Below are 57,026 nucleotides of genomic sequence, written 5' to 3' on the forward strand. Positions count from 1 at the left end.
GTAATTGACGTGCTTGTAATTCAAATAGGCTCACATCTTCAATCTCAAATGCACCCTTAGGTCCTTTGTATCCTAATCGTGTGCCTTGTCCGCCTGCCATTAAAACTACTGCAAATCTTCCTTTTTTAATAGCTTCTAGGCCAACATGTTCAAATTGTTTAATTTCTTCTTCAGAGAAATTTTCTTTGATATCGTATTTCACTTCATTTACTGAAGATATGTCATCTATTATTTGTTTATTTAAATACAAATCACGATATAAATTTTGAATGTAAGTTAAATCTAATTGATCCACTTGACTAGCTAATTGTTCTTTTTCATTATTACTCATTAATTTTTCAAATTCTATTAGATGTTCTTGGTTAAACTTTTCTAACTCTTTCTTATCTAACATGTCCTCTCTCCTTTATATTCAAAATAGATAAAAAAATATATCTTATATCTAATAGGAATATATAATTTCACTATATGCACTTTATATTATTACAAATATAATCACAACCATAATCATCATAAATTTAAAAAGAAATGATTGAAGAATGGTTTGAATAATACGTATAGTGCACCTATTGAAAGCGCGCCTGCTAACGATAAGTCTACTAAGCCACCTGTTTTAAAAACTAAGGGGAATTTAATCGTTAACGGTATTGGATATAATAACTTTACACCTCTAGGCGTTAACATATCTAGTATAACATGTGAAAGCAAACCAAGGATAATTGAAACTAAATAATACTTTGGTGTTTGAATAATATATAATAGGATACCAATTATAGAAATAAATAATAACGAGTGTGTGAATGTCCTGTGCCCAAACAGTATACGAACAAAAAAACTTAATACTTTGAATCGCCTGCCAATTCTACTCTGCGTGTGACAAATATCAGGTAATAAGCTTGATATAACTGCAAGTGTCATTATTGTTATCGATGTAAATAAATCTGTATGATAGTATTCTATAGTTAATGCACCTACTAACAAACCGCATGATGTGTGAGTTTTGCCTGTCATGTTCATTGCCCCTTTTCTCGGCTAAATTTTACCATAAAATCCACAATAATGCGAACATACTTTCGCAAAAGATAAATAGTATGACATAATAATCAAAAGTATCACACAATCACTTGAAAACGATTACTTTTTGTTGTATGCTATAGCTATAAATAATTTAAAGGATGTGTTCACGATATGGCAATGACAGTAAAAAAAGATAACAATGAAGTAAGAATTCAATGGAGAGTCGCTGATATTAAGATTCCAACAAGCGAGATTAAAAATGTTTCACAAGATCAAAATATCCATGCAGTTCCAAAATTAGATAGAGATAAAGTTTCACGTATTGGTTCTACATTTGGAAAAACTAATCGTGTTATCATCGATACTGATAACCATGAATACATTATTTACACACAAAATGATCAAAAAGTTTATAATGAAATTACAAAATAGTAGTCACTAAAAGTTAAATTTAGTGAATTTAATTGATTATAAAAAGAAGTGAAATTCTGAAAAATAGGATTTCACTTCTTTTTATATGCAAACACATGAAATAATAAATAAGGGTTTTCAATCAGATAACAGTTTAGTTAAATGCTATACTAAAAATATCAATATGAAAGTAGGTGGAAAATATGTATGTAGTTACTAATCGAATAGATGTTAAGAAAGGGTTTGCTGAAAAGCTAGCTCCGAAATTTACACAAGGTGGAAAAATTCAAGATTTAGATGGCTTTCATCATATTGAAGTATGGTTAATAGACGACGAGACAGATTACGACCAAATGTATGTTAATACGTGGTGGGAAAATGAAGAAGCTTTTAATGGTTGGCTAAAAAGTGATGCTTTTAAAGAGGCGCACAGCCAAAGAAACACTTCTTCACAAGATGAACCATCACCTATTTTAGGAAATAAAATCGTTAAAGCAACTGTTTTAACAAAACTTCACTAATTAAATAAAACACACACATTTACACATATAAGAAACGTTTTAAAGGTCAATCACTTTTAAAATAATTTCAAATATGAGTTTATGTGTGTGTTATTTTGTTTAATTTAATTAAAATAAAGATGGGCCATTAATGCAATAATCGGTAAAGCAATGATTGTTCTAATCAAGAAAATAACAAATAATTTAAAAATACTAACTGGGATTTTAGATCCTAAAATCACGCCACCCACTTCAGATAAATAAATCAACTGCGTAATACTTAAAGCACCAATGACAAACAATGTTATGTCATTTCCAACGCCTTCAATTAAAATAGATGGCAAGAACATGTCAGCAAAACCGATCAAGACAGTTTCTGAAGCTTGTGCAGCTTCTGGAATTTGCAATAACTCTAAATAAGGAACAAAAGGTTTACCTATAATTCCAAATATTGGAGTATAAGTCGCAATGAGCGTAGCTAAAGTTCCAACACTCATCACAACTGGTAATATAACGAACCACATATCTATAACTGTTTTAAAACCAGATTTAAAGAACGATTTGAATCCTGGTGCTTTGATTCCAGTTTCAGTAGCCATGTCAAAACCATGTCTCAAAGCAGTTTTATTTGCAGGTAACTTTTCAGTACGCATTTCCTCATATACTTCTTTTGAATATTCATCTTTAATCGTACTCAACGGCCATATTCTAGGTAAAATCAAAGCACATACAATACATGATACAATTACTGATAAATAAAAATAAAAGAAATGATTTTGCATATGTACTGTTTCTGCAACTACAATTGCAAAGGTTAATGATACTACACTGAAGGTAGTGGCTATAACTGTCGCTTCACGTCTAGAATAAAAACCACCTTCATACTGTCTACTTGTTATTAAAACACCAACTGTCCCATCACCAATAAATGATGCTAAATTATCCACTGTCGAACGTCCTGGTAATGTGAATAATGGTCTCATGATTGGTCTGAAAATAGGTCCTAATAATTCCAATAAGCCATACTCCATTAATAAAGGTAAAAAAAGCGCAGCAAAGAAAAATACAGATACAAGCGTTGGTAATAAACTTTCAAACACTAAACCACCAGTATCAGCAGAATAAACTGCTTTTGATCCCATTTTTAAATATGTCATCCAGACAAAAATAACGGCTAAAATTCTTAAAATAAGCCAAACAAATTTGACATTAAATGCATTATTCATTAATCCTTCAGGTTGCAATTTATTTTTTAATACCGTCGAACAGATGATAGATAAAACACCTGAAATAGTTATTATTATTACAATGATTAATGGCATCGCATCACCTAATAAATCTTTTAATAAGCCTGCTAAAAATGCCACTGGTAAAGTTGTTTGCTTTTCGCCATCTTCAGTCACAGTTACAGGAATCAAAAATAGTATGATCCCCAAAACTGACATCAAAATGAATTTTAATCTTCCTTTAATAATTTGTGCTTTACTGTAATCGTCCATTTTGTTCACCCCTTAGGTGTGTATATATTTTTATAAACACTTTAAAAGCAACAGCAATAATTATAACCTATTTTGTATAAATATGTAAATCAAATTTTTATGTCTTTTTAATGTCATTATTTTTTATAGATAATAAAAGGGAGTGGAACAGAAATCTAATTTTATAAAATAGATTTCGTCGTCCCACCCCGGCAAGCATGACTAGAATTGAAAAAATTATAAATTAATTACTTGAGCTGTCGCTCATGCATAAGTCCCTTTAACTCGATAAAAAATGAAGTGGACTTTTATTTTCAGCTCAGTCATTTACTGTCAATATGCAATGAGGCTAATACGAATCTATTGTGTCTCAGCCTCTATTTTAAATGAAAGCGTTTTCTTTTTCAATCTTTTATATATTAAATTTATAATTTTCTTAATAAAAATAGAAAATAAGGCACACCAACAATAGCGACGATAACACCAACTGGAATATCAATTGGCGGGTGAATACCTCTCGCTAGACTGTCACTTATCATTAAAATTAAAGCGCCTAACAAACCAGACATAAATGTAATATGTTTGTGCTTGTGACCAACTAACTGTCTAGCCATATGAGGTGCAATAAGTCCTAAAAAGCTTAGACCCCCAACAACAGATATTGAAGCACCTGCTAGAATAACAGCTAAAAATAAAAGTATTGCCTTTACTTTTTTCACTTTTGCTCCGAGTGCAATCGCTATATCATCTCCTAATGTTAAAATATCTAGTTGATGACAATAATAAAATATCACTGGTAATGTAACAATAAACCAAGGTAATATCACCCACACATTTGACATACTATGACCATATAAGCTACCTGTCAGCCAGACTAATGCCGTATTAGCATCAAGCGGGTTACGTATGAGCATATATTGCACGATTGCTGTACATATCGCACCTATCGCTAAACCAATTAGCGCTAACTTAGAACCTTTTACATTAAATTTTGATATTAATATAGTTAAAATCATACTGATAATTAATGCACCTGCAAAAGAGCCAAACGGTAATATAAATAAAGGCGCTGATGGAAATAACATGATAATTGTAACAGCAGATAAACTTGCACCTTTGGTAATACCAATCACATCAGGGGAAGCTAGAGCATTTCTTACAACGCCCTGTATTAATGCGCCAGAAATGGCAAGGCTACTACCTACAATTAATGCTAAAAACATTCTTGGTGCTCTATATTCGTTAATAATAAAATTATTTTGTGTAAAAAGGCTACTTACTGCTTCAAACGGATTGATGAATACAGCACCTATCGAAAGAGACGCAATCGACGCAATCAATAACAATACTGTGACAAACGAATATCGAAATATGAATGGTCTCATCATAGCCTTCTCACCCCTTTTATTGTAAATGCTAAGAAATAAAAAGCACCTATAAATGACGTTACTATGCCTACAGGTGATTCAAAAGGAAAGGCAATCAATCTGCTTAAAACGTCAGATAATAATAATAAATTTGCGCCGATAATCATTGTTAAAGGAACCATTAATCTATAATCTGTTTGAATATAATGTTTAACGATATGCGGTACAATCAAACCTACAAAACCGATTGGACCTGCAATTGAAACAGAAGTACCTGCCAGTACAATAACTAAGATACCAATAATCATTCTTACTAATTTAACATTTTGGCCTAATGAAGTTGCTAAATCTTCACCTAATTCCATGATTGTCAATTGTTTAGAAATGATAATTGTACAAATAAATGCAAGTATCAACCACGGCAAGATACCTAAAACTTGCGTCCATGTAATCGACGATAAAGACCCTACTAACCAAAACATTACCGTTGATGTAGCATCTTCATTTAATAAGATAATGCCTTGTGTCATGCTTGAAAAAAATAAATGGATAGCCATTCCAGCAAGCGCTAACTTAATGGGTGTCATCCCTTTTGTTGAGCCAGATAATGCATAAACCGTAAGCCCTCCTATAAATGCACCTATAAAAGCGAATATCGTGGCATAAGTCGACAATGAAGGCATGATCATAGTAATCAATACAATAACGAAAGATGCGCCAGAATTTACGCCAAATATTTGAGGAGAAGCCAATGGATTTCTAGTCATTGCTTGCATTAACAATCCTGTTAACCCTAGCGCTGCACCTATGAATAATCCTGCTAACATTCTTGGGATTCGTACATTATGTATTAAAAATGTTTGTTTAGTATGTGAATGCGTTAAAAAATAATCATTAAAATCATTTAATGTAATATGAGATGCTCCTACACTTAAGTTAAAATAAATAATCACAAAAAGCGCACACACACTCACAATAAATGTGAGTGCTGTGCGTTTATTATGTTTCTTATCTTCAGTTTTGGTTTGGTTAATGCTATTAGACTTAGTCATTTACCGTTCACCTTACTTTTGTTGTTTATCATTTTTTTCATCTTTTGAAATCTCTACTAATTGTTTAGCTATCTCTTCAGAAGAAATGATGCCTCGTGCACGAGCCCAAGTATTTCTATCTACAACTGCAATTCTATCATTTTTAACAGCATCTAAACTTTGCCAAACTGGTTCTTCTTCTTGTTTTTTCAAGTTTGGATCATTTTTTCCCTTGTCCACCATGATAAACATGCGTCCTGGATTAATATCTGAAAGCACTTCTGAATTTAGTTGTAAATATGGTCCTTTCAAATATTTAGATAGGTTATCTGTTTCAGTTTTATTAAGCGCGTTGTTAAAGCCTAATTCTTTCAATAATTCACCAACATAAGTGTTTTCTGGATGTGCGAGCAAACCAGATTTGGCAATGACTGTCGCTAATACTGGTTGTGATTTATCCATTGTTATTTCTTTCTTGTATTTATCCATTAACTCATTATGTTTTTTTAGTCTCTCTTTTCCTTTATCTTCTTCACCTGTAGCTTTAGCAATTGTTTTAAAAGCATCTAGGTTATCTTTATAATCACTATCAAAGCTTGGTAACATAATCGTTGGGGCAATTTTTTCTAAATCTTTTTGTATACCCTTATGTCTGTTGCTATCTGCAATAATTAAATCTGGTTTCTGATTACTAATTTCTTCCAAATTTGGTTGTTTACGTGCACCCACTGATTGATAATCACCTATTTTTTCACGAATCGGTGCTAAAATCCTCTCTTTTTTTCCATCATCTGCCACACCAACCGGTTTAATATCTAATGCAGCCAATGCATCAACAAATGAAAACTCAAGTGCAACTACACGTTTAGGTTTTTTATCAATGTTCGTTGTTCCCCCATCATGCTTTATCGTTGTGCCGTTTTTACTTTTGTCGTCATTTTTAGATTGGTCAGAACCATTGTCACTAACCTTACCGCAAGCCGCTAGCAAGATAAGCGTTACTGTAATTAATAACAGACCCATCCATTTAGATCTTTGCTTCATCGTTTTCACTCCTTAGATATGTATCATTACACATCTAATTTTATTGATAACGATTCTCAATGTCAATAATTTTTTTATTAAAACTTGATAAAAATCAAATTTTATTCAATATTCCCTTAATTTGGGGATAACACATTTTTTCAATGATATCATCACGCTTATAGTCTTTTGGTAAATTAGGCACAAACATACTTTGCGCTAAAGCTTTGTAACCTAGGCTAAACTGAATTTTATCTCCAATATGATAATGTTCATTATTTAACAAATCTATCATAAGGTGATCGCTCGTTGCTCCCAAAACTTTCACTTGATGATGTAATGGTTGAATATCGTTGACGTCTGTGTCTAAATTTCCTATATCTACAATTGCTTGTAAATAATGTTGACCATCATTTACGTTAATGCGTGGCTTAATTTCCACAATTTCTGTCTCTAAAATGATGGCATTTTGATATAAAGTATCAAATGAATGATTCGTCGTCGTTTCAATGCCTCTAAATAAAGTTTCTCCGATCCTTAATTCGTTAATTTTCCCTAAGTCATTATAAAGCATTTGTAATAGCATACTAGAGTTGCCACCTGAGATAACATCGAATTGCATATGCATGACTTCCTCGATTGAAGTTATAAATTGATTAATCAGCTTAACATCTTCTTCAGTCGGAGCAATTGCATTAAAACACATAAAATTAAAAGCCAATCCTTTAAGATAGATATGATGCATGTTAATAATTTCTTTAATATAATCAATCACATCGTAAGTCAAAACACCTTCTCTAGCGTCTTTCCAATCAACCATTAACAATATATTATGTTTCACATCATAATTACTTGCGATTTCATTGATTTGTCGTATTGTTGCCAATTCAGTTTGAATACTTGTGTCAACGTAATGAACTAAATTTTCTAATTCATTACGGTTGCTATTTCTAATTAATGTATAAGACATTGCTTTATCTGTACTTTTTTGAATATTACTGATCCTTGCGTCTGCAACATGTGTAATGCCAATATTTTTAAACATTTCAACGATTTTTTCATCACCAGCCACACATTTAATCACAGGTGTAAAATCAATATGGTGCTGACTTAAAAGCGCACTTAAAGTCATGGCATTGTACTTAATTTTAGAAAGATTTACTTTGATCTTTGCCATAATTACACCTCTTTACTTAAAGGGTTATCTAAATCTATAGTTAAGTAATTTTTAACCTTACCTTCCATTCTCATGCGTAACAATGCTTTTACATTAATCTTGGATCCAAATAAGGTTTGTCGTAATATTTGCGCATGTGCTTTTTGAGGGTCAATAGATTGTTCAACAGCTTCACGCACAAGTTCAAATAATTCATCTGCTTTAATATCTTCATATTGTGTAAAATGATGGATTAGTTCTGACATTTGATTTTGAATGACTGCATGTTGGAATTTTGCGATTACCGCTTCAATATTTTCAGCTATTAAACTTTTATTAGTAATATTAATGTGAGGTAATCGGCCCCTCAACGTATTTAAATCAATCCTTGAGCCTCCTAAATCTCTAATCAAAAATTCCATTTTAAATTCTTGATCCAAATGAACAATGGTATTTTGCATATGTGCTTCTAAAGCAATACCATAATCTTGGATATACGCTATTAATGGTTTTATAAGCGTTAATGCATAATTACTAATAAATGTTTTAATTGAAGCTTTGCTTACTTTTAAACCAAGCCATTCTATATAACTATCAACAATAATTTGATTATCTACAGGGTTTCTGTTGACTAAACTTCCTGTTACTATCGTGAGACCAGTGTTTGAAATTTGTGGCTGATAGCGCACGATACAAGCTAATTGTCGTGCGCTATCTTCATCTGTATCAGCATGTAAACCATAGGGCTCCATAGCGACTTTCAATTGAGGATATACATCCATCATATCTTGTAACTCATAACTTAATTTCGGGCCATCAACGGTGGTGACTGATGAAACAGTTCTCACTGCACTTGTCGCCTGTACATTGATTGGTAACTTGACATGAAAAGATTTATCGAGCAAATCCATTGTTCTAAAAGACAATGTTGCTTTGGATTCTATGTCAAAAGGCGTCGCTAAAAGACGTTGTGTTTCTATCCAATGACCAAATTGTTGTGGAATAACATTTTCATATTGCCATGGATGTACAAGTATAATGCGATAATCTGCTAATTCTAAATCATGTGAAGCTAGAAATACTTTTATTTTATCTTTATATTCAGGAATGACTTGATTGATGATATATTGTTCATCACCTTCCATCGCAGTTGCTATACAAAATTGTTTATGAATAAGCATAATTTTCAATGGAATAATTTTTTCAAATTCCGGCGCATATAATTTAACTTCTTCTTTCGTTAATGGCAGCTTAGTTTTAGTTAAAGGATGCGTAGGATGGCCTTCCTCTACAAGACTTTCAGAATAAATTAAATCATTTACACCATTATTTTCTTTCATATGTTGAAGCCATGTAAAAAAGTTGATGGTCATAGGCATTCTTGAAAATTTCAAACTATCACGAATGTTAGATTGTCTATGCTTAAAATTTTCATAACTCATCGCTAAACCTTCTCGGCTTGATTGTAACTCTGCAGTTAGTCTAGCGCTAATAGGAATATCAAATTGATTTGTTAATATTTCAAGTAATTGTTCCAAAGTTTTAATAGTGACACTTGCATCACCTTTAATATAACGTAGCTCACCCTCAAAAACATAACGCATTAACGGACTCTTTCTGATATAGTTAACAGCTAATGCTTGTCCTTTATATTGTAGTTCTACGCAGTTATCAAAAGATTTAAAAAACATTTTCTTTGGAAAAATATGTTCTTTAAGAATCGCATTAAACATGCGATATTGAATATTTAAATCTGCTGATTTCCATAAATGATGCATCATACAACATTGCCTCCGTTTCTTCTTTGTCTGTTAATCATGTCAAATATTAATGCAATCGTTAAGGTGCTTAATCCCATAATTATAAATGTTTCAATAACACCTATATATTCTGTTAAAAAACTCATGATCATAGCACCTAAAGGAATCATCCCCCTATCCATCATTACAACACTTAATACCTTCCCTCGATGTTCTGATTTAACACGATGTTGAAAATAAATCCTATTGGTTGTACGCGCCCATTGACTGAACAGACCGATTAAGAATATTGAAATAAAAAATAATATCGTATTCTGGCTAATACTGCCTAACAAAGAGACGCCAAATAATATCGAACTATAATAATACATCTTTACCATAGGAATATTTTCTAATAAATTAGGTAAAATCATCGTCGCAATAATTCCACCTATTGCGCAACATGTCATCGCTGTCCCAAACATTGTGACTTGTTCAGAGAACGTCTTATCTGTTAAAACTGGTAATAGTGAAGTATATGTAAAACCACTAGCCATGATAAACAAAGATGTTACAAATATCCTTGTACCCACGCTATTATCCTTAAAATATTCAAACACAAATTTAATACTCATTTGTTTTTCCACTTCATTATAATGCGGTTGTTCAAACTTTAGAGGCAAACATAGTATCAGGGATATTAAGTAACATATCGCTTGTATAATGAAACTTATTTGTGCGTTATAGTTTGCCATTACTAAACCAGCTATAGCAGGACCTATTGATCGACAAATATTAATAATAAATGAATGGTACGAAACCACCTGAGTTGTTGTTAAGCGTTTCGACAAATCTGGTAGTACAGATTGACGTACTGGTGTTTCTATTGCACTCATCATACCTCTACCCAAAGAATATAATAAAAATACTACAATCGGTATATCCCAATCTTGAAAGATTAAGACACACAGTAAAGTGGTAAGTAGAAAAGAGGAAGAGATAGTTATTTTCAGTAGTTTCCCCCTATTATATCGATCTGCTATTGCACCAGCCCATACACTTATGAGCAAAATAGGTACAAGGCGGAAAAAATTAATCAGTCCAAGATAAATTGCGTTATGATATAACGAATACACATACCAATTTAAAGTGATATGTCCAATCCAATTTCCTAAAAACAATAGGAAAGAACTTGAAAAAAAGTACTTTGCCATATTTTCACCCGACTTTTTAATTGATAATAATTATCATTATCGATATTATGGATTATACAAATATCCTATACTTTTGTAAAATAATATTTAGAGGTGCTTTATGAATTCAAAAAGTATTAACAACAATTTATTAAATAAAATGAACAATGATGAACAACATGCATTTGATTATTTATTATCAATCAATGAACAATGGGCACAATTGTTTTTAAATATGCTTTTAGAAAGTCGAGATAAAATATCTCAAAGATTAATTTCTTCATTACATAGAGAAAATTTAATAGACAGTCGGAGTTACAGTAAGATTATTTCTAACCAAGATTTGAACATTGTGCACTTACCAGCAAACAGCAAATTGTTATCCATTGCGTTCCCGAAAGTTAATAAGACGCTATATGCAACGATTACAGGAAATCATGCATTTGATCGACTAGACGTTCAAGGACCATTTTATATTGAAGACAACGGAAATTACAATAGAGTCCAACATCCAAATGAAATATTAAATATTATTTTAACGATATCACCAGAGCTAGATAATGATGCTAGTACACAATTTTATGAAGATTTGAACAACAGTGTCACAAATATGGCCATTGCATTAAGTTATCAAGCATATACATTAGAAAACAATAAAAAAAGCTTATATGAATTAATCATGAATGCAGAAGACAGTTATTTGAGTTCTGAACAATTTGTTATAGAAGGACACCCTATTCATCCGGGTGCTAAATTACGTAAAGGAATGTCACCAGAAACTGTAATTAATTATTCGGCTGAATTTAGTAACGCCATTTCCTTACAATTTGTTTTAATACATAAATCAATCGCTAAAGTGCAGACCTATACTGGAGAAGAAAATGATTTACTTTTTAAATCATTTGAAGGATTAGAAGCAACTGTTATGGATCATGTTGGTCGCGATCAAATTAATCAATATTACGTCATGGTCGTCCATCCATGGCAATACGACCATATCTTATTACAAGAATATAAAGAAGAATTAAAAACAAATCGATTGATACCAATTGATTATCAACAATCTTATTACGCAGGATTATCATTTAGAACTTTAATGCCCAAATATCCTAAAAAGTCACCTCATATCAAGTTATCAACCAATGTTCATATTACTGGTGAGATTAGAACATTATCTGAGCAAACTACAATAAATGGTCCACAAGTAACACATATCCTTAATGATATAAAACAAAAAGATTCATTATTTAAGTATATAAACGCTGATACAATTGATGAACTTGCCGGTATTCATTTTTATAATTCATTGGACAAAGTCACTACCAGAACTAAAAGAAGTGAACAACTAGGTACATTATTTAGAACCAATATTTATCATTTAATTAAAAATGAAACTACACCTATCATCCCTTCAGCGTTAGTTAGTTCAACTATATATAATAATGAACCATTAATTGATTCGTTAATTAACAAATATAAAGAAAAAAATAAGTTTCCGACCTTTGAAATCGCTGCTTTATCTTGGATAAATCAATACGGTCAAGCATTAATAGATATCACGATTCCTCTATATGTGAAATACGGTATCGCCCTTGAAGCACATTTACAAAATTCAATCGCTACATTTAGTGAAGATGGACGATTAGATAGGCTTTATATACGTGATTTTGAGGGGTTACGTATCGATCGCATACGCTTGAATAAGATGGGTTATAGTACTGCAAGTTTTCATGAAAAATCTTTAATTTTATCTGATCAACCTCAAACAGTATTTAATAAAGTTTTTTATTCAAGTATTCAAAATCATCTCGGTGAATTAATTGTCAGTATTACAAAATCAAGTGAAGATTCTAATTTTGAAAAGCAACTTTGGCAATTGATTCGAGATATTTTAATTGCTAAATTAAATGATATTGCAAATGATATAGATGACCAACAACGCGTGAAAAATATAAAATCAATCCTATTGGCACCCAAAATAGATTATAAATGTGTTACAACCATGCGTTTGACTGATGCAGCGGATTACTATACCTATATTAAAGTTGACAATCCTTTACATCAGAAATAAATATATATAAAACTACCGGTAAAGGATTACCTTTACCGGTAGTTTTTAAATTAAGCGTTATTGTAAGCCTTTATTTTCGTTGCTTGAATTTTGGCTTTTTTCATTTTTTTGTGACCATTCTTTTCTAGTCATCACGTCTTCAACACGCATATTCACTTCTACAACTTCAAGACCAGTAATATATTTTACTTGTTCTTTAACTAAATCTGTTACTTTGCGGAAAATTTTAGGTGCAGATTCACCATATTCTAAAATAACTTTTAAATCAACTGCAGCTTGTTTTTCGCCTACTTCAACGCTAACACCTTGTGTTACATTGTTGCTGCTTCCGAATGAACTAGAAATGTTATCAACGAAGCCGCCTTTCATTTCTAAAATACCATTTACTTCGCGTGCGGCAATACCAGCAATTTTTTCAATAACTTCGTCTGAGAACGTTAACTTGTTCGTGAATTCTGGTTCTTGTTGCTGTTGTTGCTGCTGTTGTTGTTTTTCTTGCTCTTTTTCGTTTACTCCAGTTTGGTTATCATATGCTTGTTTTGCTTTATTGTTATCTACTGCCATAATTAATTCTCCTTTGTTATATAAGATTTTAAAATTAATAATGTACTATTTAAATTAATTAACTCCATCGATTTAAGAAATTTAAAAAATCTTGCTTACGGTCTTTAGTATACCCAATACCAATACCAATTAAACATAAAACAATAATTAATATTGTACTCCAGAAACCTAACGTTAAAAATAATATAGCGATAATTAGAAATGCTAAAAATCCAATTATTCTCCATTTAAATGTTTTGAAAAAATCAACAACTTCTTGTGTAGAATCTTGTCTTTGTTGGTTATTATTGTTAGCCATGATAACCCTCCCTTACAACACACGTTTGCCTGAGGCTTTTTGATCTCTAACGTTAACCTCTAATTTTGAAACTGGTAATTCAGTGAAATGCTCAACATTTTGTTTAATGTCATTTCTTATTTCTTCTGTTAATGAACCAACTTGAACATCACCCGGAACAAAGAAATCAGCTTTTAAAGCAATATGTGATTTCTTTTTCTTGTTATATAGTTTCGCTATAACATTTGGTTGACGAATTTGGTCATATTTTACAAGTGTATCGTATGCAGATTTTTCAACTGCTTTTCTCGAGACATAAATATGTCCATCTTCATAGTCTTTATAAAGTCCAGGTTTTCTATACGTAGGCTTAAACAAGCTAAATACAAGTATTAGACCTATTAAAATCAACAAAGCTGATAAGCCAATTAACGTTGGTTCAAACCAATTAAATTGCTTGAAGTAGTCCTGGTACTCACTAATTCTAGAATCTTTGATATACATAAATAGTAAAAAACCAACGATGACTACGATTAATAGACCTAGTATAAAATTTTTAATTCGCTTCACCTCGTATGACACCTCCTATAGTCAAATTATATGTACATGTCATACATCTTTATACCCCGTTAAATAAACGTAAAAACATTTTAAATTGAAATTATAATGTATTTGGTAAAATAATTTTAATCACTGCCATGATGCATTTGTAATTAGGTATTTTTTTCATGATCTTGATTTGATTTTCGATATTGTAAATACTTTTCATCAGAAACAAGTAATTTATTGCTAGGACGCGGTTTTTCAATTGATAATGATTTGAATAGTGACCAAATCATAAAGATAATGACGATTGAAAAAGGCAAAGCTGCAATGATTAATAAATTTTGTATTGATTGTGTACCACCTGTATAAATCATAATCATCGCAAATAAAGCTAAAATAATCCCCCAGCTTACTTTTACTATACCGGATGGGTTTATACTACCTTTAGAACTCAACATACCAAGCACGTAAGTTGCTGAGTCTGCTGAAGTAACAAAGAAAATCATAATTACAATGAGCGTAATAATACTGAGTAAAAATCCTAATGGGAAATGCTCAAGCGTTGCAAATGTTGCAGTTTCAGTTGCCTCTTTAGCAATGTTGGCAATACCATTTTGCTGTAAATAAATTGCAGATGCCCCGAATACTGCAAAGAATAAAAAACAAACAAGTGCTGGTACAAAAAGTACACCTAAAATAAATTCTTTAATTGTTCTACCTCGAGAAACCCGAGCAATGAATATACCAACAAATGGCGCCCAAGAAACCCACCATGCCCAGTAGAAGATTGTCCACTGTTGCAACCATTGGAATTTCTCTCCACCTGCTTGTGGGATACGTAAACTCATATTAAAGAAATTAGCAATATAATCACCCAATGAATTCGTAAACATATTTAAAATGTTTAACGTAGGACCGACACAAAATAATGCGATCAAAACTACAAAAGCTAAAAACATATTAATATTACTTAAGTTTTTAATGCCTTTATCAATACCGGACCAAGCAGACCAGGTAAATAACACTGTAGCTATAACGATAATCACAACTTGTGTACCAAAATTAGAAGGTATTTTAAATAAGAAATTCAACCCTTCATTAATTTGTAATGCACCAAAACCTAATGTCGCAGCAACACCAGTTACTGTGGCAATAATTGCAAGCACATCGATTGCGCCACCTATTGGGCCTCGCATCATTTTTTCACCCAAAATGGGTCTTAATGTAGCACTAACTAATCCAGGATATCCTTTATGAAAATTAAAGTACGCAAACACGAGTCCAACAATTCCGTACACTGCCCACGCATGTATACCCCAGTGAAAAAATGAAAACTGCATCGCTTCATTTATAGCAGTTTGTGTTCCTGCTTTATGTATCGGTGTTAAAGTAAATGCGTGACTGATGGGTTCAGCTGTTGTCCAAAATACTAAGCCTATCCCCATACCTGCACTAAATAACATTGCAAACCATGATTTAAGTGAAAATTCTGGATCTTCTCCCTCTTGCCCTAAAGTTATTGTTGAATATCTAGAAAATAATAAATAGATAGATACAACTAAAATGGCTAATACTAATAGTAAATAATACCATCCAAAATTTACTGCAATAAAATTGGTAATTGCTTGTGTAACCGATTCTAATTGTTTAGGCGCAATTGCTCCATATATAACAAATAGCGTACAAATCGTTAACGCTACCCAAAAAACCACTGTTAATTTTCTAAATCGCATATTAACATGACACTCTCCCTTTACTTTATGTGTCACATATACCCTTACATCGTGCTAATATGCGTAATTTATGAATTTAATTGCATTTAACATTTTAATTTATATATAACTTTTATTTTAAGACACACATATATTAAAAAGTGAAAATGATGATACCGAACATGTGATAGACTGTTATGTTGAAAAAATAAAGGAGCAAAATAACAATCAAATATAATAACTTGACTGCATTTGCTCCTTGAAAGCTCTTAATTTAATCAAATCGCTTTGGCATATCACATATGATTTAACAATAATTTATATATAACTAACGGTGTTTTCGTTAAGAATACTTTTCACTTTTGTTAAATTGAAATAACCAATTTACCGATCATTCTATGATTTTCCATTTTTCTATGCGCCTCAAAAATATTATCTGCTGTTAATCCTTTTAACACTTCATTTGCTGTTGGTTGATAATCACCAGATTCTACTTTATCAGTGATGTCTTTTAGATACGTACCGTGAATAGCCATATCTTCTGTTTGATTCAAAGGTCTTGAATACATATATTCATGAGTAAAGGTGATGCTTTTAGGCTTTAGTAAATTCAAATCTTGCTCATGATTGAAAGCAACAATTGTCGCAATTTTACCACGTGGTTTTACAAGTTCAATCATTTTTTCATAATATAAGTCCGTATCAAAAGTACAAAAAATATAATCTACTTCACTAATTTCATATTTTTTAAATTCATCTGTCAAATTATTTTTATGATTCAACACGATGTCCGCACCTAATGATTTTGACCAATTATACGTTTCATCACGTGATGCAGTGGTGATGACATGTAATCCGTAATATTTTGCTATCTGTGTCGCGATACTGCCTACGCCACCTGCCCCATTAATTATTAATAAGGATTTACCTTTATTTTCTTCAGGATTCTTAGAAATATTAAAAACATCAAAAAGTGTCTCTGATGCTGTTAAACCAGTTAATGGTAAACTTGCCGCTTCTGTATCACTAATATTACTTGGCTTTAATGCTACTAAGCGTTCATCAACAAGTTGATAGGTCTGATTTGAGCCTTGATATGATGGTGAGCCTGAGTAATAAACTTCATCTCCAATTTTAAATTGTTTAACATCTTCACCCAAATCTTCTACAATGCCTACAGCATCATAACCTAGAATTCTTGGCGACTCATTTATAGACGATTGTCTAATTTTCGTATCTACTGGATTAACGCTAATAGCTGTTAAACGTACTAATAACTCACGCTGCTGAGGTTTTGGCGTCTCTATATCCATTTCATAAAATTGATTACCCTCATCTAATGTAAACGGTTTGTCTGAACCAATTGCTTTCATATGTGCATCTCCTTTAGCTATAAATTATCTGATACTTGGACCACTTGTTTACCAAAATTGTCTCCAGTAAATAAATTTCTAAATGCATTAGGCACGTTTTCAAATCCTTCTACGATTGAAGTTTTTGTTTTTATTTTGTCTTCATTTACCCACTGTGCAAGTTGCTGACTAGCTTGTTTAAAGTCGTCTGCATAATTAGCCACAACAAACCCTTTCATAAGTGCTTGTGATTTTATTAAAATTGGTTGAATCCGTGGACCATGCTCGATACCCTTATCATTATAACCAGAAATCGCTCCACATACTGGAATTCTAGCAAATTGATTTAAGTGTTTCATAACTTCATCTGCAATGTGTCCACCAACATTTTCAAAATAAACATCTACACCATCAGGCACCGCTTGAGCTAATTTTTCTGAGAAGTTATCAGCTTTATAATCTACGCTAGCATCAAATCCTAATTGATCAGTTAAATATTCTGTTTTACTTGTTCCACCTGCAATACCAACTACACGAGCACCTTTGAGTTTAGCAATTTGACCTACTACTGAACCCACAGCTCCTGAAGCTGCAGATACAACAACTGTTTCCCCTTCTTTTGGTTGTCCAATTTTTAGCAATCCGTGATATGCTGTTTGGCCAGTCATACCTAGTACGCTAAGATATAAGTATAGTGGAATGTCTCGCTGGGTAATTTTCGTAACACTTTGTGCTGATACATTTGTGTGTTTTTGCCAAGGTAGCATACCTACAACATAATCGCCTTGTTCAAAACCATCAGCATTGGATTGTATTACTTTTCCAACAATATGTCCTGCCAATGGTTTATCCAATTGAAATGGTTGAATATAAGATTTACTATCATCCATTCTGCCACGCATATATGGATCTACCGAAATATATATCGCTTCAATTTGAATCTCATCTTTACTAGGCTCATCTATTTCAACAGTTTCGTATCTAAATACATCATCCGAAGGTATACCTTCTGGACGTTTTGCTAATACAATGCTTTCTGTTTTCATTATTTTGCCTCCATTTCATCTTTTCTTCTATTTTATAGTGATGAGGTGATGCAATCAATCAAATCGCTTATTTGATATTTTGTCCACATGTTATGATAAACAGAATAGAGCACTTAAATGATTGTAATGAAGGAGAATGTAAACATGCGATTAAGTATACTAGACTATGTCCCAATATTTGAAGGTAGTGACACCACTCAAGCGATAAATCATTCTGTTGAATTAGCTCAACTTGCTGAATCATTAGGTTTTTACCGATTTTGGGTTGCTGAACATCACAAAGTATTGTCAGTTGCTTCTAGTGCTCCAGAAATGATTATGATGGCTTTGTTAGAAAATACAACTTCGATACGCATTGGCAGTGGTGGCGTTATGCTTCCCCACTATAGTGCTTATAAAATAGCAGAAGTCTTTAAAATATTAGAAGGACGTCACCCTCGTAGAGTAGATTTAGGCATTGGCCGCTCTTTCAGTTTTAAAAATGTAAATCAAGCGTTAAATGAAAACAAAACAGCTAACATTGATTTTGAAACACAAATTGTGGATCTAACAAACTATTTTAATGATGACATTCAAAAGCAAAGATTTCCTGGATTATACGCCACGCCTTTAATCCCAACGCATCCTAATATGCATTTATTAGGCACAAGTCAAAATAGCGCTGAACTCGCTGCACAACACGGCTTACCTTTTGTCACCGCTTTAATGGGGAAAAATAAAAATAAAGTTAAACAATCTATCGCTGTTTATCGTAAGCTATTTTCAGAACTTCATCCAAACCGAACACCTTATGTTATTATTTCAACTTTTGTCATCACAGCAAATGACATTCAAAAAATCAAAGAGTTAGAACAAGCTTTTCATCTATGGCTATTACGCATTAATTATTTAAAACAACCTAGTCATTATCCATCAATTACATTTGCGCAACAAAGACAGCCATCCACTAGAGAAATAGAAAAAATGCATCAAAATAAAGCACGTGTTATCAGTGGTTTGCCAAATGAAGTTTTCACTCAACTTAAAGCTATCGCAAATCAATATAATGCAGATGAAATGATGATACAGCCACATGTATATGGTGAAGCAAATCGCAAAAACTTACTACAATTATTAGCAGCTGAAAATAATACATTTTAAGCCTTTTAGAATGAGTAAATAACATGGATTCAAAACTGTACAAAAGATAATTCTAAAATCATAGAGTTATCTTTTTCATTTATAAGCCCCAAAGAAATGCATTCATTTGATCTGTAACTTTTTTATTATCATGGAGCTCACTATGTTCTGCTTTTGGTCCATATACTTTGTATGTTTTATAAGTTTTAACGTGATTTGACAAGAGATACCTTAACGATTCTGAAGATACATTTGTAACTCTACCATCAGAATGGGTTCCGTCTTTTAAATCTCCATAAATATTAAGCACTTCAGCATTTCTAGGATAGTGCGCTTGCATAGATAATAAATTTCGATATTCTTTTAACATCCTGTTAGGTTTGCCATTTTTATCTAAATATATATTTAAGTCCAAACCATTGATATCCACTTCCCCGTTAAAGTTTCCAGCTAAACTCACTTGCTTATTTAACTTAGGTAAGGCACTATCATCACCATACTTTAACATATAATAACTAAATGATTGATTTCCCATAGAATGAGCTACAAAATTGAATTTTTTAAAATGATATTTTGCATTAAAAGCAATCATAACATTTTTAATCCATTGCGCATCTTTTTCTAAATCTTTTTCTTCATTATCTTCAAAAATGATTTTTATAATCGGACGTTTCATATTGTTAACTATATTTTTATTAAATGTCACCTTTCCATTTGATGAAACTTTGGCCTCAACAACGTCATTTGTAATATTATTTTGAACTGCTGAATTAACCATGTATTTTTCTGAATTAGCTGTACCGGCAAAACCATGCAAATAAAATGTAGGAATCGATGTCTCGTTAGACATGTTTTTAATGTGGGTTTTGTTAAACAGTCGATTCAAAGTCAAAACGATAATACTAGCTAAAAAAATAAATATTAACACGAAAACCAATTGCTTCAAGAGATGTTTTAATTTATTGAATGCCATATGTATAACCTCTAATACCATTTTTACTTTATTATACTTCATACTAACTGAACTTACTAAAGTAAACCAAATGCTTTGAATTTTAAAAGTAGCAAAGTTTGTTTTTTTAATATTTTATAAATCAAAAAAAACTTCCCATACAAATATGGGAAGTTAGAAATATTGTTGCTATATAAACAACAATTACTTAAGCAATTAATGTACAAATCTGTAGGTGAATCGTATTCGCCACAGTATTTGATATATTAACGTTTTGAGAATTGTGGTGAACGACGAGCTTTTTTAAGACCTGGTTTTTTACGTTCTTTCATACGTGGGTCACGTGTAAGTAATCCAGCGCGTTTTAATGAACCTCTATATTCAGGATCTGCTTCTAATAAAGCACGTGCGATACCGTGACGGATAGCTTGTGCTTGTCCAGTGAAACCACCACCGTGAACGTTAACTAATACATCATAGTTACCTTTAGTTTCTGTAACATCAAATGGTTGGTTTAAGTCTAAGATTAATGATTCGAATGGTAAGTAGCTACGTACATCAGTGTGATTAACAGTAATGTTACCTTCGCCAGGTACTAAACGTACACGTGCTACTGAGTTTTTACGACGGCCTGTGCCTTTATATTCAACTTGTGCCAATGTAATTTCCTCCTTTTAATTAACCACGTAACTCGTAGTTTTCTGGTTGTTGTGCAGCGTGTGGATGTTCAGCGCCACCATATACAAATAATTTTTTGCCTTGTTTTTCACCTAGACGTGTGCTTGGTAACATACCTTTAATTGAGTTTTCAAGTAAACGTTCTGGGTTTTTAGCTTTTAACTCACCAGCAGAGATTGATTTGATTCCGCCTGGGTGGTTACTGTGACGGTAATACATTTTGTCTTGTTCTTTATTACCAGTGAATTGAATTTTAGCAGCGTTGATGATAATTACATAATCACCTGAATCAACGTGTGGTGTATAAGTTACTTTATTTTTACCGCGTAGAATAGCAGCTACTTCTGATGATAAACGACCAAGTGTTTGACCTTCAGCATCAATAACATACCATTTGCGCTCAATGTTTGCTTCATTAGCCATAAATGTTTGACGCATATAATTGTCCTCCTAGAATAAATAAATGTTTCTTGTCTAATTGAAATGATATTTAAACTTAAATGCATTTATTTTGTTAATTTATAATTTCTACGTGCTTCTATATCTTGTTACACAATAAGATTCCGGGGCTTATCGTGGGGTGATATAAAACAATACCGTTAGTTATCGTATAATTTTTATGGTGTTTTGTCAATGTAATTTACCTATTTTGTGTGGATTTTTTTTGATATATTTTTATGTCTTCACCAAAATCACTTATGAGTGCTTCGGGTGACAAGTATATATGTTCCAAATATAATCCTTCTGCTGGTGCAGTAAACGGAACTTTATTGCGATCTTTCGCTTTTAATAATTGTGGAACTGACTCAGGCTGAAATTTCTCTTTACCCACACCAATTAAAAATGCAACTAACACACGTACCATATTATATAAAAACCCTGAACCAGTAACTACATAATCAAAACCATATTCTGTTTTTTCGATTCTACTTTCATATAGAGTACGTACTTTACTTTCAACTTCTGTTTTTTGAGAACAAAAACCAGTAAAGTCATGTGTACCCATAAATAAACTGGCAGCCTGAGACATCTTTTCAAAGTCTAAACTTTCAGGTACGTGTGCTTTCAAACCACATTCAAATGGATTTTTATTAGGTGATTGATAAACTTTATAGCGGTAAGTTTTACCCACACAATCATATCTACAGTGGAATGACGCATCTACAAATGAAACATGTTTCACAAAAATATCATCAGGTAATGCCCGATTCATTGCATACTGCCATTGATCTGGTAAAATGTTAAGCTCTGAATCAAAATGAAAATATTGCTCTATTGCATGCACACCACGATCAGTTCGGCTACTAGGATGAATTCTAACATGTCGCTTGTGCATGCGCTTAAGTATTTTTTCAAATTGCTGTTGTACCGTTCTACCATTATTTTGAATTTGAAAACCTAAGAATTGACTACCTTGATACGAAATATTTACTAAAACACGAACCATCCTTTACACTCCCATATACTTTAACACAAATAATATTATTGCTATTGGTATTATTGATATCAATAACAAGCTATCAGACTTTTGCCAGTTTAATTGACGATAACTCGTTCGCTGTTTGTTTGTATCATAACCACGTACTTCCATTGCAATTGCTAAATCTTCAGCTCTTTGGAAAGCTGAGATAAATAAAGGAATTAACAAAGGTATAAACGCGCTCACTCTATTGATTAATCCCCCTGAACTGATTTCAGAACCTCTTGATTTCTGTGCTAAGATAATTTTATCCAGTTCATTCATTAAAGTTGGAATAAAACGTAAAGCAATTGACATCATCATACTCAGTAAATGTACAGGTATTTTTATCAACTTTAATGGATATAATAACCTTTCAAATGCATCAGTAAGATCTAAAGGACTTGTCGTTAAAGTCATAATTGTAGACACCATAATGATAAACATTAGCCTCAAGACAATATAAATACCTTCTAAAATACCATGTGTATCAATTGAAATAAAACCGAATTCAAATATCCGTATACCACCTTTAGTTAAAAATAAATGCATTAAAAAGGTGAAAATCAGAAAAATCCATATTGGGGTTAACCCCTTAATTAAAAACCAAGCTTTTATATGAGCAGTTTTCATCATGGTTACAATGATTATAAATAACCATAAATAAGTAAAAAATGAATGTGCAAAAAATATTAATATAATAAATAAAAAGACAAAAATTAATTTTGCACGTGGATCACGACGATGTACAAAAGTGTCTAATGGAAGATAACGTCCTATAATAAACTTATCTCTCATTTTTTTGCCACTCCTTATACATCTCAGTGAATTCTGATTCGGTTAATGCAATACGGTCAAATTTAATTTGATGTTTTGCTTCAATGTCTCTCTGTAATTTAACGATATCTGGAACATCCAAATGCATGTCTTTAACATAGTCATTTGCATTAAACAATTTTCTTGGAGAACAGCTTTCAACTAATTTGCCCTGCTTAATAATTTTTACTTCATCAACATATTTTGCAACGTCATTCATTTCATGCGTGACTAATATAATTGTTTTATGTTGTTCAATTTGAAGTTTCTTTAACATTTCCATGATTTGATTTCTACTTTTAGGATCAAGACCTGCAGTGGGTTCATCTAATATGACAATATCTGGATCCATAGCTAAGATAGAAGTAATTGCTATTTTTCTCATTTGGCCTCCCGACATTTGGAAAGGCGATTGTTCAAGTATATCTCTATTAAAACCGAATTCGATTAATAATTGAAATGCCCGTACTTTTACTTCTTCAAGTGGCATATTAAAATTTTTAGGTCCAAATAATATTTCTCGTTCTACTGAGTCTTCAAAAAGTTGTGATTCTGGAAACTGGAATACTACCCCTACACGTTTTCGTACTTGTTTTAAATACTTATCTTTAGTTTTATGTGTAATTTGGACATCATTGACCTCTAAAGAGCCATGTGAAGGTTTGAGTAGTCCATTAATATGCTGAATTAATGTAGACTTGCCTGAGCCTGTTTGACCAATTACTGCATAATACTTTCCTTGTTCAAAAGTGGTTACAATGTCTTTCAATGCAAGATGCTCATAAGGTGTTCCTTTTTGATAAACATAAGATACTTGATCAAATTTAACAGTCATAATTTGCTTACCAACCTTTCGTAAGAAATATAGTCAGTAACACCTAAGAGTTGTTGGCTCATTCTCATTGCAAACGGTAAATCTAAACCAATTTGTGTCAGTGCCGCTCCTTTATTAAAAATAACTTGAGGCAAACCTGCTTGATATAAGGAACCTTGGTTTAAAACAACTAAATGGTCCGCATCTATAGCTTCTGATAAATCATGAGTGATGGAAATGATTGTCACATCTTTTTCTTCTTTTAAACGGTGAATTAATGAAATTAATTCTGTTCTGCCTTCTGGATCTAACATAGATGTCGCTTCATCTAATATAATGATATCCGTATTTAATGCTAAGACACCTGCGATTGCGACACGCTGTTTTTGACCACCTGAAAGTGATTGCGGCTCATATGTGGCTCTACCCAACATATCTACATCCGCTAATGCTTTGGGTACAATTTCGTGCATCTTTTCGTAAGCTATCGCATTATTTTCTAAACCAAAAGCTACATCAAATTCTACAGTAGACCCTACAAATTGATTTTCTGGATTTTGAAATACAATTCCTATATGTTGTCTTAACTCATTTAAGTTATCATCATTGATACTTATACCGTTCAAATAAATTTGGCCTTCAAAAGGTTTTTGAATGCCTATCATCAGTTTTGCTATCGTTGATTTACCTGAACCATTGTGGCCTACTATAGAAGTCCATTTACCTCTTGGTATGCTAAATGATACATCATTTAACGCAAGTGGTTCATCGCTATTATATTTAAAAGATACGTGATCAAATTTAATTATTTCTTCTGCTTGCGTTACCATGTCAGTTATCTCCTAAATCAAAAATATTAATCATATACTTAATCATTTTACATGAAAAACAATAAATAAGCACTTCTTCTTCACTAATTTTTCTTTTAAATCTCATTTATTGAGGCTTCAAAAAGATACCATTAAACATCTAAAGATTATATTTCACGATTAACAATTACTGATACCTAACAATAAACTTATATGAATTTATAAACAAATCGCTGATTAGCTAGAACTGCTCATGTCTCCACTCCGTGAAGGCATTCCTTATCTTCTTCGAATTAAGGCTTAGCGGTTCGCTATTGCTTTGCAATTGCATAAGCCCCCCTAAATTCTTCGAATTAAGGGGGGCTAACAAAAAAAAGCGCGCACCCCATCATATTTGAGTTCACGCTTTAAAATTTATTAAGTTTGATGGGGTACTCTGAGCTAGACAATATTTGTATGTGGCAAACATTATCGTTGCACTCATTTGCTTTATACATAGTAGTATGTGTATTTAAATTAAACTAATTCTATAATTACTGATTCAGCACCGTCACCACGACGAGGGCCTACTTTAAGGATACGAGTGTAACCACCTTGACGTTCTGTATAACGTTCAGCAATTTCACCAAATAATTTTTGAAGTGCAGTTTGTGTTGTTTCATCTTCATTTAAGATTTCAACATTACGTAAAGTTTTAGCAGCTTGACGACGAGATGCTAAATCTCCTTTTTTACCTAAAGTGATTAATTTTTCAACAACACTACGTAATTCTTTTGCACGTGCTTCTGTAGTTTCAACACGCTCACTTACAATAAGTGAAGTAGCTAAGTCACGTAACATCGCTTTACGTTGATCAGATGTACGTCCTAATTTTCTGTAACCCATGAGTTAACCTCCTTTATATTAATCTTCTTTTCTAAGACCTAAACCTAGATCTTCAAGTTTATATTTAACTTCTTCTAATGATTTACGTCCTAAATTGCGCACTTTCATCATATCTGCTTCAGATTTATCAGCTAATTCTTGAACAGAATTAATACCTGCGCGTTTCAAACAGTTATATGAACGTACAGATAGGTCTAATTCTTCAATAGACATTTCAAGTACTTTTTCTTTTTGATCTTCTTCTTTTTCAATCATGATTTCAGCATTTTGAGCTTCATCAGTTAATCCAACGAAGATGTTCAAATGTTCAGTTAAGATTTTTGCCGCTAGAGAAACAGACTCTTGTGGCGTAATAGAACCATTAGTCCAAACATCTAAAGTTAATTTATCAAAATCACTACTTTGACCTACACGTGTGTTTTCTACAGTATAGTTAACACGTTCTACTGGTGAATATAGTGAATCCACTGGAATTACACCAATTGGTAAATCACTAGTGTTATTTTGTTCTGCTAATGCGTAACCTCTACCCTTATTAGCAACAAGACGGATTTTTAAATGTCCACCATTAGATACTGTTGCGATCTTAATCTCAGGATTTAAAATCTCTACATCACTATCATGTGTGATGTCACTTGCAGTAACTTCGCCTTCATCTTTTACATCAATCTCTAATGTTTTATCTTCTTCAGAATAAATTTTCAATGCTAGTTTTTTGATGTTCATGATAATTGTTGAAACATCTTCTACAACATTATCTATTGCTGAGAATTCATGTAATACACCTTCGATTTCGATGTATTTAACGGCTGCACCTGGTAATGAAGATAGTAGGATACGACGTAAGGAGTTTCCTAGTGTAGTACCGTAGCCACGTTCTAGTGGTTCAACAACGAACTTACCGAATTTAGCATCTTCACTAATTTCAATTGTTTCAATTCTAGGTTTTTCGATTTCAATCATTTACAAATATCCTCCTTGATTACGTCGACTTGAATTGTACTGTGTTTCTCAGTGACTTGCGACAATAACGATAATATTATACGCGACGACGTTTTGGTGGACGACAACCATTATGTGGTACTGGAGTAACGTCACGGATTGCAGTTACATCTAATCCAGCTGATTGTAATGCACGGATCGCTGATTCACGACCTGGGCCAGGACCTTTAACTGTAACTTCAACAGTTTTCAAACCATGTTCCATAGCTGTTTTAGCTGCAGTTTCTGATGCCATTTGTGCTGCGAATGGTGTTGATTTTTTTGATCCTTTAAATCCAAGTGCACCTGCTGATGACCATGATAAAGCATTACCAAATTCATCAGTAATAGTTACGATTGTATTATTGAATGTTGAGCGGATATGTGCTACACCATTCTCAATATTCTTTTTCACTCTACGTTTACGAGATACTTGTTTACGTGCCATTTAAAATTTGCCTCCTTTACCTATTATTTTTTCTTGTTAGCTACAGTTTTAACTGGGCCTTTACGAGTACGAGCATTGTTTTTTGTTTTTTGTCCGCGTACTGGTAATCCACGACGGTGACGGATACCACGGTATGATGAGATTTCCATTAAACGTTTAATGTTTAAGTTTTGCTCACGACGTAAGTCACCTTCTACTTTATAATTGTCGATTACTTCACGGATACGACCTAATTCGTCATCAGTTAAGTCTTTAACGCGTGTATCTGCAGATACATTTGCTTCTTCAACAATTTTTTGAGCTGTAGTAGTACCGATACCATATACATAAGTTAACGAAATAACAATACGTTTTTCACGTGGAATATCTACTCCTGCTATACGTGCCATAATTATTTACACCTCTCTTTATTAACCTTGTCTTTGTTTGTGTTTTGGATTGCTACAAATTACCATTACTTTACCTTTACGTTTAATGACTTTACATTTTTCGCAAATTGGTTTTACTGATGGTCTTACTTTCATTTTAATACCTCCCTATATTATGGAGTGACGATTATTTATAACGATACGTAATTCTTCCGCGTGTTAAATCATACGGAGACATTTCTACAGTTACTTTGTCGCCAGGTAGAATTCGAATATAATTCATTCTGATTTTACCACTAACGTGAGCTAAAATCTCATGACCATTTTCTAATTCTACTTTAAACATTGCATTTGGTAAAGTATCTAATACTGTACCTTCTAATTCAATAACATCTTGCTTAGCCATTTATTAACTTCCCCCTTTTTACAATAGTTGGTTATCGTCTAAGATCAACTCTAACCCTACGAGTCTATAAGTGTTGTTAATAAGTTCAACAAAATTAAAATGAATTACTATATCGCATTGTCACTCTTTTTCGTTTATACTCTTGGCATTACATAGACCGTACAAAGTTGATACTATTTTAGATTCTCAAGAATATCGATTACGTTTGAAGTAACCTCGTTAATATCTTTTGAACCATCAATGTTTTTCAATACATTTTCATTATCATAGTATTCTAGGATTGGCTTAGATTGTTTCACATTGACATTTAAACGATTTGCAACTGTCTCTGGGTTGTCATCTTCACGTTGGTATAATTTACCACCGTCAATATCACAAATGCCATCAACTTTTGGAGGATTGAATACAAGATGATAAGTGTGCCCGCATTTTTCGCAAATTCTACGACCAGTAAGGCGGTTCATTAATTCTTCTTCAGGTACCTCTATATTGATAACAGCATCAATTTTTCTATCTAATTCTTGCATGATTTCACTTAATGCTTTTGCTTGTTCAATAGTACGAGGAAAGCCGTCAAGTAAGAATCCTTTTTTTGCATCGTCTTCAGAAATTCTTTCTTTTACGATGCCCACAGTAACTTCATCAGGGACTAATTCTCCACGATCCATGTATGATTTAGCTTCTTTGCCTAAATCCGTTTCATCTTTAATCGCTTTTCTGAACATGTCTCCAGTAGATATGTGTGGAATTGGGAATTTCTTAACAATTTCACTCGCTTGAGTTCCTTTACCCGCGCCAGGTAAACCCATTAAAATGATATTCATAAGTGCCCTCCTACAATTTATCTACCACCAAAGCCTCTATAATCTTTTTGACTCACTTGAGCTTCAAGACTCTTCATTGTTTCAATCGCAACACCAATTACGATAAGTAGACTTGTACCACCGACTTGAATCGATTGTGGTAAGTCCATCACCTTAGTAGCAATGATTGGTAGTATAGCAACGACAGCTAAGAATATTGATCCTACAAAGGTCAATCTGTAGAGAACTTTAGTAATATATTTTTTTGTTTGTTCGCCAGGTCTAATACCTGGAACATAACTTCCTTGTTTTTTAAGGTTATCAGACATCTTTTCAGGATTGACTTGTACAAATGCATAGAAATATGCAAATGCAATAATAAGGATTACATAAACAATCATCCCTATATTATTCGATGGATTTGCAACGTCAGATACTTTTTGCGCCCAACTTGCATCAGGGAAGAACAAAGTTAATGTTCTTGGTAATAAGAAGAACGCCATTGCAAAGATGACTGGGATAACCCCTGCAGAGTTAACTTTCAAAGGTAAATATGTTGCTTGTGAACCTAATCGTTGTGCAGACTGTTTTTTCGCATATTGAATTGGTATTTTTCTAATAGCTTGTAGTACGAATATTGCACCAACTGTTAGCAATATCATTCCAACAATTAACCCAATAACTTTTAACCATGCTAAAGTTGTGTCATCTTGTCCTACAAAGGACTGTTGGTAAAACTGGATTAATGATGAAGGTAATGAAGATAAAATACCTCCAAAGATAATGATGGAAATACCATTACCAACACCGAATTGAGTGATTTGTTCACCTATCCAAATTAAAAACGCTGTTCCAGCTGTTAATACAACAGCTATTGTCAGGTAGCTTATTACGGACTGATCCATAATAAGTTGACCTTGTAAATAATTATTAAATTGGAACGCCATTCCTATTGATTGGATAAAAGCAAGTACAATCGCAAAATAACGGGTTACGTTATTAAGTTTCTTTCTACCTGCATCACCTTGTTTTGCCCACTCTGAAAACTTTGGAACAATATCCATTTGTAATAACTGCATCACAATTGATGCAGTAATATATGGCATTATACCCATGGCAAAGATAGAAAAGTTCTGCAAGGCTCCGCCACCAAACGTATTCAGTAAGTCAGTGACACCTTGAGAACCTTGTTGACTGTCAAAAGCAGCTGGATTTACGCCAGGTGCTGGAATATAAGTACCTATTTTAAAAATAACTAACATTGCGAGCGTAAAAAAGATCTTGTTACGAACTTCTTTTGTAGTAAAGAAGCTCACAAGCGTTTGAAACATTAGATCACCTCGTGTGCTCCGCCTTTAGCATCAATAGCTTCTGCTGCAGAAGCAGAGAATTTGTTAGCTTTCACTGTTAACTTCTTGTCAAGTGAACCATTACCTAGTACTTTAATACCAGATTTTTCACTTTTAACTACACCAGATTCTACTAATAAAGCAGGAGTTACTTCAGTACCATCCTCAAATTTATTAAGTTGGTCTAAGTTAACAATAGCATATTCTTTGCGGTTAATGTTAGTAAAACCTCGTTTTGGTAAACGGCGGAATAAAGGTAATTGTCCACCTTCAAATCCTGGTCTGATACTACCACCTGAACGCGCTTTTTGTCCTTTTTGTCCACGACCACTAGTTTTACCGTTACCAGTAGCTGCACCACGACCTACGCGGTTACGAACTTTACGAGAACCTTCTGCTGGTTTTAACTCATGTAATTTCATTTCGGCACCTCCTTAATTATTTTTCTTCTACTGTCACTAAGTGACTTACTTTGTTGATTTGCCCACGAATAGCAGGGTTATCTTCAACAACTACTGAAGAGTTTGTTTTTTTCAAACCTAAAGCTTCAACAGTTTTACGTTGTGTTTCTGGACGACCTATAACACTACGAGTGAGGGTAATTTGTAATTTAGCCATAACTTATTTTCCCTCCTTAATTATATAATTCTTCTACTGACTTGCCACGTAATTTCGCAACTTGTTCAGCATTTTTAAGGTTTTGTAATCCATTAATTGTTGCACGCACCATGTTAATTGGTGTGTTTGAACCTAAAGATTTACTTAAGATATCAGTGATACCTGCTAGTTCTAATACCGCACGAACAGGACCACCCGCAATAACACCAGTACCAGGTGCAGCCGGTTTCATTAATACACTACCTGAACTGAATTGTCCAGTGATCATGTGAGGAGTTGTACCTTCGACACGTGGAACTTCAACTAAGTTTTTCTTAGCTGCTTCAACTGCTTTTTTGATTGCTTCAGGTACCTCTTGTGCTTTACCAGTACCGAATCCAACGCGACCGTTTTTATCTCCAACTACTACTAAAGCGCTGAAACGGAAACTACGACCACCTTTTACAACTTTTGCAACACGATTAATTGTAACAACGCGTTCTTCAAATTCTTTCGCTTCTTCTCTACGAGCCATGTAAATGTCCCTCCTTTAAATTAAAATTCTAAACCATTTTCACGAGCTGCTTCTGCTAATGCTTTAACACGTCCGTGATATAAATATCCTCCGCGGTCAAATACAATTGTTTTTACGCCTTTTTCATTTGCTCTTTTAGCAATTGTTTCGCCGACTTTAGCTGATAAATCAACTTTAGATCCAGTTTCATTAGCTAGATCTTTTTCTTGTGTTGAAGCTTGTGCTAATGTTTTGCCATTAACATCATCGATAACTTGTGCATAAATGTGTTTGTTTGAACGATAAACATTTAGACGTGGTTTTTCAGCAGTGCCAGACAATTTGTTACGGACACGTGCATGTCTTTTCAAACGCACTTTGTTTTTATCAATTTTGCTGATCATTTTATTACTCCTTTCTTCTGAAAGTTATTTATTATTTACCAGTTTTACCTTCTTTACGGCGAACGTATTCACCTTGGTAACGGATTCCTTTACCTTTGTAAGGTTCTGGAGGTCTTACTGAACGGATGTTTGAAGCAATCGCTCCAACTTGTTCTTTTGAAATACCTTCTACAGTTACTGTAGTGTTTTTATCAACACCGAAAGTGATTCCATCTTCAGCTTTAAATTCAACTGGATGTGAGTATCCAACGTTTAATACTAGGTCATTACCTTGCATTTGAGCACGGTAACCAACACCTACAAGCTCAAGTGTTTTTTTATAACCATCTTTAACACCTAGAATCATATTATTAATCAAAGCACGAGTTGTACCATGAACTGTTCTATCATTTTGAGAATCAGTTGGTCTTACAACTTCTAATGTGTTTTCATCTTGCTTATATGTCATTCTTTCATTCATTGTTTGTGATAATTCGCCTTTTGGACCTTTAACAGAAACTGTATTTCCTTCGATAGTTACTGTAACGTCACTAGGAATGTCAATAATTTTTTTACCAACACGACTCATGTTATCGCACCTCCTTGTTATTAATTATTACCAAACGTAACCTAAGATTTCTCCACCAATATTACGTTTTCTTGCTTCTTTATCAGTGATTACACCTTCAGAAGTAGAAACTAATGCAATACCTAAACCATTTAATACTTTAGGTACTTCGTTTGCTTTAGCATAAACACGTAAACCTGGTTTTGAGATACGTTTTAATCCAGTGATAACACGTTCATTGTTTTGACCATATTTAAGGAATAAACGGATAACCCCTTGTTTATCGTCTTCAACGTATTCTACGTTTTTAATGAAACCTTCACTTTTTAATATTTCAGCAATTTCTTTTTTAATATTTGATGCAGGTAGTTCTAACTTATCGTGACGCACCATGTTTGCGTTTCTTACACGAGTTAGCATATCTGCAATTGGATCGTTGATTGTCATTGAATGTTGCCTCCTTTCAGACTTTTTTCTATTACCAGCTAGCTTTACGAACGCCAGGGATTTGGCCTTTATAAGCTAATTCACGGAAACAAATACGGCATAATTTAAATTTACGATATACAGAATGTGGACGACCACAACGTTCACAACGCGTATATTCACGTACTTGGAACTTTTGTTTTTTTTGTTGCTTAGCAACCATTGAACTTTTAGCCACTTAATTAGCCTCCTTTAGAGATTATTTTTGAAATGGCATACCGAATTGTGTTAACAATTCACGAGCTTCCTCGTCAGTGTTAGCAGTTGTTACGATAACGATATCCATTCCTCGTATTTTACTTACTCGGTCGTAGTCGATTTCAGGGAAAATTAATTGTTCTTTAACACCTAAAGTGTAGTTACCTCTACCGTCAAATGCAGATTTTGATACACCACGGAAGTCACGAACACGTGGAAGTGATACCGCAATTAATTTATCTAAAAAGTCATACATTCTTTCACCGCGTAAAGTTACTTTAGCACCGATTGGCATACCTTCACGCAAACGGAATGTAGCGACAGATTTTTTCGCTTTAGTTACTAATGGTTTTTGACCAGTGATAGCTTGTAATTCTTCTACAGCATCATCTAATACTTTAGAGTTTTGTACAGCATCACCAACACCCATGTTTACTACAATTTTTTCTATTTTTGGTACTTCCATTACAGAACTATAGTTGAATTTTTTTACTAAGTCCGTTGTAACTTCAGTATTAAATTTTTCTTTTAAACGATTCACAGTGGATCCTCCTTTCAATTAATTATTCATTATTAGATTTAATTTCTTCGCCAGATTTTTTTGCAATTCTAACTTTTTTACCGTCTTCGAATTTGTAACCTACACGAGTAGGTTCATTCGTTTTAGGGTCTAATAATTGTACATTAGAAACATGGATTGCTGCCTCTGTTTCTAAGATTCCACCTTCAGGATTAAATTGAGTTGGTTTTTGGTGTTTTTTAATAGTGTTAACACCTTCCACAACGACACGGTCTTTTTTAGGTTCAGTAGCTACTACTTTACCTTCTTTACCTTTGTCTTTACCTGCGATAACTTTTACGTTGTCACCTTTTTTGATATGCATGTGTGGCACCTCCTTAAATTTATATATTTATAAATAGTTTATTAAAGTACTTCTGGAGCTAATGATACAATTTTCATGAAATTACCTTCACGTAATTCACGCGCAACTGGTCCAAAAATACGAGTACCACGTGGGCCTTTGTCGTCACGAATGATGACACATGCATTTTCATCAAATTTGATATATGAACCGTCATTACGACGTACACCTGATTTAGTACGTACAACAACAGCTTTAACTACTTCACCTTTTTTGACAACGCCGCCTGGTGTAGCATGTTTAACAGTAACGACAATTACGTCACCAATGTTCGCTGTTTTACGACCAGATCCACCTAATACTTTGACTGTAAGTACTTCACGTGCACCAGAGTTATCTGCTACTTTTAATCGTGTTTCTTGTTGGATCATGAGTTAAACCTCCTTTATCTTCACTGTTTATTAAATAATTACTGATTCTTCAACAATATCTACTAAACGGAAACGCTTAGTTGCTGATAAAGGACGTGTTTCTTGAATCTTAACGATGTCCCCTAATTTAGCTGAGTTGTTTTCATCATGTGTTTTGTATTTTTTAGAGTATTTTACTCGTTTGCCATATAGTTTGTGTGTTTTGTATGTTTCAACAAGTACAGTTACTGTTTTATCCATTTTATCGGAAACGACTCTACCTACATAAACTTTACGATCATTTCTTTCGCTCACTTTAGTAACCTCCTCTTTCAATTTGATTATTGATTAGCCTTACCTTGTTCAATTTCTCTTTCACGAGCAACAGTTTTTAGACGTGCAATCGTTTTTCTTACTGTACGAATACGTGCAGTTTCCTCTAATTGTCCTGTAGCTAACTGAAAGCGTAGGTTAAAAAGCTCCTCTTTTGAAGATTTGATTTGTTCTTCGATTTCAGAAGTGGTTAAGTCTCTAATTTCCTTAGCTTTCATTTGTTTCACCACCCAATTCTTCACGTTTTACAAACTTAGTTTTAACTGGAAGTTTGTGACTAGCTAAACGTAATGCTTCACGCGCAACTTCTTCGTTTACGCCTGCAACTTCAAATAAAATTCTACCTGGTTTTGCAACAGCAATCCAGCCTTCAACGGCACCTTTACCAGCACCCATACGAACTTCTAAAGGTTTTTTAGTGTAAGGTGTGTGTGGGAAGATTTTGATCCAAACTTTCCCGCCACGTTTCATATAACGAGTCATTGCAATACGAGCTGATTCGATTTGACGAGATGTGATCCAAGACGTTGTAGTTGCTTGTAAACCATACTCACCAAATGTTACATAGTTACCGCCTTTAGAACGACCAGTTGTTTTAGGACGATGTTGACGACGATATTTAACACGTTTTGGTAGTAACATTATTATTTTCCTCCTTCACTAGTGTTCTTAGTAGGAAGAACTTCTCCACGATAAATCCACACTTTGACACCTAACTTACCATAAGTTGTGTCTGCTTCTGCGTGTGCATAGCCTATGTCAGCACGTAGTGTATGAAGTGGAACAGTTCCTTCTGAATATTGTTCTGCACGAGCGATATCAGCACCAGCTAAACGACCAGATACTTGTGTTTTGATACCTTTAGCGCCTTGTTTCATCGCTCTTGTAATAGCTTGTTTTTGTACACGACGGAAAGATGCACGATTTTCTAATTGACGCGCAATGTTTTCCGCTACCAATTTAGCATCTAAATCTACTTTTTTGATTTCAATTACGTTGATGTGTACTTTTTTATTTGTTAATGAATTTAATTTGTTACGAAGTTTTTCTATTTCTGAACCGCCTTTACCGATTACCATACCAGGTTTACCAGTGTGAATAGCGATGTTGATACGATTAGCAGCACGTTCAATTTCTACATGAGAAACTGAAGCTTCACTTAATGCGTTATCAATAAACTTACGGATTTTTAAATCTTCGTGTAATAATGATGCGAAGTCTTTTTCTGCATACCATTTAGCTTCCCAATCACGGATTACACCGACACGAAGTCCAATTGGATTAATTTTTTGACCCACAGTGTTCCCTCCTTAAGATTTTATTAAGCTTCTTTAGCTTCTTCTTTACCGTCACTTACGACGATTGTAATGTGGCTTGTACGTTTGTTGATCGCACTTGCACTACCTTGTGCACGTGGACGGAAACGTTTTAAAGTTGGTCCTTCATTAGCATAAGCTTCTTTAACTATTAACTCATCTGTGTTCATGTCATAGTTATGTTCTGCATTAGCTAAAGCGGACATTAATAATTTCTCAATTACTGGTGATGAAGCCTTGTTTGTTAATTTCAAAATCGCTATCGCTTCACCAGCGCTTTTGCCTCTAATTAGATCTAATACTAATCTAACTTTACGAGGTGCGATTCTTATTGTTTTAGCAACCGCTTTTGCTTCCATTCCAATTTCCTCCTCTACCTGTTAGATATTATCTTCTTGTTTTTTTATCGTCTGCAACGTGACCTTTAAATGTACGTGTTGGTGCAAACTCTCCAAGTTTATGACCAACCATATCTTCTGTTACAAATACAGGCACATGTTTACGTCCATCATATACAGCGAATGTATGTCCGATGAAATCAGGGAAAATAGTTGAACGACGTGACCAAGTTTTGATTACTTGTTTTTTCTCGCTTCCGCTTTGAGCTTCAACCTTTTTCATTAGGTGATCGTCAACGAAAGGTCCTTTTTTAATACTACGAGCCATAGTGGCGCCTCCCTTCTTATTATGTGCGTGCAGCGGTTAAGCCGCACACCCAAATAAGTTATTTTTATTTTTTCTTACGTCCACGAACGATAAGTTTATCTGATGATTTTTTACCGCGACGTGTTTTCTTACCAAGTGTTGGTTTGCCCCAAGGTGACATTGGAGAAGGCATACCGATTGGTGCGCGTCCTTCACCACCACCGTGTGGGTGATCGTTAGGGTTCATTACAGAACCACGAACTGTTGGACGGATACCTTTCCATCTTGAACGTCCAGCTTTACCAACGTTAACAAGTTCATGTTGGATATTACCAACTTGTCCAATAGTAGCACGGCAAGTTGAAAGAATCATACGTACTTCGCCAGATCTTAATCTGATTAATACATATTTACCTTCTTTACCTAATACTTGTGCACTTGCACCAGCAGAACGAGCGATTTGTCCACCTCTACCAGGTTTCAACTCGATATTATGGATAACAGTACCTACTGGAATATTTTGTAGTGGTAGTGCATTACCTACTTTAATATCTGCTTCTGCACCACTTTCAAGTGTTTGACCTACTTTTAAGTTTTTAGGTGCAATAATATAACGTTTTTCTCCATCAGCGTAAAATAACAATGCGATATTTGCTGAACGGTTTGGATCATATTGAATTGAATCAACTTTTGCTTGGATACCATCTTTGTTACGTTTGAAATCAATTACACGATATTGACGTTTGTGTCCACCGCCATGATGGCGTACAGTCAATTTACCTTGATGATTTCGTCCCGCTCTTTTCGGTAGCGGTTGTAATAGTGACTTTTCAGGAGTAGTTTTCGTAATTTCAGCGAAATCTAAACTAGTCATATTACGACGACCGTTAGTAATTGGCTTATATTTTTTTAGAGCCATTGTCGTTTACCTCCTTATTGGTAATTTTTTAGTTAAATAGATCGATTGATCCTTCTTTTAATTTAACGATTGCTACGCGTCGTTTGTTTGTATAGCCTTGGTAACGGCCCATACGTTTTTTCTTTGGTTTGTAGTTAATAATATTCACATTATCAACTTTTACATCAAAGATTTCTTCTACAGCGATTTTTACTTGTGTTTTATTCGCACGAGTATCAACATCGAATGTATATTTGTCTTCAGCCATTGCAACTGAAGATTTTTCAGTGATTACGGGGCGCTTAAGAACGTCTCTTGCTTCCATTATCCGAGCACCTCCTCAACTTTTTTAGCAGCTGCTTCTGTGATTACGACACTGTCAGCGCTTGTTAAATCTAGAACGTTTAAACCTTGTGCAGTTGTTACTTGAACACCTGGGATGTTACGTGCTGAAAGTGCAACATTTACATCTTCAGATTCAGTGATCACTAACACTTTTGTAGGTTGTTCTAAGTTAGAAAGTACAGTTTTGAATTCTTTTGTTTTCGGAGTTTCAAAACTTAATGTATCTACAATTGTTAAGCTATTTTCTTGTGCTTTGAAAGATAATGCTGAGCGTAAAGCTAAACGACGCATTTTCTTAGGCATTTTGTAAGCATAGCTTCTTGGTGTTGGTCCGAATACGATACCACCACCACGCCATTGTGGCGCACGAATAGTACCTTGACGCGCACGTCCTGTACCTTTTTGTCTCCATGGTTTACGTCCACCACCACGTACTGCTGAACGGTTCTTAACAGCATGTGTACCTTGGCGTAATGAAGCACGTTGTAAATTAATTGCTTCAAAAAGAACGTTGTTGTTTGGTTCGATTGCAAATACTGCATCGCTTAATTCAACTGAACCTGATTTAGTTCCATCTACTTTTAATACATCATAATTTGCCATTATGCATTTCCTCCTTTCGCTCTATAATTATTTATTACCTTTAATTGATGAAGAAATTTCTAAGAATCCTTTTTTCGGACCTGGTACGTTACCTTTTACTAAGATAACTTTGTTTTCAGCGTCAACTTGAACTACTTCTAAGTTTTGGACTGTTACTGTGTTTCCACCCATACGTCCTGGCATTTTTTGTCCTTTGAAAACTTTTGAAGCATCAGATGCCATACCTACTGAACCAGGTGATCTATGGAAATGGGAACCATGTGACATTGGTCCACGTGCTTGGTTATGGCGCTTGATAGCACCTTGGAATCCTTTACCTTTAGATACGCCAGTTACATCGATGATGTCACCAGCTTCAAACGTTTCAACTGAGACTTCTTGACCTACTTCGTATTCATCAACATTGACGTTTCTGAATTCACGAATGAAGCGCTTAGGTGCTGAGCTCGCTTTTTTAGCGTGACCTTCAGCTGGCTTATTAGCATATTTGCTTGATTTGCTTCCTTTTTTGTAAGCTGCTTTATCAGCATAACCTACTTGGATTGCATTATAGCCATCTACTTCTTCAGTTTTCTTTTGTAATACTACGTTTTCACTAGCTTCTACTACTGTTACAGGGATTAAATCACCGTTTTCTCCGAAAACTTGTGTCATCCCGATTTTTCTTCCTAAGATTCCTTTGGTCATCGAAAGTCCACCTCCTAAATTTTTCTATTATAATTTGATTTCGATGTCTACACCAGATGGTAAGTTTAAGCCCATAAGAGCATCTACTGTTTTAGGTGTAGGGTTAACAATATCGATTAAGCGTTTATGTGTACGTTGTTCGAATTGTTCACGTGAATCTTTATACTTATGCACGGCACGAATTACAGTGTAAACTGATCTTTCAGTCGGTAACGGAATTGGTCCAGAAACATCTGCACCAGAACGTTTTGCTGTTTCAACAATTTTTTCTGAAGATTGATCGATAACTCTGTGATCATAAGCTTTTAATCTGATTCTGATTTTTTGTTTTGCCATAATTTTCCCTCCTTATTCGTCTACATTTAAGTGATAGACTTCTCCACGAAAACTATCTCACACAGCGCCATGGCAAAGCGGCCGGGTGTGTCAGTAACCTTTCGCTTCATCGCGTGTTCTTAAAGTCCAACAATAGATATGTTACATGAAAAGCAGTGATTTATCAAGCTTTTCTGCAAAAGTTTTTACTATTTGCCTAACACATACCTTGTTATTATACTTGAACTACTTATTCAGTTCAACCTCTTTTCGGAAATTTTTGATGTTTGTAATTTTAATTGATTATTTGTTCTTTTTTATTTCTATTTCATTTATTTCGTTTATACTATTATTTAGTTAGGAGTGAATATTAATGAAAAGTGGTATTCGTACAACGCTTATAATTTTGAGTTTAATATTAATTGTTGGTGAGTTTATATATGGTATTCCGTTTTTAGGTGGGAGTATTATTTTTAGTTTTGGTTGGCAACCTTTATTAATCAATGCATTGCTCTACTTTGTAATCGTGATTATATTAGTCGTCGATAAACAAAATTCTATTAAACCAATGTTAGTGATTCCTTTATTAGGTGTTTTCGGTTCCTTTTTAGCATTTGTACCTTTTGTTGGTATGATTGTGCATTGGATTTTATTCTTTTTAATGTTGTTCTTTGTGTTAATTATTTTTTCGACACCACTTTATGTTCCAAATAAACATGCAAAAGTTGTTTATACACAACACAAACAAGAGAATAAGAAATTTTAAAAATATATAGTTATGATAGCTATATTATAATGAAGAAACACATCCTTTTTTATAAAATTTTTATTAGTAATAAGTGCTTACAAAAAAATCCTTTTGCTGCGATACGAAACGCTGCAAAAGGATTTCTATTTAGCCGTGAACAAATACAAAATATAATATAAACAATATCATTAAAGCATACATGATTGGGTGGACTTCTTTATGTCTTTTAGAAATCAACATAGTGATTGGATAAAAGATGAAACCACAAGCAATACCAGTTGCGATTGAATAAGATAATGGCATCATAATGATCGTGATAAATGCCGGTACGGCAACTTCGAATTTTTTCCAATCTATTTCCGTAAAATTGGCAGCCATCAACACACCCACGACTACAAGCGCTGGCGTAGTCACTGCACTTGTTACTACTTCCATTAAAGGACTAAAAAATATCGCTAATAGGAAACAAAAACCTGTAACAACACTAGCAAATCCAGTACGCGCCCCTACAGCGACACCTGAAGTAGATTCAATATAGGAAGTTGTTGTTGTCGTACCAAAAATTGAACCAACTATCGTTGCTAATGAATCAGAAAATAATGCGCGTCCAGCTCTCGGTAATTTATTATTCTTCATCATACCTGCTTGTGTTGCTACTGCAACAAGTGTACCTGCAGTATCGAAGAAATCTATAAATAAAAACGTTAAAATTACAATTAAAAATTGCACAGTGAACAACTGACCGGGATCTTTGAATGCTTCAAAAGCGGCTCCAAAAGTAGGTTCAATACTTGGTACTTTGCCTACAATGCCACTTGGTGTATGTATTAATCCTGTAAGCATACCTAAAATAGATGTTAGTACCATACCAATAAATATAGCACCAGGTACTCTAACAGCATACAGAATCACTGTTATTATAATCCCAAATATTGTTAACAATACTGGACCATCAGTTATATGACCCAAAGTCACTAATGTAGAATCATTATTAGTAATAATTCCTGAGCTTTGTAATCCTACAAAGGTAATAAACAAACCTATACCCGCTGAAACCGCCATTTTCATTTGATAGGGTATTGCATTAATAATGGTCTCTCTTAAACCTGTCATAGTCAGTATTGCAAAAACTACACCAGAGAATAACACACCAGTCAAACCTACTTGCCATGGAATTCCCATTGTTAACACCACTGTAAATGCGAAAAACGCATTTAAGCCCATACCGGGTGCTAAGGCAATTGGATACCTAGCTATCAAGCCCATGAATAACGAACCAACAAACGCTGCTAGTGCTGTAGCAACAAAAATAGCACCTTGATCCATTTTCATATTTTCTGAAACACCTTTTACGCCTGCTAAACTTAGTACTTGAGGGTTGACAGCTAAGATATATGCCATTGACAAGAAAGTTGTAAGCCCACCAAGTATCTCTTTCTTATAGTTTGTTTTATGTTTTTCAAACTTGAAATACTTTTTCACGGTTTAGTTCTCCTTTTTTTAAAATACCTACACATTCTAATACCAATTTCATTATTTTACAATAGCAAACACGAACTTCTTGTCAAAATTAATGCTATTCGTTCGATTAATTTAAAATTTCAAACCTTTTAACGCATCTTGAAATGGATTGTTCTCTAAGCCATCATTGTTATTCATATATTTTTTTAAATCTTTTTTGTTTACTTTATCTGATTTTTTATTTTTATGACGTTTATCCATTTGTGCTTGTGTTTCAGTATGTCCGCACACACAACGATATACTGCTTCTTTTCCTTTTCCAAACAACATCATTTTTTTATGGCAATTTGGACAACGCGCATTGGTTTTTCTTTGAATATTCTTTTTAGTTTTACATTTCGGATCCTGACAAACCAGCATTTGTCCATTTTTAGTTTTAACTTTAATCATAAATTTGCCACATGTAGGACATTCCGTTGTGGTTAAATTATCGTGTTTATAATTCTGTTCGCTTTCTTTTATTTCACTGACAACTTCATGTGTGAAATTTTTCATCTCAGATATAAATTGATTGGCATTATATTTACCTTGTTCTATTAAAGATAGTTTTTCTTCCCACTCAGCAGTTAATAGCGGAGATGTTAATTTTTGTGGTGCAAGCTCTAGTATTTGTTTTCCTTTAGAGGTAACTTTGATTTTACCGTCACGTGATTCGATTGCATTCATATTAAATAATTTTTCAATGATATCTGCTCTAGTCGCAACTGTTCCAATTCCACCTGTTTCTTTTAATGTTTCATTATATTTTTTATTGTTTAATTTAAAGAATTTTTGTGGGCTTTCCATCGCTTTTAATAATGTACCTTCATTAAAATATGAAGGTGGCGTTGTTTCATGGTGCTCAATTTTAGCTTGTGTGATATGCAATTTGGATGATTTTGTTAATTTTTCTATTTGCTCGTTTACTGATGCTTCAGTTTCATAAATCGCTTTAAACCCTAATTTTTTAGTAATTTTATCTTTAAATTCGAATTTATATTTCCCACTTACAATTTGGATTGATACAGCCTCGTATTCGTGTGGGGGCATAAGATTTTCTAAAAATCTTTGAGCAATCATCAGATAAATTTTTGTTTCACGTTGGGTTAGTTGATTCATATCTGGACGTACTTCTGTTGGAATAATTGCATGGTGGTCTGATACTTTTTGATTATTTATAAATTTTTCATTTATTGAAAAAGATTGTGTTAATTGTTTTTTTGCAATTTCTTTTAACGATGTGCCCATAATAGCTTGTATTCTATCTTTTAGTGTATTTACCATATCATCAGTTAAATAATTAGAATCTGTTCGTGGGTATGTTACTAGTTTATGTCTTTCATACAAAGTCTGTAAAACATTCAATGTTTCTTTTGGACCATAGTGATAACGTTTGTATGCCTCTTGTTGCAAGTCTGTTAAACTGAACAGTTTAGGTGCATAGGACTTTTTATGTTTTTTATTAATACTTTCAATCAAACCGTCTTTCTCACTGATTTCACTTTTTATCTTTTCAAAAACTGATTTATCATTACTTGTCTCTGGCGTCACACATTGGAATGTAAGCCCCCCAGCAACAATATTCATTTTAAAATAAGTTTGTGGAGAAAAGTGATTAATTTCGTTTTGTCTCATTTGAACGAGTTGTATCGTCGGTGTCTGAACTCTACCGAGAGACAATTGTGCATCATATTTCGTAGTTAATGCACGCGTTGCATTGATACCAACAATCCAGTCTGCCTCACTTCGAGCAAGTGCTGCATAATATAAATTGTTAAATTTACGACCATCTTGTAATTTTGAAAAGCCATCTTTAATTGCTTTTTTTGTTACTGAACTAATCCACAACCTTTTAATCGGTTTCTTATTATGAGATTTATCCAAAATTAAACGCGCAACAAGTTCACCTTCTCTACCGGCATCTGTTGCGATAATAATATCTTTTGTGTTTTTGTTATTGATTAATGATTGTACAATAGAAAATTGTTTTTTGGTCTTACTTATGACAACCGTCTTCATACGGTTAGGTATAATAGGGAGATCGTTAAGTTTCCATTCTTTATAATTATTATCATATTGTTCTGGCGTAGCATTTGTAACTAAATGCCCCAATGCCCAAGTCACAATATATTTATTATTTTCAAAGTAACCATTACGTTTATCATTTATATTCAATGCTTGCGCAATATCTCTACCTACAGAAGGTTTTTCTGCAATAATGAGTGATTTCATAATTTCGTCCTTTCAGTTCAATGATATTCTTATTGTAACATGTATATAGCACATCAAAACTTCCATTTACATGAAAAAGTTCTTATAATTAACTTAATAGTTCATCATATGGAGGTATTATATGAAAACAACAAATCCGAACGATGTCGATCAAATCTTGGAATTTTTGAATAATGCTAACTATCAATCTGCTTCTTATTTGTACAAATTACCACAAATGCATAATGATATTAGGTCTGTTATTACCAATGCAATACAGAATCCTGGTGTATTTGCACAAGTGAACAATCAAGATGAAATTACAATATTACTTTTAGCTTTAAAGTACGAAGATAATAAATATAAAGTATTAGGCCCATTCATACACAAAAATATTACGCCTACTATCGAAGAAATGACACAACTTTTTGATGCTTTAGCTCAAAGTAAACCTGATACTGCAAATTTTAATTTTTCTTTTGAAGAACATGAACAAGAATACTTACCGTTTATGAAATCATTAGGTGCATCCTATAGCTTTACTGACTACTATCTCATTTCTACAAAAGATATTGGAAATGTTGGTAATGAACAAAATATTATTGAATATCAACCTGCGTTCTATCCTTATTTTAGTAAATTACATGATCAAACATTTAAACATGATGTAATGACTGCTGATGAAATTGTAAAATCATTAGATGAGTACCATCGCCTATTTATATTCATGTCTGAAGGATTATTAAAAGGTTATTTATATCTTGAAATCGCTGAAAACAACCATATAGCTGAAATCAAATACTTTTCTTCGCACTCTGATTACAGATTAATGGGGATTGCTTTTGATTTACTATCATATTCTCTACATTTTGCTTTTTCAACTTTTGATATTGATAAGATATATTTTAAAATACGCAGTAAAAATACTACACTTGTTGAGCGTTTCAACGAATTAGGTTTTAACATTAATTATGAATATAAAAAATTCAAGTACGTAGCGGCATACATTTAAATTATAAGTGTTTTATATTTTTACATTTTTAATATCCATCTAGACTATTTTAAAAATTAAAAAGCTGAACTGTAATCTAATATTTTTACTATTCGATACCTTTAGTTTAAAATGAGTGTCTAGGGCAATCTTCAGTGATTGTTTTATAAAGGGAAAGTAAAAATAAATAGAGAGTGAGTGAAGCTTAATTATGGATTTATTAATTGCCCTGCTCCCAGCATTATTTTGGGGAAGTGTTGTTCTAATTAATGTACTCGTTGGTGGTGGCCCTTACAATCAAATCAGAGGGACTACTTTCGGTGCACTTATCATAGGTATCTTATTATTACTTACTGGCAATACAAAATTCGATGACCCCATCGTCATTATTGTAGGTTTAATATCTGGTGCTTTTTGGGCATTAGGACAAGGTTATCAATTAAAATCAGTCAGTTTAATTGGCGTATCTAAAACAATGCCAATTTCAACAGGGTTACAACTTGTAGGTACCACTTTATTTAGTGCTATATTTTTAGGTGAATGGAGTACTGGCACACAAGTAATTCTTGGCTTAGTTGCAATGATTTTACTTGTTGGCGGTATTGCGCTTACTTCAATTAAAGGTAAAAATGAAGCTTCAGAAAGTACGAAAAACTTTGGTAAAGCAATTCCTATCTTGTTAATTTCCACTGTAGGTTATGTCGTCTATGTTGTAGTTGCACAAATTTTTGGTGTTGATGGTATGAATGCCCTATTTTTCCAATCTATTGGTATGGCAATAGGTGGATTAATATTATCAGCTAAACATGAAACTACGATTAGAAGTACAGTTTGGAACCTGATACCAGGTGTCATATGGGGTATAGGTAACTTGTTTATGTTCTATTCACAACCAAAAGTAGGTGTGGCGACAAGTTTCTCATTTTCACAATTATTAGTAATTGTTTCTACACTTGGTGGCATTTTCCTTTTAGGTGAACGAAAAGATAAACGTCAGATGATAGGCATTTGGACAGGTATCATTTTAATCGTTATCGCTGCATTTGTTTTAGGCAATATTAAAGCTTAATCAAGTATTATAAAATCTTATTCGACTAGACACTTTAATTCATCAAAATTTATGCCGAATAACTAGGAGGAATCTTAAATGTTTAAAGATTTAGCAGGAAAAGTAGTCATTATTACTGGGGCTGGTAGTGGTATTGGAAAAGCCATGGCAGAGCAGTTTGGTGAAGAACAAGCGAATGTCGTATTAAATTACAGATCCGAACGTCATATGGATGCTATTGAAGCCTCAATTGAATTAATTGAAAATGCTGGTGGCAAAGCATTAAAAGTTCAAGCAGATATCTCTAAAGAAAATGATATTGATCACCTCATTCAAACTACTGTAAATCACTTTGGTACATTAGATATCATGATTAACAATGCCGGATTTGAAAAAGCAATCCCAACACATGAAATGCCTTTAGATGAGTGGCAAAAAGTAATTGATATTAACCTAACAGGTGCTTTTTTAGGTTCCAAAGCAGCAGTTAATCAATTTCTAAAAGAGAATAAAAAAGGTGTTATTCTTAATACTTCAAGTGTACATGATAAAATCCCTTGGCCTAATTATGTGAATTACGCTGCTAGTAAAGGCGGTTTAAAATTAATGATGGAAACAATGTCTATGGAATATGCTCAATATGGCATCCGCATTAATAATATTTCACCAGGGGCAATTGTAACGGAACATACAAAAGAAAAATTTTCAGACCCAGCAACACGTGCAGAAACATTAGAAATGATTCCGGCAAAAGAGATTGGTGAAGCAAATGAAGTCGCAAATGTAGCAAGATTTCTTGCCTCTGATTTAGCAAGTTATATTCATGGAACTACCATTTACGTTGATGGCGGAATGACTAATTACCCCGCGTTTATGGGAGGTAAAGGATAAAGTCATCACGCCAATCCAAACACATGCATTTAGTCATTAATACTTATGCTCAATATTTAAGGGTCCGGGACACCATTGATATGTCCCAGACCCTTATTTTTTATATTCAAATCGTTTCATAGTCTTCCAAAAATCAATTAAACAAATAACGCTTGATATACATACAATATAATAATGCTAATTAAAATCGTTAAATTACTCACCATTCCAACGAGTGGCAAAGTCTTATACTTAAATTGAATGGAATAAGGTATAATAGCAACACCTACTGGTAATAACCAAGCAACTTGTAGTGTTGTTTTAATCATATCATTATCAACTGGTAAAAAGAAGTAAACGAGCAATCCTGCGATAATTCCCAATCCATAATGTAAACATAAATACTTTAAAGCAATAGGCAAGAAGCGTTTATCAATACTAAAGTTGAGCATCAAACCTAATAATATCATTGAAAGTGGCATATTAGCGCCAGATAGTACAGAGAAAAAATTAATTACAGGCTCTGGGAAGTGTATATTAAGCATATTTAATATAAACATAATGATATATGTCATTAAAGGAACCGATTTAAGTAAATTCTTTCCTAAATATTTAAAATCAAAATTATCACCTGCACTACTGAAATAACTGCCAACAAAGTATGTAACACCAAACATAATCATTGCGCCACCTATATCTGCCATTCCAAAATATATCATTCCTGTTTTAGGCCATATCGCTTCTACAAGTGGATAAGCAAATAAACCAATATTTAGCGAAGCTGTCATCATGCCAACTGTTCCACGTATGTGATTGTCATACTTTAAGAAAAACCAAATCACGATGACCTTAGCGATAACACCATACAATATCATCATTATCGGTAATATTGATAGTGACAAATCTAAACTTGCACCATTTAAATTAACAATCACTAAAGAAGGTAATGTTATGTTTAATACGAGTGTTGAAAAGACTTGACTATCGTTAGCTTTAAAGTAATTTATCCGTTTGAGTACATAGCCTAATGCAATGAGTAATATAATAATGATAAATTGTTGGGTCACATTATTCCTTCTTTCATCCAATCATCTGTTTTCATTCTATTTTCATACTTTAACATAAGTGGCAACCATTTTAGAAGCTTTCGAATCCATGTTATAATTGAACTTATATACGAAATGCTTACATTAAACAAAAATGGAGGTAATTAAATGGATTTAAATGATAAATTAGCGGAACTGAAATATGATTATGTTAGATTACAAGGAGACCTCGAAAAAAGAGAATCAGTTAATCAATCTGTGGATCCTTTAATAAAACAACTTGAAAAAATAGAGCAAGAAATGTCAGAGGTACGTTCAGAAATTAGACAAAAAGAAAATAAATAACATCCTAGTAAATCAATAACTTACATGCTAAGATTAAGGGCGAACATAGAAAGGATGTAATAAATGCAACTGTATCTTATATTTTTGCCAGTGTTATATTTAATCGTAAGTTACATAAGTATATTTAAAATGAACACCATTATAACGCGTATTTTACGTATTATTATGTCTTTACTTTTATTATTCGTAGTAGCGATTACAACATTATCGTTCCCAGCAATCAATTGGTGGGTCTTTATTGTACTACTGCTTATCATAGGTAATGTAGAAATTACAGCTTTCAAAAACGGCAAAAAAGATCAAAAAGCCGTTCAAATTTTAAATATAATGAGCGTTATCTTATTTGTAATTTATGTTATTTTGACTTTAGTTTTATATTAAAACCACTATTTTAAAATACTGTAACGTCACACATATAAATCAGCCCCGACAAGATTTCTGATTAACAGAAACTTATCGGGGCTGATTTTATATATTCAAACATGTGCTCATATATATAAGTACGGACATACAAAATCTACAAAAAGCATGTCATCTCGTATGTCCGCATTTTATTTTACTTTCTTTTTCTCAAGATTTTTGACTTTAATGTAAATAATATTTCATATATTACTGGTACAACAATTAAAGTTAATAAGGTTGAAGAAACCAATCCACCTACTACAGTCGCTGCCATACCTTTTGAAATAATAATAGAACTGTCTTGACCAAATAACATTGGCAGCAACGCACCAATCGTTGCTAATGCTGTCATAAGTATTGGTCTGATACGCGTTCCTCCTGCTTCTAACAGTGCCGCTTGCATTGCCATACCTTGATGTTGTTTATTAATCACTCTATCAATTAACACAATTGCATTGGTTACAACAATACCAATTAGCATAAGCATACCAATCATGCTAGGTACAGATATTGTCTCGCCAGTCACCACTAATGCAACCACTACACCTATCACTGTATATGGCAATGAGAATAATATTGTGAAAGGTGCCAAGGCGCCTTTAAATGTTAACACAAGTACTAAATAAACTATAATAATTGCTGCTAACATCGCCATAGATAATTGTGTTACTGCATTTCCTATATCTTCATTTGCCCCTCCCATGTTGACGTCTACGTTATTCGGCTTATCTATTTTATTTAACTGTGACAAGACTTTCTGTGAAGTCCCGCCAACATCATCATTTGTCACTTTTCCGGAAACTTTTGACGTATAGTCTCCTGCTTTAGTTTCTATTTTGTTTGGCGTCGTTGTTTTTTCTAATTTTGTGATATCACTTAATTCAATAGATTGACCAGTAGCTGTTTGTATTTTAGTATTTTTAAGTTTTTCTTCTGTCCAATCCGTTTCTTTATCTTCTTTAATTTTCACATCTATCGATTTACCATTTTCCTTTACGGTTGTGACACTTTGCTCAGGTGTATTCTGATTTAATGTCATGGCTAATTGTGATGCAGACAAACCATAATTGGAAGCTTTATTTTGATCGACTTTGATATTATATTGTTCGTATGTTTGAGATAAATCAGACTTAACATTAGCAATGCCATGAATATGTTTCATTTCTTTTTCGACTTTATTGACAGTTCCTTTGATAGCATCAACAGATGGACCAGTAACAGTGATTGCTAATTCATTATTTGTACCACCTGTACCCATATCCTGATTTGCCCAATCTCCAGGATGATAATATTTGTTGATATGTTTTAATACTTTATCTGGTTCTTCATCAAAGTTAGGTGTATCACTCTCATATTCAACCATGATAGCCATACTATTTGAACTACCTGTAGGATCCGTTGGCGTTGCTCCACCTACAGAGTACTGAACTGTTTTCACCTTTTCTTTAGTGTTCAAGTATTTTTGTACTTGTTCGGCATGTTCTAATACACCTTGCTCTGTCTCACCTGGTTCAGGAGTGTAAGTTAATGCCATGAATTTATCTTCTCCAGTTGAGATAAAACTAGTCCCTAGTTTAGCGGCCCCTAAACCGATACTAGCGATTAAAATGATTGTACTTAAAATCATTACAATCCATTTGTGCGCTAATGACCAGCGGAGTATGCGTTTATATCCTCTTCCTACCAGACCTAATGTTTCTTCTCTCTGTTGTTTGACACCTTTTTTGAAGAAAGTAGCACTTAAAGAAGGTACGATGGTAATCGAAACAAGTAAAGAAGCTAGTAAACTAAATGCAATCGCTAATGCAAATGGCCTAAACATCTCACCTACTGAACCATTGACAAACGCCAATGGGAGAAAAACTATAATAGTAACGATTGTCGACGACATTATCGGTTTAAATACTTCACTCGTCGCACTAATAATGAGGCTGTTACCAGTTAGTGTTTCTTTTTTATCTGATAAACGTCTATAAATATTTTCAACTACAACAATTGAATCATCGATCACTCGACCTATCGCAACTGTTAACGCACCAAGTGTCAATATATTTAACGACACATCTGTTAATTTCAATGCAACCATTGCAATTAATATAGACATCGGTATCGAAACGACTGAAATTGCTGTTGTTCTAATATTTCTTAAAAATAATAATATAACAATTATGGCAACAATCGTACCGAGTGCTGCTTTTTCAATCATTGTATACAGCGAGTCTTCTATTGGTTTCGCAGTATCCATAACTTTAGTAGCTTTGATATCTTTATTGTCTTTGGTAAATTCATCAATTTCTTTTTTCGTATCTTTTGCTACTTTAACAGTATTGGCATCTTGTGCTTTCGTCACTTGTACATTGACTGCATCTTTGCCATTTGTTTTAGAAATAGATTGTCGTTCATCACCAACTGAAATATTGGCAATGTCTTTGAGTTTAACAGAAGGCATGCTATTTTCGCCGTCTTGATCATCTGAGGTAGGCATTGCTGCTTCCATGTTACCCCCTTGTGATGAACTTTGGTCACTCGTACTTTGACTTGCATTTTCATCGTTGTTACCTTGAGTGCTCATACTTGAAGCTGATAATGGAATCTCAAGGTTTTCCAATGCATCTATTGAAGTAAATTGGCCATCAACCACTACTGACTTTTCAGTTTTACCGAACTGGAATAAACCTAACGGGGTTTCACTTGTGGCACCCTTTAAGAATTGTTCCACACTATCTACAGTCAATCCTCTGTCTTGTAATTTTTCTTGATCAAATTTAATTGAAACTTCTCTAGATGTTTGTCCATTCAATTGTGCATTTTGTACACCATCGATTGTTTGAAGTTTAGGTAGTAACTGATTGTTAACTTTTTTTGTTGTATCTTTTAAATTATTATCCTTTGTGGTAAAAGAATAAGCCACAATTGGAAAAGCATTCATTGAATTCCTTGTTAAGTCGGGGTCTTCCACACCATCATCAAACTTAATTTTATCAAGTTCTTTTTTTAAATCGTTTTCTGCCTTATCCATATCTGTGCCATTTTCATATTCAACAGAAACCATAGAAGCATTTTGAATAGATTGTGCATTAACATTTTTCACACTTGCCATTGGCCTTATTTGGTCATCAATTTTATCACTAATTTCTTCCTTCACCGTTTCTGGTGTAGCACCAGACATGGTTGTTTGTACTGTAATCACTGGCGGCTCAACATCAGGTAATAATTCAAGTTTCATTTTTGCACTTGAATACACACCACCTAAAATGACCAGCAATACCATAAGAAAAATTGCAAACTTATTTCCAAGTGAAAACTGTAATAGTTTTTTAATCATATCTTTTCTCCTCTCAACTAGCATTTTAATGCGATACTTCATTTAATTTCATTACGCTTAATTATATATGTATTTTCTAAATTCATAAAAAATGCACGTTATAAAGTTTAAGTTGCATATTAAAACTTTATAACGTGTCTACTTTTTTACAAAATCACAAACAAAACTACTAACGTTTTAATTTACGTGAAAGTTTTATTTTAGCTTTAGTCAATTTAGGTTTAACATTTTCAATAACTTGATATAATGGTTTGTTTAACACATAATCAAATTCACCTATTTTTTCACTTAAATAAGTTCCCCATACTTTCTTAAATGCCCACAATCCATAATGGTCTGATTCCTTATCGGGATCATTATCTGTGCCACCAAAATCATATGTTTTAGCACCATGTGCTCGAGCGTATTGCATCATTGCAAATTGCATGTGATGATTTGGCAAGAAGTCTCGATAATCATTTGATGACGCGCCATACAGATAATAAGATTTATTTCCAGCAAACACAAGCAATGCACCTGATAAATATAATCCTTCTGGGTGCTTAGCTTCTAAAGCTTCCATCTCATTGATAAGTTCTTGCGTTTTTTTCATTTTATTGTCAGCATCGTTTATTTTATTTAATGTCTTTTTATCTTGTTTTTTCTCAGCTAGCTTTTCTTTTTCCTTTTCTAACTGCGCTAAATCTTGGCGTAAATCCTTAAGCACGGGTTTAGGCTCTAATTTCACTAAGAATAATTCTGCATCTCCATCGGGATGTAAAGCATCATATATATTTTGGAAATAGCTAATATCTCTCGTTAAAAAGCCATCTCTTTCACCCGTAATTTGCATTAATTCGGCAAATGTTTTCAAACCTTCTCTATCAGAACGTTCTACTTTCGTACCACGTTTTAATGCCAATCTAACTTTTGAACGATTACGTCTTTCAAAACTTTGAATTAAAGCGTCATCGTTCTTATCAATCGGTGTTATCATTGTCATTCTTGGTTGGATATAATCTTTCGAAAGTCCTTCTTTAAACCCTTTATGTCTAAAACCTAATGCTCTTAAATGTGTAAGTGCATCAGCACCATTATCTACTTCAACATCAGGGTCGATTTTTATTGCATAAGCTTTTTCTTCTTTTGCTATCTGAATTGCGTATTCTAGTAATGTTTCTAATGCGAGTTTATTACTATAATCTGTTACAAAACCTCTTGAAATATAGCATAGCGTATAAGGCAATTTAGGAACCTTTTTAAATAATAACTGGGCCACTCCTAAAATCTCACCATCTTCACCTACTGCGATACGCTTTGAGTACCAGCCAGTCAATCGCTTTGTTTCTGCCCATTTTGTTAATTGTAATAGATCACCTTGCGGATGCGCTTTAACAAATGCATCATGAGCTTGATTTGTTATATTCATCTTTTCCATAAAAACTGATATCTCCTTTTACCATTACATACTTTGTTATTATACATTGCTTCACACATTCTTTCACATCATTTCCTATTATTTGCTATAATATGATACGAAATGAGGTGTTCTAGTGCGTATCATTATATTGTCATTACTCTTTTTAATCAATTTAATTTTTGTAATCCAAACATTTAGTACAACGTTTAATGTTTCATATCTAAGTTTAAGAATCATTCTCGCTGTTTTTACATTTGTAGCAACAGTGTATTTACTACTTTTATCTAATAAAAATAAATGGGGAACTTACTTAACTATTTTAACACTAATCACTTCTGTGATACACATCGTCGTTATTGCACATAGTATGTATGTTTACATTTACTAATCCGCTTCAACTTTGTACTTAAGCCCTCTAATGATTAAAGTGTACGGTGAAGTTGTATTATCGTCTTTCAAAGTAACCGCTTTATAACCTGAATACTCACCATCGTATATACGATATACAATATCATCGTTTTTCAACTTTAATGTTGTGAACGTTTCTGTATCATTCACGACTTCCATCCCAAACCACTGTTGCCATTTTTCAATCGTATGTGTTCTTTCTGTACTATTAATTTCAATCCCCTTGATACTAAAGGCGTTTTGCCGTAATGATGTTAGCTTTTCTTCTCTTGTTTCAATATTTTCATTCCATTGAATAAAAAATGGTGGTTTAACTCTATAATCTGGATCAGCTATATATAACAAGCGCCATGTAGTCTTTTCTCCTTTAGTATTTTCCCTTTCCATTTCTACAGGACCTATAACATCTATATTTTGTGCTTCAAGTTTTTCTTTTAGTTTAGTAATATCTTGCGTTTGAAATGCTATTGTTTTCAGTCCTTGTTTATACTGATCTTGAACGATTTTTGAAGGAAATGAGACTCGCCCTTCTTCACTTTTGACAATTTTTTGCAATTTTTCTGGTTTATAAATATCAAGTAATTCAATGTAAGCATTATTTAAGTACGCTAAACGATTATATGTGCCTAATTGATCATGCTTACCACCTTGATATAGTGTAAATAAATGGCCTGGGAATTTGAAATTATCTAATTGTTGTACATAATGAACGATATGATCTAATTTTAAATCTTGCATACCTTGATCCCCCTATTTTTTCTTTATATTTATTCTAACAAATTGTTTAAGCGTTTACTTCCGATAACCTATGATTACGATTCAATTTACTTTTGTGAAATCATATTTATATAGTGATTAAAAATCATATTTTAAAAAATAGCTATTGATTTCCTTGGCATAATAGACTAAAATATAACTTGTTTAAAAATTAAGTTAGCTTTGCTAACTATTTTCGGAGGTGTGCATTCATGCAAAATAAATTTGTCTTTGATAATATCATTGCAATTTATAGACCATATACAAAACTATTCCAACCCATCTTTGAATCATTTGATCTCTATCCTGCACAATGGCTCGTTTTAAAAGATATCTCCTATAATGCCCCAACCACTTTAGTACAAATTTCAAAACGACGCTCTATTGAAAAACCGACCACAAGAAAAATATTAAAAGTGCTTTCTGAAAAATCTTTATTAACTGTAGAAACAGGTACCGATAAACGAGAAAAATGGCTTTCACTTTCTCAAAAAGGAGAAAATCTTTATAAAAGCATTAGTACTCGCGTAGATAAAGTGCAAGATGAAATCATTAAAAATACAGGTTTGTCAGATTCAGAACTGGAGCATATCACACAATCAATACAACTTATTCACGCGAAAATTTTAGAGAAAGAGGAGTTTTAACATGAATCAATCAGCATCGATGAAGACACCAATTTGGACAAAGAATTTTAATATTAATTTCATAACTAATTTTTTAGTCTACTTATGCATGTATTTACTTATCGTTATCATAGCAAGTTATACAAAATCTGAATATCATGCCTCAGACAGTATGGCAGGACTTGTATCCGGATTATTTATTATCGGTTCTTTAATCGGACGATTTATCACTGGAAAGTACGTTAATAAAATAGGTCCTAAACGGATTTTAATCATTGGTTTAATCTTATTAATCATCACCCAATTGTTCTATTTTATAGAAGGTGCCTTAGCTATTTTAATGTTCACGAGATTAGTTAATGGTATTGCTACTGGGGTTACTACAACAGCGACAGGAACAATTGCTGCATATGCAACGCCTCAGGAGAGAAAAAGTGAAGGTATTAGCTTATTCTCTTTAAGCTTAGTTATCGGCGCTGCAATCGGTCCATTTTTTGGCCTTTTACTTATTAATACATTCCCAATTCAATTGTTATTTTTACTTTGTTTAATGTGCGGTATCATTAGTTTTATCATTTCATTTTTCATTAAGCTAAATATCGATACAACGCGTGATATCATAAAACCTAAAACTACTGAAAGTAAAAAATTTAATATTAATAACTACATCGCCAAAGAAGCATTACCTGTGGCAATCATTATGCTCCTTGCCGGGTTATCTTATTCGTCTATTCTGACATTTTTACAATTTTTTGCACAAGAAATTAATTTAGTCACAATATCTAGTTATTTCTTTATTTTTTATGCTATTGCATCACTCATTACAAGACCAATCGCTGGTAGAATGATGGATCTCAAAAATGAAAACGTCATCGCTTATCCTGCTTTCATCTTTTTAATACTTACCTTTTTAACGTTAAGTATTACAAATAATAGTTGGTTATTAATTCTTGCGGGATTACTCCTTGGTGCTGGTTACGGAAATATTTCTTCTTGTATGCAAGCAATTGCAATCAAAGTTTCTCCACCGGCAAAATATGGAATAGCTACCTCAACTTACTTCATTGGTTTAGACTTAGGACTAGGCTTTGGTCCATATATATTAGGATTTGTAACCTCTGCAGTTTCATTCGCTCAATTATACGCTATTATGGGTGTACTGGTTTTAATTACTGGAGTTATTTATTACTTTGTTCATGGTAGAAAAGTAAAACACATGAACATCTAATCTTTTCATTAAACAATAAACTATATATCCCGAAAAAGATTGGTTTTAGCTGTCAACAAAAGTATTGTTGGCAGTTTTTTTACATACTTTATGGATGAAGCGTCAATTCGTCTACATTTTACAATATTTAAAATTGAAATTTGTTTATTTATATTATAATTATTACTGAATTAGGTTTATTCTATATTTCAAATACATAAAAAAAACCAAATGCTATTTTAGCACTTGGCTTATTTCAAATTTATATTGTTGTTATTGATCATCATCTGATTGTAACCTTAATGATTAAGCAACTTTTATGTTTTCGATTTCTGTTATAATATCATCTATTACTTTTAACTGATCATCTGTGTAATAATAGAACACTTGTCTTTCATCTGTTTCTGATCGAACTTTTGAAATCAATTCTTTTTTGTAAATCTTTCTTATAATAACATCTATTTTACTAGTGTCCCATAACATTTCAAAATGTAAGGTATCTCTTAATTCTTTTCCGCTAATTTTATTAGCTTCATAAACCTTAAACAGAACTACAAACTCTTCGATAGATAAACGGTGAGCTAACTTCAACCAATGTTTCAACTGACTTAAA

At 33.2% G+C, this 57,026-nt stretch carries 71 protein-coding genes (2 of these 71 running past the window's edge); 13 read left to right on the forward strand and 58 right to left on the reverse strand.

Annotated features, from left to right (window positions below; translation table 11 throughout):
- Both MUA21_RS09185 and MUA21_RS09190 read right to left on the reverse strand, forming a co-directional pair.
- Positions 1-394, reverse strand: the beginning of a protein-coding gene (locus MUA21_RS09185) for a UTP--glucose-1-phosphate uridylyltransferase (RefSeq protein WP_107525463.1). 794 nt of this gene lie to the left of the window's left edge; only the first 394 of its 1,188 coding nucleotides appear in the window; it begins with the start codon at positions 392-394; its stop codon lies off the left edge, out of view.
- A gap of 116 nt (positions 395-510) precedes the next feature.
- Positions 511-1,011, reverse strand: a complete 501-nt coding sequence (locus tag MUA21_RS09190) for a metal-dependent hydrolase (RefSeq protein WP_262561114.1) — start codon at positions 1,009-1,011, stop codon at positions 511-513.
- 177 nt (positions 1,012-1,188) lie between these two features.
- Here MUA21_RS09190 and MUA21_RS09195 point away from each other — a divergent pair, with 177 nt between their 5' ends.
- A complete protein-coding gene (locus MUA21_RS09195) occupies positions 1,189-1,449 on the forward strand; it encodes a SunI/YnzG family protein (RefSeq protein ID WP_046208394.1) in 261 nt (86 codons plus the stop codon).
- Between the two features lie 182 nt (positions 1,450-1,631).
- Positions 1,632-1,949: a heme oxygenase gene (locus MUA21_RS09200; RefSeq protein WP_046208395.1), complete on the forward strand. Its 318-nt coding sequence runs from the start codon at positions 1,632-1,634 to the stop codon at positions 1,947-1,949.
- A 104-nt stretch (positions 1,950-2,053) separates the two neighbouring features.
- Here MUA21_RS09200 and MUA21_RS09205 read toward each other — a convergent pair whose 3' ends face one another.
- The 7 genes from MUA21_RS09205 to MUA21_RS09235 form a co-directional block, all read right to left on the reverse strand.
- Complete coding sequence (locus tag MUA21_RS09205; protein WP_262561115.1) at positions 2,054-3,427, reverse strand: YjiH family protein; 1,374 nt, start codon at positions 3,425-3,427, stop codon at positions 2,054-2,056.
- 404 nt (positions 3,428-3,831) lie between these two features.
- Positions 3,832-4,794: a FecCD family ABC transporter permease gene (locus tag MUA21_RS09210; protein ID WP_073343733.1), complete on the reverse strand. Its 963-nt coding sequence runs from the start codon at positions 4,792-4,794 to the stop codon at positions 3,832-3,834.
- Positions 4,791-5,825: a FecCD family ABC transporter permease gene (locus MUA21_RS09215; protein ID WP_262561116.1), complete on the reverse strand. Its 1,035-nt coding sequence runs from the start codon at positions 5,823-5,825 to the stop codon at positions 4,791-4,793. Before MUA21_RS09215 ends, MUA21_RS09210 begins: the two co-directional genes overlap by 4 nt.
- 12 nt (positions 5,826-5,837) lie before the next feature.
- Positions 5,838-6,848, reverse strand: coding sequence for an ABC transporter substrate-binding protein (locus MUA21_RS09220; protein ID WP_046208399.1), 1,011 nt, complete (start codon positions 6,846-6,848; stop codon positions 5,838-5,840).
- Between the two features lie 94 nt (positions 6,849-6,942).
- Positions 6,943-8,004: an alanine racemase gene (locus tag MUA21_RS09225; protein WP_107525462.1), complete on the reverse strand. Its 1,062-nt coding sequence runs from the start codon at positions 8,002-8,004 to the stop codon at positions 6,943-6,945.
- Positions 8,005-8,006: 2 nt separating this feature from the next.
- Positions 8,007-9,764 (reverse strand): IucA/IucC family protein, encoded by a 1,758-nt coding sequence (locus MUA21_RS09230; protein ID WP_262561118.1) that lies wholly within the window; start codon positions 9,762-9,764, stop codon positions 8,007-8,009.
- The gene (locus tag MUA21_RS09235) at positions 9,761-10,936 is read right to left on the reverse strand and encodes an MFS transporter (RefSeq protein ID WP_262561119.1); all 1,176 of its coding nucleotides are present in this window, start codon (positions 10,934-10,936) and stop codon (positions 9,761-9,763) included. Before MUA21_RS09235 ends, MUA21_RS09230 begins: the two co-directional genes overlap by 4 nt.
- Positions 10,937-11,036: 100 nt before the next feature.
- Here MUA21_RS09235 and MUA21_RS09240 point away from each other — a divergent pair, with 100 nt between their 5' ends.
- Complete coding sequence (locus MUA21_RS09240; RefSeq protein ID WP_262561120.1) at positions 11,037-12,986, forward strand: IucA/IucC family protein; 1,950 nt, start codon at positions 11,037-11,039, stop codon at positions 12,984-12,986.
- A gap of 57 nt (positions 12,987-13,043) precedes the next feature.
- On the opposite strand, the gene MUA21_RS09245 is transcribed toward MUA21_RS09240, so the two are convergent.
- From MUA21_RS09245 to MUA21_RS09270, 6 genes are all read right to left on the reverse strand, one after another.
- Positions 13,044-13,550 carry an Asp23/Gls24 family envelope stress response protein gene (locus tag MUA21_RS09245; protein ID WP_046208404.1) on the reverse strand — a complete coding sequence of 169 codons (507 nt, stop codon included), beginning with the start codon at positions 13,548-13,550 and terminating at the stop codon, positions 13,044-13,046.
- Between the two features lie 58 nt (positions 13,551-13,608).
- The gene (locus MUA21_RS09250) at positions 13,609-13,848 is read right to left on the reverse strand and encodes a DUF2273 domain-containing protein (RefSeq protein ID WP_019468675.1); all 240 of its coding nucleotides are present in this window, start codon (positions 13,846-13,848) and stop codon (positions 13,609-13,611) included.
- Positions 13,849-13,860: 12 nt separating this feature from the next.
- Positions 13,861-14,397 (reverse strand): alkaline shock response membrane anchor protein AmaP, encoded by a 537-nt coding sequence (amaP, locus tag MUA21_RS09255; RefSeq protein ID WP_073343754.1) that lies wholly within the window; start codon positions 14,395-14,397, stop codon positions 13,861-13,863.
- A gap of 143 nt (positions 14,398-14,540) precedes the next feature.
- Positions 14,541-16,106 (reverse strand): BCCT family transporter, encoded by a 1,566-nt coding sequence (locus MUA21_RS09260; protein ID WP_046208405.1) that lies wholly within the window; start codon positions 16,104-16,106, stop codon positions 14,541-14,543.
- A gap of 344 nt (positions 16,107-16,450) precedes the next feature.
- Positions 16,451-17,458, reverse strand: coding sequence for a zinc-binding alcohol dehydrogenase family protein (locus tag MUA21_RS09265; RefSeq protein ID WP_107525457.1), 1,008 nt, complete (start codon positions 17,456-17,458; stop codon positions 16,451-16,453).
- 17 nt (positions 17,459-17,475) lie between these two features.
- Positions 17,476-18,483: an NADP-dependent oxidoreductase gene (locus tag MUA21_RS09270; protein WP_073343765.1), complete on the reverse strand. Its 1,008-nt coding sequence runs from the start codon at positions 18,481-18,483 to the stop codon at positions 17,476-17,478.
- A gap of 144 nt (positions 18,484-18,627) precedes the next feature.
- On the opposite strand from MUA21_RS09270, the gene MUA21_RS09275 reads away from it, so the two are divergent.
- Positions 18,628-19,623: an LLM class flavin-dependent oxidoreductase gene (locus MUA21_RS09275; protein WP_262561122.1), complete on the forward strand. Its 996-nt coding sequence runs from the start codon at positions 18,628-18,630 to the stop codon at positions 19,621-19,623.
- A gap of 79 nt (positions 19,624-19,702) precedes the next feature.
- Here the strand turns inward: MUA21_RS09275 and MUA21_RS09280 are convergent, their stop codons facing one another.
- From MUA21_RS09280 to rpsJ, 36 genes are all read right to left on the reverse strand, one after another.
- Complete coding sequence (locus tag MUA21_RS09280; RefSeq protein ID WP_107525455.1) at positions 19,703-20,575, reverse strand: alpha/beta hydrolase; 873 nt, start codon at positions 20,573-20,575, stop codon at positions 19,703-19,705.
- 245 nt (positions 20,576-20,820) lie between these two features.
- The gene (gene rpsI / locus MUA21_RS09285; RefSeq protein WP_019468668.1) at positions 20,821-21,213 is read right to left on the reverse strand and encodes a 30S ribosomal protein S9; all 393 of its coding nucleotides are present in this window, start codon (positions 21,211-21,213) and stop codon (positions 20,821-20,823) included.
- A 19-nt stretch (positions 21,214-21,232) separates the two neighbouring features.
- Complete coding sequence (gene rplM, locus MUA21_RS09290) at positions 21,233-21,670, reverse strand: 50S ribosomal protein L13 (protein ID WP_046208411.1); 438 nt, start codon at positions 21,668-21,670, stop codon at positions 21,233-21,235.
- A gap of 202 nt (positions 21,671-21,872) precedes the next feature.
- Positions 21,873-22,679, reverse strand: a complete 807-nt coding sequence (truA, locus tag MUA21_RS09295; protein ID WP_046208412.1) for a tRNA pseudouridine(38-40) synthase TruA — start codon at positions 22,677-22,679, stop codon at positions 21,873-21,875.
- A 3-nt stretch (positions 22,680-22,682) separates the two neighbouring features.
- A complete protein-coding gene (locus MUA21_RS09300) occupies positions 22,683-23,489 on the reverse strand; it encodes an energy-coupling factor transporter transmembrane component T family protein (RefSeq protein ID WP_107365258.1) in 807 nt (268 codons plus the stop codon).
- Positions 23,479-24,342: an energy-coupling factor transporter ATPase gene (locus tag MUA21_RS09305; protein WP_107525453.1), complete on the reverse strand. Its 864-nt coding sequence runs from the start codon at positions 24,340-24,342 to the stop codon at positions 23,479-23,481. Before MUA21_RS09305 ends, MUA21_RS09300 begins: the two co-directional genes overlap by 11 nt.
- Positions 24,339-25,151 (reverse strand): energy-coupling factor transporter ATPase, encoded by an 813-nt coding sequence (locus tag MUA21_RS09310; protein WP_262561123.1) that lies wholly within the window; start codon positions 25,149-25,151, stop codon positions 24,339-24,341. Before MUA21_RS09310 ends, MUA21_RS09305 begins: the two co-directional genes overlap by 4 nt.
- Before the next feature lie 495 nt (positions 25,152-25,646).
- Entirely contained in the window at positions 25,647-26,015 is a 369-nt protein-coding gene (gene rplQ / locus MUA21_RS09315; protein WP_046208416.1) for a 50S ribosomal protein L17, read from the reverse strand.
- A gap of 18 nt (positions 26,016-26,033) precedes the next feature.
- Positions 26,034-26,978, reverse strand: coding sequence for a DNA-directed RNA polymerase subunit alpha (locus tag MUA21_RS09320; RefSeq protein WP_107525451.1), 945 nt, complete (start codon positions 26,976-26,978; stop codon positions 26,034-26,036).
- 76 nt (positions 26,979-27,054) lie between these two features.
- Complete coding sequence (rpsK, locus tag MUA21_RS09325; RefSeq protein ID WP_262561124.1) at positions 27,055-27,444, reverse strand: 30S ribosomal protein S11; 390 nt, start codon at positions 27,442-27,444, stop codon at positions 27,055-27,057.
- Positions 27,445-27,467: 23 nt separating this feature from the next.
- Entirely contained in the window at positions 27,468-27,833 is a 366-nt protein-coding gene (gene rpsM, locus MUA21_RS09330; protein WP_046208417.1) for a 30S ribosomal protein S13, read from the reverse strand.
- A 21-nt stretch (positions 27,834-27,854) separates the two neighbouring features.
- Positions 27,855-27,968 (reverse strand): 50S ribosomal protein L36, encoded by a 114-nt coding sequence (rpmJ, locus tag MUA21_RS09335; protein ID WP_002482634.1) that lies wholly within the window; start codon positions 27,966-27,968, stop codon positions 27,855-27,857.
- Between the two features lie 31 nt (positions 27,969-27,999).
- On the reverse strand, positions 28,000-28,218 hold the full coding sequence (gene infA / locus MUA21_RS09340) for a translation initiation factor IF-1 (protein ID WP_001118443.1): 219 nt from the start codon (positions 28,216-28,218) through the stop codon (positions 28,000-28,002).
- A gap of 173 nt (positions 28,219-28,391) precedes the next feature.
- Positions 28,392-29,042: an adenylate kinase gene (locus MUA21_RS09345; RefSeq protein ID WP_019468658.1), complete on the reverse strand. Its 651-nt coding sequence runs from the start codon at positions 29,040-29,042 to the stop codon at positions 28,392-28,394.
- A gap of 17 nt (positions 29,043-29,059) precedes the next feature.
- Positions 29,060-30,352 (reverse strand): preprotein translocase subunit SecY, encoded by a 1,293-nt coding sequence (secY, locus tag MUA21_RS09350; RefSeq protein ID WP_046208418.1) that lies wholly within the window; start codon positions 30,350-30,352, stop codon positions 29,060-29,062.
- A complete protein-coding gene (gene rplO / locus MUA21_RS09355) occupies positions 30,352-30,792 on the reverse strand; it encodes a 50S ribosomal protein L15 (RefSeq protein ID WP_046208824.1) in 441 nt (146 codons plus the stop codon). Before rplO ends, secY begins: the two co-directional genes overlap by 1 nt.
- Before the next feature lie 16 nt (positions 30,793-30,808).
- Complete coding sequence (gene rpmD, locus MUA21_RS09360; protein WP_002482630.1) at positions 30,809-30,988, reverse strand: 50S ribosomal protein L30; 180 nt, start codon at positions 30,986-30,988, stop codon at positions 30,809-30,811.
- A gap of 16 nt (positions 30,989-31,004) precedes the next feature.
- The gene (rpsE, locus tag MUA21_RS09365; protein WP_019468655.1) at positions 31,005-31,502 is read right to left on the reverse strand and encodes a 30S ribosomal protein S5; all 498 of its coding nucleotides are present in this window, start codon (positions 31,500-31,502) and stop codon (positions 31,005-31,007) included.
- 20 nt (positions 31,503-31,522) lie between these two features.
- Positions 31,523-31,885 carry a 50S ribosomal protein L18 gene (rplR, locus tag MUA21_RS09370; RefSeq protein ID WP_046208420.1) on the reverse strand — a complete coding sequence of 121 codons (363 nt, stop codon included), beginning with the start codon at positions 31,883-31,885 and terminating at the stop codon, positions 31,523-31,525.
- Positions 31,886-31,916: 31 nt separating this feature from the next.
- Positions 31,917-32,453 (reverse strand): 50S ribosomal protein L6, encoded by a 537-nt coding sequence (gene rplF / locus MUA21_RS09375; protein ID WP_019468653.1) that lies wholly within the window; start codon positions 32,451-32,453, stop codon positions 31,917-31,919.
- 27 nt (positions 32,454-32,480) lie between these two features.
- Positions 32,481-32,879: a 30S ribosomal protein S8 gene (gene rpsH, locus MUA21_RS09380; RefSeq protein WP_019468652.1), complete on the reverse strand. Its 399-nt coding sequence runs from the start codon at positions 32,877-32,879 to the stop codon at positions 32,481-32,483.
- 31 nt (positions 32,880-32,910) lie between these two features.
- Positions 32,911-33,096, reverse strand: a complete 186-nt coding sequence (locus MUA21_RS09385; protein WP_046208421.1) for a type Z 30S ribosomal protein S14 — start codon at positions 33,094-33,096, stop codon at positions 32,911-32,913.
- A 21-nt stretch (positions 33,097-33,117) separates the two neighbouring features.
- On the reverse strand, positions 33,118-33,657 hold the full coding sequence (rplE, locus tag MUA21_RS09390; protein ID WP_046208422.1) for a 50S ribosomal protein L5: 540 nt from the start codon (positions 33,655-33,657) through the stop codon (positions 33,118-33,120).
- Positions 33,658-33,679: 22 nt separating this feature from the next.
- Positions 33,680-34,000 carry a 50S ribosomal protein L24 gene (gene rplX / locus MUA21_RS09395; RefSeq protein ID WP_040029978.1) on the reverse strand — a complete coding sequence of 107 codons (321 nt, stop codon included), beginning with the start codon at positions 33,998-34,000 and terminating at the stop codon, positions 33,680-33,682.
- A gap of 41 nt (positions 34,001-34,041) precedes the next feature.
- Positions 34,042-34,410 (reverse strand): 50S ribosomal protein L14, encoded by a 369-nt coding sequence (gene rplN / locus MUA21_RS09400; protein WP_019468649.1) that lies wholly within the window; start codon positions 34,408-34,410, stop codon positions 34,042-34,044.
- Between the two features lie 30 nt (positions 34,411-34,440).
- Positions 34,441-34,704: a 30S ribosomal protein S17 gene (rpsQ, locus tag MUA21_RS09405; protein ID WP_019468648.1), complete on the reverse strand. Its 264-nt coding sequence runs from the start codon at positions 34,702-34,704 to the stop codon at positions 34,441-34,443.
- 26 nt (positions 34,705-34,730) lie between these two features.
- Positions 34,731-34,940: a 50S ribosomal protein L29 gene (gene rpmC / locus MUA21_RS09410; protein ID WP_002482620.1), complete on the reverse strand. Its 210-nt coding sequence runs from the start codon at positions 34,938-34,940 to the stop codon at positions 34,731-34,733.
- Positions 34,930-35,364: a 50S ribosomal protein L16 gene (gene rplP / locus MUA21_RS09415; RefSeq protein ID WP_019468647.1), complete on the reverse strand. Its 435-nt coding sequence runs from the start codon at positions 35,362-35,364 to the stop codon at positions 34,930-34,932. Before rplP ends, rpmC begins: the two co-directional genes overlap by 11 nt.
- Before the next feature lie 2 nt (positions 35,365-35,366).
- Positions 35,367-36,020 (reverse strand): 30S ribosomal protein S3, encoded by a 654-nt coding sequence (gene rpsC / locus MUA21_RS09420; RefSeq protein ID WP_019468646.1) that lies wholly within the window; start codon positions 36,018-36,020, stop codon positions 35,367-35,369.
- 23 nt (positions 36,021-36,043) lie between these two features.
- On the reverse strand, positions 36,044-36,397 hold the full coding sequence (rplV, locus tag MUA21_RS09425) for a 50S ribosomal protein L22 (protein WP_019468645.1): 354 nt from the start codon (positions 36,395-36,397) through the stop codon (positions 36,044-36,046).
- 28 nt (positions 36,398-36,425) lie between these two features.
- Positions 36,426-36,704: a 30S ribosomal protein S19 gene (rpsS, locus tag MUA21_RS09430; protein ID WP_019468644.1), complete on the reverse strand. Its 279-nt coding sequence runs from the start codon at positions 36,702-36,704 to the stop codon at positions 36,426-36,428.
- A 64-nt stretch (positions 36,705-36,768) separates the two neighbouring features.
- Positions 36,769-37,602: a 50S ribosomal protein L2 gene (gene rplB / locus MUA21_RS09435; protein WP_046208423.1), complete on the reverse strand. Its 834-nt coding sequence runs from the start codon at positions 37,600-37,602 to the stop codon at positions 36,769-36,771.
- A gap of 28 nt (positions 37,603-37,630) precedes the next feature.
- The gene (gene rplW / locus MUA21_RS09440; RefSeq protein WP_046208424.1) at positions 37,631-37,906 is read right to left on the reverse strand and encodes a 50S ribosomal protein L23; all 276 of its coding nucleotides are present in this window, start codon (positions 37,904-37,906) and stop codon (positions 37,631-37,633) included.
- Positions 37,906-38,529 carry a 50S ribosomal protein L4 gene (gene rplD, locus MUA21_RS09445; RefSeq protein ID WP_046208425.1) on the reverse strand — a complete coding sequence of 208 codons (624 nt, stop codon included), beginning with the start codon at positions 38,527-38,529 and terminating at the stop codon, positions 37,906-37,908. The genes rplW and rplD overlap by 1 nt, the downstream gene beginning before the upstream one ends.
- A 27-nt stretch (positions 38,530-38,556) precedes the next feature.
- Positions 38,557-39,216 (reverse strand): 50S ribosomal protein L3, encoded by a 660-nt coding sequence (rplC, locus tag MUA21_RS09450; protein WP_046208426.1) that lies wholly within the window; start codon positions 39,214-39,216, stop codon positions 38,557-38,559.
- A gap of 27 nt (positions 39,217-39,243) precedes the next feature.
- Complete coding sequence (rpsJ, locus tag MUA21_RS09455; protein WP_210143120.1) at positions 39,244-39,552, reverse strand: 30S ribosomal protein S10; 309 nt, start codon at positions 39,550-39,552, stop codon at positions 39,244-39,246.
- Positions 39,553-39,904: 352 nt separating this feature from the next.
- Between rpsJ and MUA21_RS09460 the strand changes: the two genes are divergently transcribed.
- Positions 39,905-40,297 carry a hypothetical protein gene (locus MUA21_RS09460; protein ID WP_046208427.1) on the forward strand — a complete coding sequence of 131 codons (393 nt, stop codon included), beginning with the start codon at positions 39,905-39,907 and terminating at the stop codon, positions 40,295-40,297.
- 129 nt (positions 40,298-40,426) lie between these two features.
- Here MUA21_RS09460 and MUA21_RS09465 read toward each other — a convergent pair whose 3' ends face one another.
- Positions 40,427-41,761, reverse strand: coding sequence for an NCS2 family permease (locus MUA21_RS09465; RefSeq protein ID WP_262561132.1), 1,335 nt, complete (start codon positions 41,759-41,761; stop codon positions 40,427-40,429).
- 111 nt (positions 41,762-41,872) lie between these two features.
- Positions 41,873-44,011 carry a DNA topoisomerase III gene (locus MUA21_RS09470; protein WP_107525446.1) on the reverse strand — a complete coding sequence of 713 codons (2,139 nt, stop codon included), beginning with the start codon at positions 44,009-44,011 and terminating at the stop codon, positions 41,873-41,875.
- 121 nt (positions 44,012-44,132) lie between these two features.
- Here MUA21_RS09470 and MUA21_RS09475 point away from each other — a divergent pair, with 121 nt between their 5' ends.
- The 3 genes from MUA21_RS09475 (at position 44,133) to MUA21_RS09485 (ending at position 46,920) form a co-directional block, all read left to right on the forward strand.
- Positions 44,133-45,002, forward strand: a complete 870-nt coding sequence (locus MUA21_RS09475; protein WP_107525445.1) for a GNAT family N-acetyltransferase — start codon at positions 44,133-44,135, stop codon at positions 45,000-45,002.
- 190 nt (positions 45,003-45,192) lie between these two features.
- On the forward strand, positions 45,193-46,050 hold the full coding sequence (locus tag MUA21_RS09480; protein WP_046208430.1) for a RhaT/GlcU family sugar-proton symporter: 858 nt from the start codon (positions 45,193-45,195) through the stop codon (positions 46,048-46,050).
- Positions 46,051-46,128: 78 nt separating this feature from the next.
- The gene (locus MUA21_RS09485; protein WP_073343798.1) at positions 46,129-46,920 is read left to right on the forward strand and encodes a glucose 1-dehydrogenase; all 792 of its coding nucleotides are present in this window, start codon (positions 46,129-46,131) and stop codon (positions 46,918-46,920) included.
- Between the two features lie 137 nt (positions 46,921-47,057).
- Here MUA21_RS09485 and MUA21_RS09490 read toward each other — a convergent pair whose 3' ends face one another.
- Complete coding sequence (locus MUA21_RS09490; protein ID WP_107525443.1) at positions 47,058-47,966, reverse strand: AEC family transporter; 909 nt, start codon at positions 47,964-47,966, stop codon at positions 47,058-47,060.
- Positions 47,967-48,113: 147 nt separating this feature from the next.
- On the opposite strand from MUA21_RS09490, the gene MUA21_RS09495 reads away from it, so the two are divergent.
- Together MUA21_RS09495 and mspA are read left to right on the forward strand one after the other, a co-directional pair.
- The gene (locus MUA21_RS09495) at positions 48,114-48,290 is read left to right on the forward strand and encodes an SE1832 family protein (protein ID WP_164987263.1); all 177 of its coding nucleotides are present in this window, start codon (positions 48,114-48,116) and stop codon (positions 48,288-48,290) included.
- Between the two features lie 63 nt (positions 48,291-48,353).
- Positions 48,354-48,671, forward strand: a complete 318-nt coding sequence (gene mspA / locus MUA21_RS09500; protein WP_046208433.1) for a membrane stabilizing protein MspA — start codon at positions 48,354-48,356, stop codon at positions 48,669-48,671.
- A 175-nt stretch (positions 48,672-48,846) separates the two neighbouring features.
- Here the strand turns inward: mspA and MUA21_RS09505 are convergent, their stop codons facing one another.
- Complete coding sequence (locus MUA21_RS09505; RefSeq protein ID WP_262561134.1) at positions 48,847-52,017, reverse strand: efflux RND transporter permease subunit; 3,171 nt, start codon at positions 52,015-52,017, stop codon at positions 48,847-48,849.
- Between the two features lie 169 nt (positions 52,018-52,186).
- Positions 52,187-53,434, reverse strand: coding sequence for a lipid II:glycine glycyltransferase FemX (locus MUA21_RS09510; RefSeq protein ID WP_262561135.1), 1,248 nt, complete (start codon positions 53,432-53,434; stop codon positions 52,187-52,189).
- A 115-nt stretch (positions 53,435-53,549) separates the two neighbouring features.
- On the opposite strand from MUA21_RS09510, the gene MUA21_RS09515 reads away from it, so the two are divergent.
- Complete coding sequence (locus MUA21_RS09515) at positions 53,550-53,804, forward strand: hypothetical protein (RefSeq protein WP_073343811.1); 255 nt, start codon at positions 53,550-53,552, stop codon at positions 53,802-53,804.
- Here MUA21_RS09515 and MUA21_RS09520 read toward each other — a convergent pair.
- Positions 53,801-54,562, reverse strand: coding sequence for a VOC family protein (locus MUA21_RS09520; RefSeq protein WP_262561136.1), 762 nt, complete (start codon positions 54,560-54,562; stop codon positions 53,801-53,803). The genes MUA21_RS09515 and MUA21_RS09520 overlap by 4 nt on opposite strands.
- Positions 54,563-54,792: 230 nt before the next feature.
- On the opposite strand from MUA21_RS09520, the gene MUA21_RS09525 reads away from it, so the two are divergent.
- Complete coding sequence (locus MUA21_RS09525) at positions 54,793-55,227, forward strand: MarR family winged helix-turn-helix transcriptional regulator (RefSeq protein ID WP_064209378.1); 435 nt, start codon at positions 54,793-54,795, stop codon at positions 55,225-55,227.
- A 1-nt stretch (position 55,228) separates the two neighbouring features.
- Positions 55,229-56,434: an MFS transporter gene (locus MUA21_RS09530; protein ID WP_262561137.1), complete on the forward strand. Its 1,206-nt coding sequence runs from the start codon at positions 55,229-55,231 to the stop codon at positions 56,432-56,434.
- A gap of 285 nt (positions 56,435-56,719) precedes the next feature.
- Here the strand turns inward: MUA21_RS09530 and MUA21_RS09535 are convergent, their stop codons facing one another.
- Positions 56,720-57,026, reverse strand: partial view of a SarA family transcriptional regulator gene (locus MUA21_RS09535; protein ID WP_107525440.1) — the 3' portion only. 41 nt of this gene lie beyond the right edge of the window; only the last 307 of its 348 coding nucleotides appear in the window; its start codon lies off the right edge, out of view; it ends in the stop codon at positions 56,720-56,722.

Source organism: Staphylococcus ureilyticus, assembly GCF_025558845.1.
Classification (GTDB): Bacteria; Bacillota; Bacilli; order Staphylococcales; family Staphylococcaceae; genus Staphylococcus; species Staphylococcus ureilyticus.

What these genes read in the sequence shown, in the direction of transcription:
- MUA21_RS09190 (WP_262561114.1), bottom strand. Translation starts at nt 1,011, where the DNA reads ATGACAGGCAAAACTCACACATCATGCGGTTTGTTAGTAGGTGCATTA.
- MUA21_RS09195 (WP_046208394.1), top strand. Translation starts at nt 1,189, where the DNA reads ATGGCAATGACAGTAAAAAAAGATAACAATGAAGTAAGAATTCAATGG.
- MUA21_RS09200 (WP_046208395.1), top strand. Translation starts at nt 1,632, where the DNA reads ATGTATGTAGTTACTAATCGAATAGATGTTAAGAAAGGGTTTGCTGAA.
- MUA21_RS09205 (WP_262561115.1), bottom strand. Translation starts at nt 3,427, where the DNA reads ATGGACGATTACAGTAAAGCACAAATTATTAAAGGAAGATTAAAATTC.
- MUA21_RS09210 (WP_073343733.1), bottom strand. Translation starts at nt 4,794, where the DNA reads ATGATGAGACCATTCATATTTCGATATTCGTTTGTCACAGTATTGTTA.
- MUA21_RS09215 (WP_262561116.1), bottom strand. Translation starts at nt 5,825, where the DNA reads ATGACTAAGTCTAATAGCATTAACCAAACCAAAACTGAAGATAAGAAA.
- MUA21_RS09220 (WP_046208399.1), bottom strand. Translation starts at nt 6,848, where the DNA reads ATGAAGCAAAGATCTAAATGGATGGGTCTGTTATTAATTACAGTAACG.
- MUA21_RS09225 (WP_107525462.1), bottom strand. Translation starts at nt 8,004, where the DNA reads ATGGCAAAGATCAAAGTAAATCTTTCTAAAATTAAGTACAATGCCATG.
- MUA21_RS09230 (WP_262561118.1), bottom strand. Translation starts at nt 9,764, where the DNA reads ATGATGCATCATTTATGGAAATCAGCAGATTTAAATATTCAATATCGC.
- MUA21_RS09235 (WP_262561119.1), bottom strand. Translation starts at nt 10,936, where the DNA reads ATGGCAAAGTACTTTTTTTCAAGTTCTTTCCTATTGTTTTTAGGAAAT.
- MUA21_RS09240 (WP_262561120.1), top strand. Translation starts at nt 11,037, where the DNA reads ATGAATTCAAAAAGTATTAACAACAATTTATTAAATAAAATGAACAAT.
- MUA21_RS09245 (WP_046208404.1), bottom strand. Translation starts at nt 13,550, where the DNA reads ATGGCAGTAGATAACAATAAAGCAAAACAAGCATATGATAACCAAACT.
- MUA21_RS09250 (WP_019468675.1), bottom strand. Translation starts at nt 13,848, where the DNA reads ATGGCTAACAATAATAACCAACAAAGACAAGATTCTACACAAGAAGTT.
- MUA21_RS09260 (WP_046208405.1), bottom strand. Translation starts at nt 16,106, where the DNA reads ATGCGATTTAGAAAATTAACAGTGGTTTTTTGGGTAGCGTTAACGATT.
- MUA21_RS09265 (WP_107525457.1), bottom strand. Translation starts at nt 17,458, where the DNA reads ATGAAAGCAATTGGTTCAGACAAACCGTTTACATTAGATGAGGGTAAT.
- MUA21_RS09270 (WP_073343765.1), bottom strand. Translation starts at nt 18,483, where the DNA reads ATGAAAACAGAAAGCATTGTATTAGCAAAACGTCCAGAAGGTATACCT.
- MUA21_RS09275 (WP_262561122.1), top strand. Translation starts at nt 18,628, where the DNA reads ATGCGATTAAGTATACTAGACTATGTCCCAATATTTGAAGGTAGTGAC.
- MUA21_RS09280 (WP_107525455.1), bottom strand. Translation starts at nt 20,575, where the DNA reads ATGGCATTCAATAAATTAAAACATCTCTTGAAGCAATTGGTTTTCGTG.
- rplM (WP_046208411.1), bottom strand. Translation starts at nt 21,670, where the DNA reads ATGCGTCAAACATTTATGGCTAATGAAGCAAACATTGAGCGCAAATGG.
- truA (WP_046208412.1), bottom strand. Translation starts at nt 22,679, where the DNA reads ATGGTTCGTGTTTTAGTAAATATTTCGTATCAAGGTAGTCAATTCTTA.
- MUA21_RS09300 (WP_107365258.1), bottom strand. Translation starts at nt 23,489, where the DNA reads ATGAGAGATAAGTTTATTATAGGACGTTATCTTCCATTAGACACTTTT.
- MUA21_RS09305 (WP_107525453.1), bottom strand. Translation starts at nt 24,342, where the DNA reads ATGACTGTTAAATTTGATCAAGTATCTTATGTTTATCAAAAAGGAACA.
- MUA21_RS09310 (WP_262561123.1), bottom strand. Translation starts at nt 25,151, where the DNA reads ATGGTAACGCAAGCAGAAGAAATAATTAAATTTGATCACGTATCTTTT.
- rplQ (WP_046208416.1), bottom strand. Translation starts at nt 26,015, where the DNA reads ATGGGTTACAGAAAATTAGGACGTACATCTGATCAACGTAAAGCGATG.
- MUA21_RS09320 (WP_107525451.1), bottom strand. Translation starts at nt 26,978, where the DNA reads ATGATTGAAATCGAAAAACCTAGAATTGAAACAATTGAAATTAGTGAA.
- rpsK (WP_262561124.1), bottom strand. Translation starts at nt 27,444, where the DNA reads ATGGCACGTAAACAAGTATCTCGTAAACGTAGAGTGAAAAAGAATATT.
- rpsM (WP_046208417.1), bottom strand. Translation starts at nt 27,833, where the DNA reads ATGGCACGTATAGCAGGAGTAGATATTCCACGTGAAAAACGTATTGTT.
- rpmJ (WP_002482634.1), bottom strand. Translation starts at nt 27,968, where the DNA reads ATGAAAGTAAGACCATCAGTAAAACCAATTTGCGAAAAATGTAAAGTC.
- infA (WP_001118443.1), bottom strand. Translation starts at nt 28,218, where the DNA reads ATGGCTAAGCAAGATGTTATTGAATTAGAAGGTACAGTATTAGATACT.
- MUA21_RS09345 (WP_019468658.1), bottom strand. Translation starts at nt 29,042, where the DNA reads ATGAATATCATTTTAATGGGTTTACCTGGCGCGGGTAAAGGAACTCAA.
- secY (WP_046208418.1), bottom strand. Translation starts at nt 30,352, where the DNA reads ATGTTTCAAACGCTTGTGAGCTTCTTTACTACAAAAGAAGTTCGTAAC.
- rplO (WP_046208824.1), bottom strand. Translation starts at nt 30,792, where the DNA reads ATGAAATTACATGAGTTAAAACCAGCAGAAGGTTCTCGTAAAGTTCGT.
- rpmD (WP_002482630.1), bottom strand. Translation starts at nt 30,988, where the DNA reads ATGGCTAAATTACAAATTACCCTCACTCGTAGTGTTATAGGTCGTCCA.
- rpsE (WP_019468655.1), bottom strand. Translation starts at nt 31,502, where the DNA reads ATGGCTCGTAGAGAAGAAGCGAAAGAATTTGAAGAACGCGTTGTTACA.
- rplR (WP_046208420.1), bottom strand. Translation starts at nt 31,885, where the DNA reads ATGATCAGCAAAATTGATAAAAACAAAGTGCGTTTGAAAAGACATGCA.
- rplF (WP_019468653.1), bottom strand. Translation starts at nt 32,453, where the DNA reads ATGAGTCGTGTTGGTAAAAAAATTATTGACATTCCTAGTGACGTTACA.
- rpsH (WP_019468652.1), bottom strand. Translation starts at nt 32,879, where the DNA reads ATGACAATCAACGATCCAATTGCAGATATGCTAACTCGTGTAAGAAAC.
- rplX (WP_040029978.1), bottom strand. Translation starts at nt 34,000, where the DNA reads ATGCATATCAAAAAAGGTGACAACGTAAAAGTTATCGCAGGTAAAGAC.
- rplN (WP_019468649.1), bottom strand. Translation starts at nt 34,410, where the DNA reads ATGATCCAACAAGAAACACGATTAAAAGTAGCAGATAACTCTGGTGCA.
- rpmC (WP_002482620.1), bottom strand. Translation starts at nt 34,940, where the DNA reads ATGAAAGCTAAGGAAATTAGAGACTTAACCACTTCTGAAATCGAAGAA.
- rplP (WP_019468647.1), bottom strand. Translation starts at nt 35,364, where the DNA reads ATGTTACTACCAAAACGTGTTAAATATCGTCGTCAACATCGTCCTAAA.
- rplV (WP_019468645.1), bottom strand. Translation starts at nt 36,397, where the DNA reads ATGGAAGCAAAAGCGGTTGCTAAAACAATAAGAATCGCACCTCGTAAA.
- rpsS (WP_019468644.1), bottom strand. Translation starts at nt 36,704, where the DNA reads ATGGCTCGTAGTATTAAAAAAGGACCTTTCGTTGACGATCACCTAATG.
- rplB (WP_046208423.1), bottom strand. Translation starts at nt 37,602, where the DNA reads ATGGCTCTAAAAAAATATAAGCCAATTACTAACGGTCGTCGTAATATG.
- rplW (WP_046208424.1), bottom strand. Translation starts at nt 37,906, where the DNA reads ATGGAAGCAAGAGACGTTCTTAAGCGCCCCGTAATCACTGAAAAATCT.
- rplD (WP_046208425.1), bottom strand. Translation starts at nt 38,529, where the DNA reads ATGGCAAATTATGATGTATTAAAAGTAGATGGAACTAAATCAGGTTCA.
- rplC (WP_046208426.1), bottom strand. Translation starts at nt 39,216, where the DNA reads ATGACCAAAGGAATCTTAGGAAGAAAAATCGGGATGACACAAGTTTTC.
- rpsJ (WP_210143120.1), bottom strand. Translation starts at nt 39,552, where the DNA reads ATGGCAAAACAAAAAATCAGAATCAGATTAAAAGCTTATGATCACAGA.
- MUA21_RS09460 (WP_046208427.1), top strand. Translation starts at nt 39,905, where the DNA reads ATGAAAAGTGGTATTCGTACAACGCTTATAATTTTGAGTTTAATATTA.
- MUA21_RS09470 (WP_107525446.1), bottom strand. Translation starts at nt 44,011, where the DNA reads ATGAAATCACTCATTATTGCAGAAAAACCTTCTGTAGGTAGAGATATT.
- MUA21_RS09475 (WP_107525445.1), top strand. Translation starts at nt 44,133, where the DNA reads ATGAAAACAACAAATCCGAACGATGTCGATCAAATCTTGGAATTTTTG.
- MUA21_RS09480 (WP_046208430.1), top strand. Translation starts at nt 45,193, where the DNA reads ATGGATTTATTAATTGCCCTGCTCCCAGCATTATTTTGGGGAAGTGTT.
- MUA21_RS09485 (WP_073343798.1), top strand. Translation starts at nt 46,129, where the DNA reads ATGTTTAAAGATTTAGCAGGAAAAGTAGTCATTATTACTGGGGCTGGT.
- MUA21_RS09495 (WP_164987263.1), top strand. Translation starts at nt 48,114, where the DNA reads ATGGATTTAAATGATAAATTAGCGGAACTGAAATATGATTATGTTAGA.
- mspA (WP_046208433.1), top strand. Translation starts at nt 48,354, where the DNA reads ATGCAACTGTATCTTATATTTTTGCCAGTGTTATATTTAATCGTAAGT.
- MUA21_RS09505 (WP_262561134.1), bottom strand. Translation starts at nt 52,017, where the DNA reads ATGATTAAAAAACTATTACAGTTTTCACTTGGAAATAAGTTTGCAATT.
- MUA21_RS09510 (WP_262561135.1), bottom strand. Translation starts at nt 53,434, where the DNA reads ATGGAAAAGATGAATATAACAAATCAAGCTCATGATGCATTTGTTAAA.
- MUA21_RS09520 (WP_262561136.1), bottom strand. Translation starts at nt 54,562, where the DNA reads ATGCAAGATTTAAAATTAGATCATATCGTTCATTATGTACAACAATTA.
- MUA21_RS09525 (WP_064209378.1), top strand. Translation starts at nt 54,793, where the DNA reads ATGCAAAATAAATTTGTCTTTGATAATATCATTGCAATTTATAGACCA.
- MUA21_RS09530 (WP_262561137.1), top strand. Translation starts at nt 55,229, where the DNA reads ATGAATCAATCAGCATCGATGAAGACACCAATTTGGACAAAGAATTTT.